Source organism: Flavisphingopyxis soli (assembly GCF_007995095.1).
In the GTDB taxonomy this organism is placed as follows: Bacteria; Pseudomonadota; Alphaproteobacteria; order Sphingomonadales; family Sphingomonadaceae; genus Flavisphingopyxis; species Flavisphingopyxis soli.
Genome location: NZ_VOPY01000001.1, coordinates 584248 through 638899, shown reverse-complemented (window position 1 = coordinate 638899; position 54652 = coordinate 584248). Strand labels below are relative to the sequence as shown.

At 64.8% G+C, this 54652-nt stretch carries 56 protein-coding genes, 1 tRNA gene and 2 pseudogenes (2 of these 59 running past the window's edge); 25 read left to right on the top strand and 34 right to left on the bottom strand.

All coding sequences use genetic code 11. The features are described 5' to 3' along the window. Positions 1–252 carry the 5' portion of a BolA family protein gene (locus tag FSZ31_RS03130; RefSeq protein WP_147121574.1) on the bottom strand. It extends 39 nt beyond the left edge of the window, so only the first 252 of its 291 coding nucleotides appear in the window; it begins with the start codon at positions 250–252; its stop codon lies beyond the left edge, outside the window. Between the two features lie 51 nt (positions 253–303). On the opposite strand from FSZ31_RS03130, the gene FSZ31_RS03125 reads away from it, so the two are divergent. Genes FSZ31_RS03125 through FSZ31_RS03110 form a run of 4 tightly spaced genes read left to right on the top strand, consistent with a single transcriptional unit; the run spans position 304 to position 5212 of the window. Continuing rightward, the gene (locus tag FSZ31_RS03125; protein WP_147122524.1) at positions 304–921 is read left to right on the top strand and encodes a J domain-containing protein; all 618 of its coding nucleotides are present in this window, start codon (positions 304–306) and stop codon (positions 919–921) included. A 42-nt stretch (positions 922–963) separates the two neighbouring features. Beyond that, positions 964–1971, top strand: coding sequence for a cobaltochelatase subunit CobS (gene cobS / locus FSZ31_RS03120; RefSeq protein WP_147121573.1), 1008 nt, complete (start codon positions 964–966; stop codon positions 1969–1971). Between the two features lie 13 nt (positions 1972–1984). Then, a complete protein-coding gene (gene cobT / locus FSZ31_RS03115) occupies positions 1985–3799 on the top strand; it encodes a cobaltochelatase subunit CobT (RefSeq protein WP_147121572.1) in 1815 nt (604 codons plus the stop codon). A 39-nt stretch (positions 3800–3838) separates the two neighbouring features. Next, the gene (locus FSZ31_RS03110; protein ID WP_147121571.1) at positions 3839–5212 is read left to right on the top strand and encodes a class II 3-deoxy-7-phosphoheptulonate synthase; all 1374 of its coding nucleotides are present in this window, start codon (positions 3839–3841) and stop codon (positions 5210–5212) included. Positions 5213–5222: 10 nt separating this feature from the next. Here the strand turns inward: FSZ31_RS03110 and FSZ31_RS03105 are convergent, their stop codons facing one another. Then, complete coding sequence (locus tag FSZ31_RS03105) at positions 5223–5975, bottom strand: DUF1013 domain-containing protein (RefSeq protein WP_147122523.1); 753 nt, start codon at positions 5973–5975, stop codon at positions 5223–5225. Between the two features lie 153 nt (positions 5976–6128). Beyond that, on the bottom strand, positions 6129–7127 hold the full coding sequence (locus tag FSZ31_RS03100) for an NAD(P)H-quinone oxidoreductase (RefSeq protein ID WP_147121570.1): 999 nt from the start codon (positions 7125–7127) through the stop codon (positions 6129–6131). Positions 7128–7196: 69 nt separating this feature from the next. On the opposite strand from FSZ31_RS03100, the gene FSZ31_RS03095 reads away from it, so the two are divergent. Next, positions 7197–7397 carry a DUF1192 domain-containing protein gene (locus FSZ31_RS03095; RefSeq protein WP_147121569.1) on the top strand — a complete coding sequence of 67 codons (201 nt, stop codon included), beginning with the start codon at positions 7197–7199 and terminating at the stop codon, positions 7395–7397. Positions 7398–7519: 122 nt separating this feature from the next. Further along, complete coding sequence (gene clpA, locus FSZ31_RS03090) at positions 7520–9853, top strand: ATP-dependent Clp protease ATP-binding subunit ClpA (protein WP_147121568.1); 2334 nt, start codon at positions 7520–7522, stop codon at positions 9851–9853. A 32-nt stretch (positions 9854–9885) separates the two neighbouring features. Here the strand turns inward: clpA and FSZ31_RS03085 are convergent, their stop codons facing one another. Next, positions 9886–11250, bottom strand: a complete 1365-nt coding sequence (locus FSZ31_RS03085; RefSeq protein ID WP_147122522.1) for an NAD-dependent succinate-semialdehyde dehydrogenase — start codon at positions 11248–11250, stop codon at positions 9886–9888. Positions 11251–11376: 126 nt separating this feature from the next. Between FSZ31_RS03085 and FSZ31_RS03080 the strand changes: the two genes are divergently transcribed. Beyond that, positions 11377–13497, top strand: coding sequence for a transglycosylase domain-containing protein (locus tag FSZ31_RS03080; protein WP_147121567.1), 2121 nt, complete (start codon positions 11377–11379; stop codon positions 13495–13497). 154 nt (positions 13498–13651) lie between these two features. On the opposite strand, the gene FSZ31_RS03075 is transcribed toward FSZ31_RS03080, so the two are convergent. After that, complete coding sequence (locus FSZ31_RS03075; protein ID WP_147121566.1) at positions 13652–14572, bottom strand: M14 family metallopeptidase; 921 nt, start codon at positions 14570–14572, stop codon at positions 13652–13654. Positions 14573–15304: 732 nt separating this feature from the next. Here FSZ31_RS03075 and FSZ31_RS03070 point away from each other — a divergent pair. Beyond that, complete coding sequence (locus FSZ31_RS03070) at positions 15305–15685, top strand: hypothetical protein (RefSeq protein ID WP_147121565.1); 381 nt, start codon at positions 15305–15307, stop codon at positions 15683–15685. A gap of 121 nt (positions 15686–15806) precedes the next feature. Beyond that, on the top strand, positions 15807–16433 hold the full coding sequence (locus FSZ31_RS03065) for a glutathione S-transferase family protein (RefSeq protein WP_147121564.1): 627 nt from the start codon (positions 15807–15809) through the stop codon (positions 16431–16433). 59 nt (positions 16434–16492) lie between these two features. Here FSZ31_RS03065 and FSZ31_RS03060 read toward each other — a convergent pair whose 3' ends face one another. After that, the gene (locus FSZ31_RS03060) at positions 16493–17236 is read right to left on the bottom strand and encodes a Bax inhibitor-1/YccA family protein (protein WP_147121563.1); all 744 of its coding nucleotides are present in this window, start codon (positions 17234–17236) and stop codon (positions 16493–16495) included. 147 nt (positions 17237–17383) lie between these two features. On the opposite strand from FSZ31_RS03060, the gene thpR reads away from it, so the two are divergent. From thpR to FSZ31_RS13020, 4 genes are all read left to right on the top strand, one after another. After that, entirely contained in the window at positions 17384–17926 is a 543-nt protein-coding gene (gene thpR / locus FSZ31_RS03055; RefSeq protein ID WP_147121562.1) for an RNA 2',3'-cyclic phosphodiesterase, read from the top strand. 47 nt (positions 17927–17973) lie between these two features. Further along, the gene (locus FSZ31_RS03050; protein ID WP_147121561.1) at positions 17974–18786 is read left to right on the top strand and encodes a S1/P1 nuclease; all 813 of its coding nucleotides are present in this window, start codon (positions 17974–17976) and stop codon (positions 18784–18786) included. Further along, positions 18783–19088, top strand: coding sequence for an alkylphosphonate utilization protein (locus tag FSZ31_RS03045; RefSeq protein ID WP_147121560.1), 306 nt, complete (start codon positions 18783–18785; stop codon positions 19086–19088). Before FSZ31_RS03050 ends, FSZ31_RS03045 begins: the two co-directional genes overlap by 4 nt. Before the next feature lie 86 nt (positions 19089–19174). Next, positions 19175–19306, top strand: a complete 132-nt coding sequence (locus FSZ31_RS13020; RefSeq protein ID WP_268934248.1) for a hypothetical protein — start codon at positions 19175–19177, stop codon at positions 19304–19306. Positions 19307–19406: 100 nt separating this feature from the next. Here the strand turns inward: FSZ31_RS13020 and FSZ31_RS03040 are convergent, their stop codons facing one another. Beyond that, the gene (locus FSZ31_RS03040; protein ID WP_147121559.1) at positions 19407–19859 is read right to left on the bottom strand and encodes a PRC-barrel domain-containing protein; all 453 of its coding nucleotides are present in this window, start codon (positions 19857–19859) and stop codon (positions 19407–19409) included. Positions 19860–20075: 216 nt separating this feature from the next. Here FSZ31_RS03040 and FSZ31_RS03035 point away from each other — a divergent pair, with 216 nt between their 5' ends. After that, positions 20076–20768 (top strand): type 1 glutamine amidotransferase domain-containing protein, encoded by a 693-nt coding sequence (locus FSZ31_RS03035; RefSeq protein ID WP_147121558.1) that lies wholly within the window; start codon positions 20076–20078, stop codon positions 20766–20768. 30 nt (positions 20769–20798) lie between these two features. Here FSZ31_RS03035 and FSZ31_RS03030 read toward each other — a convergent pair whose 3' ends face one another. From FSZ31_RS03030 to thiC, 10 genes and pseudogenes are all read right to left on the bottom strand, one after another. Further along, a complete protein-coding gene (locus FSZ31_RS03030; protein WP_147121557.1) occupies positions 20799–21191 on the bottom strand; it encodes a DUF6632 domain-containing protein in 393 nt (130 codons plus the stop codon). 67 nt (positions 21192–21258) lie between these two features. After that, positions 21259–21783, bottom strand: a complete 525-nt coding sequence (locus tag FSZ31_RS03025) for a COG3650 family protein (RefSeq protein WP_201739110.1) — start codon at positions 21781–21783, stop codon at positions 21259–21261. A gap of 64 nt (positions 21784–21847) precedes the next feature. Further along, positions 21848–22444, bottom strand: a complete 597-nt coding sequence (locus tag FSZ31_RS03020; protein WP_147121556.1) for a hypothetical protein — start codon at positions 22442–22444, stop codon at positions 21848–21850. Between the two features lie 70 nt (positions 22445–22514). Further along, a complete protein-coding gene (locus tag FSZ31_RS03015; protein ID WP_147121555.1) occupies positions 22515–22904 on the bottom strand; it encodes a type II toxin-antitoxin system death-on-curing family toxin in 390 nt (129 codons plus the stop codon). 9 nt (positions 22905–22913) lie between these two features. Next, positions 22914–23123, bottom strand: a complete 210-nt coding sequence (locus FSZ31_RS12965) for an AbrB/MazE/SpoVT family DNA-binding domain-containing protein (protein WP_236643700.1) — start codon at positions 23121–23123, stop codon at positions 22914–22916. A gap of 21 nt (positions 23124–23144) precedes the next feature. After that, positions 23145–23402, bottom strand: a pseudogene (locus FSZ31_RS12960) (HU family DNA-binding protein); the annotation flags it as partial. Positions 23403–23561: 159 nt separating this feature from the next. Beyond that, positions 23562–23795: a hypothetical protein gene (locus tag FSZ31_RS03005; RefSeq protein ID WP_147121553.1), complete on the bottom strand. Its 234-nt coding sequence runs from the start codon at positions 23793–23795 to the stop codon at positions 23562–23564. Between the two features lie 31 nt (positions 23796–23826). Continuing rightward, positions 23827–24978, bottom strand: a complete 1152-nt coding sequence (locus FSZ31_RS03000; protein WP_147121552.1) for an aspartyl/asparaginyl beta-hydroxylase domain-containing protein — start codon at positions 24976–24978, stop codon at positions 23827–23829. A gap of 137 nt (positions 24979–25115) precedes the next feature. Further along, positions 25116–25931 (bottom strand): formate/nitrite transporter family protein, encoded by an 816-nt coding sequence (locus tag FSZ31_RS02995; RefSeq protein ID WP_147121551.1) that lies wholly within the window; start codon positions 25929–25931, stop codon positions 25116–25118. 81 nt (positions 25932–26012) lie between these two features. Beyond that, the gene (thiC, locus tag FSZ31_RS02990) at positions 26013–27911 is read right to left on the bottom strand and encodes a phosphomethylpyrimidine synthase ThiC (protein ID WP_147121550.1); all 1899 of its coding nucleotides are present in this window, start codon (positions 27909–27911) and stop codon (positions 26013–26015) included. A 186-nt stretch (positions 27912–28097) separates the two neighbouring features. Between thiC and FSZ31_RS02985 the strand changes: the two genes are divergently transcribed. Continuing rightward, positions 28098–28376 (top strand): hypothetical protein, encoded by a 279-nt coding sequence (locus FSZ31_RS02985; protein ID WP_147121549.1) that lies wholly within the window; start codon positions 28098–28100, stop codon positions 28374–28376. A 9-nt stretch (positions 28377–28385) separates the two neighbouring features. On the opposite strand, the gene FSZ31_RS02980 is transcribed toward FSZ31_RS02985, so the two are convergent. The 3 genes from FSZ31_RS02980 to FSZ31_RS02970 all read right to left on the bottom strand — a co-directional run bounded on the left by FSZ31_RS02980 (position 28386) and on the right by FSZ31_RS02970 (position 30475). After that, entirely contained in the window at positions 28386–29237 is an 852-nt protein-coding gene (locus tag FSZ31_RS02980; RefSeq protein ID WP_147121548.1) for a MipA/OmpV family protein, read from the bottom strand. 69 nt (positions 29238–29306) lie between these two features. After that, on the bottom strand, positions 29307–29744 hold the full coding sequence (locus FSZ31_RS02975; RefSeq protein ID WP_147121547.1) for a DUF2141 domain-containing protein: 438 nt from the start codon (positions 29742–29744) through the stop codon (positions 29307–29309). Further along, the gene (locus FSZ31_RS02970; RefSeq protein WP_147121546.1) at positions 29741–30475 is read right to left on the bottom strand and encodes a sterol desaturase family protein; all 735 of its coding nucleotides are present in this window, start codon (positions 30473–30475) and stop codon (positions 29741–29743) included. The genes FSZ31_RS02975 and FSZ31_RS02970 overlap by 4 nt, the downstream gene beginning before the upstream one ends. A 66-nt stretch (positions 30476–30541) precedes the next feature. Between FSZ31_RS02970 and crtY the strand changes: the two genes are divergently transcribed. From crtY to lepA, 5 genes are all read left to right on the top strand, one after another. Then, positions 30542–31708 carry a lycopene beta-cyclase CrtY gene (crtY, locus tag FSZ31_RS02965; RefSeq protein WP_147121545.1) on the top strand — a complete coding sequence of 389 codons (1167 nt, stop codon included), beginning with the start codon at positions 30542–30544 and terminating at the stop codon, positions 31706–31708. Then, a complete protein-coding gene (locus FSZ31_RS02960) occupies positions 31705–33195 on the top strand; it encodes a phytoene desaturase (protein ID WP_201739109.1) in 1491 nt (496 codons plus the stop codon). The genes crtY and FSZ31_RS02960 overlap by 4 nt, the downstream gene beginning before the upstream one ends. Before the next feature lie 5 nt (positions 33196–33200). Then, positions 33201–33782: an LOG family protein gene (locus FSZ31_RS02955; protein ID WP_147122520.1), complete on the top strand. Its 582-nt coding sequence runs from the start codon at positions 33201–33203 to the stop codon at positions 33780–33782. Positions 33783–33939: 157 nt separating this feature from the next. After that, positions 33940–34887 carry a phytoene/squalene synthase family protein gene (locus FSZ31_RS02950; protein WP_147121544.1) on the top strand — a complete coding sequence of 316 codons (948 nt, stop codon included), beginning with the start codon at positions 33940–33942 and terminating at the stop codon, positions 34885–34887. A gap of 131 nt (positions 34888–35018) precedes the next feature. After that, complete coding sequence (gene lepA, locus FSZ31_RS02945) at positions 35019–36836, top strand: translation elongation factor 4 (RefSeq protein WP_147121543.1); 1818 nt, start codon at positions 35019–35021, stop codon at positions 36834–36836. Between the two features lie 3 nt (positions 36837–36839). On the opposite strand, the gene FSZ31_RS02940 is transcribed toward lepA, so the two are convergent. From FSZ31_RS02940 to FSZ31_RS02930, 3 genes are read right to left on the bottom strand one after another with little or no spacing between them, the layout of a single operon-like run. After that, positions 36840–37595 carry a hypothetical protein gene (locus FSZ31_RS02940; protein ID WP_147121542.1) on the bottom strand — a complete coding sequence of 252 codons (756 nt, stop codon included), beginning with the start codon at positions 37593–37595 and terminating at the stop codon, positions 36840–36842. Then, positions 37588–38283, bottom strand: coding sequence for a hypothetical protein (locus FSZ31_RS02935; RefSeq protein ID WP_147121541.1), 696 nt, complete (start codon positions 38281–38283; stop codon positions 37588–37590). Before FSZ31_RS02935 ends, FSZ31_RS02940 begins: the two co-directional genes overlap by 8 nt. A gap of 23 nt (positions 38284–38306) precedes the next feature. Next, a complete protein-coding gene (locus FSZ31_RS02930; protein ID WP_147121540.1) occupies positions 38307–38765 on the bottom strand; it encodes a hypothetical protein in 459 nt (152 codons plus the stop codon). 274 nt (positions 38766–39039) lie between these two features. Between FSZ31_RS02930 and FSZ31_RS13085 the strand changes: the two are divergent. Continuing rightward, a pseudogene (locus FSZ31_RS13085) lies at positions 39040–39168 on the top strand (HNH endonuclease); the annotation flags it as partial. A 30-nt stretch (positions 39169–39198) separates the two neighbouring features. Then, positions 39199–39342, top strand: a complete 144-nt coding sequence (locus tag FSZ31_RS12950; RefSeq protein WP_236643635.1) for a hypothetical protein — start codon at positions 39199–39201, stop codon at positions 39340–39342. 138 nt (positions 39343–39480) lie between these two features. On the opposite strand, the gene FSZ31_RS02920 is transcribed toward FSZ31_RS12950, so the two are convergent. From FSZ31_RS02920 to FSZ31_RS02910, 3 genes are all read right to left on the bottom strand, one after another. After that, positions 39481–39699, bottom strand: coding sequence for a hypothetical protein (locus FSZ31_RS02920; protein WP_147121538.1), 219 nt, complete (start codon positions 39697–39699; stop codon positions 39481–39483). Positions 39700–39770: 71 nt separating this feature from the next. Beyond that, complete coding sequence (locus tag FSZ31_RS02915; protein WP_147121537.1) at positions 39771–41114, bottom strand: spinster family MFS transporter; 1344 nt, start codon at positions 41112–41114, stop codon at positions 39771–39773. 58 nt (positions 41115–41172) lie between these two features. Further along, positions 41173–43431: a TonB-dependent receptor gene (locus tag FSZ31_RS02910; RefSeq protein ID WP_147121536.1), complete on the bottom strand. Its 2259-nt coding sequence runs from the start codon at positions 43429–43431 to the stop codon at positions 41173–41175. Positions 43432–43583: 152 nt separating this feature from the next. Here FSZ31_RS02910 and FSZ31_RS02905 point away from each other — a divergent pair, with 152 nt between their 5' ends. Then, positions 43584–44285, top strand: a complete 702-nt coding sequence (locus tag FSZ31_RS02905) for a TetR/AcrR family transcriptional regulator (RefSeq protein ID WP_147121535.1) — start codon at positions 43584–43586, stop codon at positions 44283–44285. Here the strand turns inward: FSZ31_RS02905 and FSZ31_RS02900 are convergent. From FSZ31_RS02900 to purS, 4 genes are all read right to left on the bottom strand, one after another. After that, the gene (locus FSZ31_RS02900) at positions 44282–46375 is read right to left on the bottom strand and encodes a malate synthase G (protein ID WP_236643634.1); all 2094 of its coding nucleotides are present in this window, start codon (positions 46373–46375) and stop codon (positions 44282–44284) included. The two genes, FSZ31_RS02905 and FSZ31_RS02900, sit on opposite strands and share 4 nt — an antisense overlap. 1261 nt (positions 46376–47636) lie before the next feature. Further along, positions 47637–47713: transfer RNA gene (locus FSZ31_RS02895), tRNA-Arg, on the bottom strand. Positions 47714–47798: 85 nt separating this feature from the next. Next, positions 47799–48488 carry a phosphoribosylformylglycinamidine synthase subunit PurQ gene (gene purQ, locus FSZ31_RS02890; protein WP_147121534.1) on the bottom strand — a complete coding sequence of 230 codons (690 nt, stop codon included), beginning with the start codon at positions 48486–48488 and terminating at the stop codon, positions 47799–47801. A 16-nt stretch (positions 48489–48504) separates the two neighbouring features. Next, positions 48505–48735, bottom strand: coding sequence for a phosphoribosylformylglycinamidine synthase subunit PurS (purS, locus tag FSZ31_RS02885; RefSeq protein WP_147121533.1), 231 nt, complete (start codon positions 48733–48735; stop codon positions 48505–48507). A 180-nt stretch (positions 48736–48915) separates the two neighbouring features. On the opposite strand from purS, the gene FSZ31_RS12880 reads away from it, so the two are divergent. Then, positions 48916–49065, top strand: coding sequence for a hypothetical protein (locus tag FSZ31_RS12880; RefSeq protein ID WP_201739108.1), 150 nt, complete (start codon positions 48916–48918; stop codon positions 49063–49065). 30 nt (positions 49066–49095) lie between these two features. Here the strand turns inward: FSZ31_RS12880 and FSZ31_RS02880 are convergent, their stop codons facing one another. From FSZ31_RS02880 to FSZ31_RS02870, 3 genes are all read right to left on the bottom strand, one after another. Continuing rightward, the gene (locus FSZ31_RS02880) at positions 49096–52011 is read right to left on the bottom strand and encodes a M16 family metallopeptidase (RefSeq protein ID WP_236643633.1); all 2916 of its coding nucleotides are present in this window, start codon (positions 52009–52011) and stop codon (positions 49096–49098) included. 3 nt (positions 52012–52014) lie between these two features. Continuing rightward, on the bottom strand, positions 52015–52794 hold the full coding sequence (gene purC / locus FSZ31_RS02875) for a phosphoribosylaminoimidazolesuccinocarboxamide synthase (RefSeq protein ID WP_147121532.1): 780 nt from the start codon (positions 52792–52794) through the stop codon (positions 52015–52017). A gap of 132 nt (positions 52795–52926) precedes the next feature. Then, complete coding sequence (locus FSZ31_RS02870; RefSeq protein ID WP_147121531.1) at positions 52927–53145, bottom strand: hypothetical protein; 219 nt, start codon at positions 53143–53145, stop codon at positions 52927–52929. A 113-nt stretch (positions 53146–53258) separates the two neighbouring features. On the opposite strand from FSZ31_RS02870, the gene FSZ31_RS02865 reads away from it, so the two are divergent. After that, a complete protein-coding gene (locus tag FSZ31_RS02865) occupies positions 53259–54239 on the top strand; it encodes a LysR substrate-binding domain-containing protein (protein WP_328592386.1) in 981 nt (326 codons plus the stop codon). On the opposite strand, the gene FSZ31_RS02860 is transcribed toward FSZ31_RS02865, so the two are convergent. Continuing rightward, on the bottom strand, positions 54167–54652 hold the 3' portion of the coding sequence (locus tag FSZ31_RS02860) for a class I SAM-dependent methyltransferase (protein WP_147121529.1). The gene runs 246 nt beyond the window's last position; 486 of the gene's 732 nt are visible here — the last part of the coding sequence; its start codon lies beyond the right edge, outside the window — the gene reads right to left on this strand; the stop codon is at positions 54167–54169. The two genes, FSZ31_RS02865 and FSZ31_RS02860, sit on opposite strands and share 73 nt — an antisense overlap.

Here is a 54652-nt window from a genome sequence, read left to right as displayed (position 1 = left end):
GACGCGCTGTCCGGGCAGGTCGCCGAGTGCGGCATTGACCATCCGCTGCCGATCGAGCCGCGATGTGTTCACGAACGCGTCGCTGACGATTTCAATCGAGAAATGCGATTCGCCCGATCCGTCGTCGCCGCTATGGCCGTGGTGCCTGGCGCTGTCGTTGGTGACGACGAGGGTTTGGGGGGCGAAGGCGTCGGCCAGCAACGCCTCGATCTCTGCGGCGATCGAGCCGCGGGTGGTTTCGCTATCGGTCATAGCGCCTATATAGGATCGCCTACCCCGATAACGCCAGCGCCGAGCCTTACCCTGTCCCGTTCTTCCTCTTCCGATTCCGCCAGCCGCCGCCCCAATCGCTTCCATGGACGCGTCGGCGACGGGACGCGACCGTGCCAGGTCCCGGGCTGCGACGAGCCCGGCGAGTTCCGCGCGCCGGGCCGCGTCGGCGGCGGCAGCGAGAGCGGCGCCGATCGCTGGCGCTGGCTGTGCCTCGACCATGTTCGCGCGTTCAATGCGGGTTTCAACTATTTCGCGGGCATGACGATTGAAGAGATTTCGGCCGCGCAAACCCCTTATGGCGGCTGGGAGCGCGAGACGCATGCCTTTGCCGGCAAGGGCGCCGATCCCGTCCCGCGCTGGGCCAATTTTGCCGACCCGCTCGACGCCATAGGCGCGGGCATTCGCGGCGGGGTCAAGGACCGCGCGAGCGTTTACGACCGCGCCCGGCGCAGCGCCGTCGAAACGCCGCGCGACCGCGCGCTGAAGACGCTCGACCTTCCCGCCGATGCCGACCGTCCGACGATCCGCCGCCGCTATGCCGCGTTGCTGCGCAAGTTCCATCCCGACCAGAATGGCGGCGATCGCCGCCACGAAAAGGCTTTGCAGGCGGTCGTCGCCGCCTATACCGAGCTCAAGACCGCGCGTTGAGACGCAACGCACCCCTCGCACCCGCTTTCGAAAGACGCTGCCATGACCGACCTGCCCAACGTCCAGCCCGACAGCCGCGAAGGCACGGTGATGGATGCGCCCGACAAGATGGTGAAGGTCCGCGACCTGTTCGGCATCGACAGCGACATGGAAGTGCCCGCGTTCAGCGAGGCCGACGAGCGCGTCCCCGATTTCGACCCCGCCTATGTCTTCGACCCCGACACCACGCTCGCGATCGCGGCGGGCTTTGCCTATAATCGCCGCGTCATGGTCTCGGGCTATCACGGCACCGGCAAGTCGACGCACATCGAACAGGTCGCCGCGCGCCTCAACTGGCCGTGCATCCGCATCAACCTCGATTCGCACATCAGCCGCATCGACCTGGTCGGCCGCGATGCGATCGTCGTGCGCGATGGCCAGCAGATCACCGAGTTCCGCGAAGGCCTGCTCCCCTGGGCGCTGCAGCATCCCACCGCCTTGGTGTTCGACGAATATGACGCGGGTCGCCCCGACGTGATGTTCGTCATCCAGCGCGTGCTCGAAGTCGAGGGCAAGCTGACGCTGCTCGACCAGAACCGCGTGATCCGCCCCAACCCCTATTTCCGCCTGTTCGCCACCGCCAATACCGTCGGCCTCGGTGACACCAGCGGGCTGTATCACGGCACGCAGCAGATCAACCAGGGCCAGATGGACCGCTGGAACATCGTCGTGACGCTCAATTACCTGCCCGCCGAGACCGAGGCGAAGATCGTCCTCGCCAAGTCGGGCCAGTATGATTCCGAGGACGGGCGCAAGACCGTCGAGGACATGATCAAGGTCGCCGAGCTGACCCGCGCCGGTTTCATGGCGGGCGACATCTCGACCGTGATGAGCCCGCGCACGGTGATGAGCTGGGCGCAGAACGCGACGATCTTCGGCAGCGTCGGCTTCGCTTTCCGGTTGAGCTTCCTCAACAAGTGCGACGAGGCCGAACGCATGCTCGTCGCCGAATATTACCAGCGCGTGTTCGGCGAGGACCTGCCCGAAAGCGTCGTTGGCCGCACGAAGTGACCGCGCTCACGCCGTGACCGAACGCACGCCTCTCGACGATCTCAAATCTGCGCTGACCGGCGCCGCGCGCGCGATCGCCCATCAAGGCGAGATCGATCTGGCCTATAGTTCCGATGCGCCGTCGCAATCGGGGCTGCACCTCAAGGTGCCGATGCCCGCGCGCGACCTGCCCGCCGACCAGGTCGCCGAGGCGCGCGGCCAGGTCGATGCGATGGCGCTGCGCCTGCGTCACCACGATGCCGCCGTCCACAGCGCCCACCGCCCCACCGACCCCGTTTCGGCGGCGTGTTTCGACGCGATGGAACGCGCGCGGGTCGAGGCGCTCGGTGCACGTCGCTATACCGGGATGCGCGGCAACCTGGCCAGGGCGCTCGACGCGCGCATCCGCACCGATCCGATCGCCCGCGCCACGAGCCGAGAAAATGTCCCGTTGTCGACCGCGCTCGAGCTGATGCTGCGCACCCGGCTGACCGGCGAACCGATCCCGCCCGCCGCGCTCGAGGGCGTGCTGATGGTCGCCGACCGGATCGAAAAGGGCGCCGGTCCCGCGCTCGACACGCTCGGCCTCGCGCTCGACGATCAGGCGCATTTCGCCGAATTCGCCCGCGCCGCGCTGCGCCAGCTCGACCTGACGCTCGGCGACGAGGACGCCGACGAGGCGGGCGACGAGGACAATGACGATACCGACGACGAACAGCCCGACGCCGGCGACGAAGACGCCAGCGAGGACGAAGGCCAGGGCGCGTCCGAGCAGCGCCCCGAAATGGACGGCGACCAGTCCGACGAAGGCGAGGACCAGTCGAGCCAGGAGCTTGGCGACGACGATGACGGCGATATCGGCGAATCGGGCGACGATGCGATGCTGCCCGTGCGCCCCAACCGCCCGACCGGCGACGTGCCCGATTTCGACTATCGCATCTGGACCGACGCCTATGACGAGGTCGTCGAGGCGCGCGACCTGTGCGACGCCGACGAGCTCGAACGGCTGCGCACCTATCTCGACCAGCAGCTGACCAACCTGTCGGGCGCGGTAACGCGGCTCGCCAACCGGCTCCAGCGCCGCCTGATGGCGCAGCAATCGCGCGCCTGGGATTTCGACCAGGAGGAAGGCCTGCTCGACGCCGCGCGCCTTGCCCGCGTTATCGTGTCGCCCGGCCAGTCGCTCAGCTACAAGATCGAGCGCGACACCGAGTTTCGCGATACCGTCGTGACGCTGCTGATCGACAATTCGGGCTCGATGCGCGGGCGCCCCATAGCGATTGCCGCGATCAGCGCCGACATCATGGCGCGCACGCTCGAACGCTGCGGCGTCAAGACCGAGATATTGGGCTTCACGACGCGCACCTGGAAGGGCGGGCAGAGCCGCGAAAGCTGGCTCGCTGCCGATCGCCCGCCACATCCCGGCCGCCTCAACGACCTGCGCCATATCATCTACAAGCGCGCCGACGAGCCGTGGCGCCGCGCCAAGACCTCGCTCGGCCTGATGATGCGCGAAGGCCTGCTCAAGGAAAACATCGACGGCGAGGCGCTCGCCTGGGCGCACGACCGGTTGATCCACCGGCCCGAGGATCGCCGCATATTGATGGTCATTTCAGACGGCGCGCCGGTCGACGATTCGACGCTCAGCGTCAACAACGGCGCCTATCTCGACCAGCATTTGCGCAACGTCATCGAGTGGATCGAAAAGAAGTCGCCGGTCGAGCTGATCGCGATCGGCATCGGCCACGACGTCACGCGCTATTACCGCCGCGCGGTCACGATCATGGATGCCGAACAGCTCGGCGGCGCGATGGTCGAACAGCTCGCCGGGCTGTTCGAAACCGAGTGAGGCTGGCGCTAGCGCGCGCCCGTCCCTATTATCAGGCGCATGACCCGACGATGGACCCCCGATAGCTGGCAGGCATGCGAAGCGCGGCAATTGCCCGATTACGACGACAAGGCGGCGCTTGCCGCGGTCACGCAACAGCTGTCGACGCAGCCACCGCTCGTCTTCGCCGGCGAGGCGCGCGAGCTCAAACGCTCGCTCGGCGAGGCGGGCGCGGGCCGTGCCTTCCTGCTCCAGGCGGGCGATTGCGCCGAAACCTTCGTCAATTTCCACCCCGATGCGATCCGCGACACCTTTCGCGTCATCCTCCAGATGGCGGCAGTGCTGACCTATGCGTCGAAGCTGCCGATCGTGAAGATGGGGCGAATGGCGGGACAGTTCGCCAAGCCGCGGTCCGCCCCCAGCGAAACGCACGGCGACGTGACGCTTCCCGCCTGGCGCGGCGACAGCATCAATGACATCGCCTTTACCGCGGAGGCCCGGCACGCCGATCCGGCGCGGATGCTGCGCGCGCATTCGCAATCGGCCGCGACGCTCAACCATCTGCGCGCGATGAGCTCGGGCGGCTACGCCAATCTGCGCGAAGTGCAGAGCTGGACGCACGCCTTCATGAACCAGAGCCCGTGGGCCGACCGCTATCGCGCGCTCGCCGACCGGATCGGCGACGCGCTCGATTTCATGGAAGCGTGCGGCATCGATCCGCGGACCCAGCCGAGCTTGCAAACCGTGCGGTTCTTCACCGGCCACGAAGCCCTGCTGTTGCCCTATGAGCAGGCGATGGCGCGCGCTGATCCGGCGACGGGCGAATATTTCGGCACATCGGCGCACTTTCTCTGGGTCGGCGACCGGACGCGCTTCGAAGGCTCGGCGCATATCGAGTTCCTGCGCGGCATCGCCAATCCGATCGGGATCAAATGCGGTCCGTCGCTCGCTCCCGATACGCTTGTCGCGCTGCTCGACACGCTCAATCCGAAGCGCGAGGCGGGCCGGATCACGCTGATCACGCGGATGGGCAGCGACCTGATCGGCCGTCACCTGCCGCCGCTGATCGCCGCGGTCGCGCGCGAGGGGCATGAAGTCACCTGGTGCAGCGATCCGATGCACGCCAATGTCGTGCGCACCGCGAGCGGATTGAAGACGCGCCCGTTCGACCGCATCCTGACCGAAGTGAAGGACTATTTCGCGATTCACCGCGCAGAGGGCAGCTTCCCCGGCGGGGTCCATGTCGAAATGACCGGGCTCGACGTGACCGAATGCACCGGTGGCGCGGTAGCGATCACTGCCGACGGTCTATCCGACCGCTATCACACGCATTGCGATCCGCGACTCAACGCGGCGCAGAGCCTCGAGCTCGCCTTTCTCGTCGGCGAGATGCTCGGACAGGACATGCGCAGCCGGGCGAGCGAAGCCGCCTAGGCCGTCACGCTCAGTCCTTCTTGAACGGATCCTCGACGCCGACGGGAAGTGAAGGCGCACGGCGCGCCTCTTCCTCGTTCTGCTTGCGCAGCGCGTCCTGGAGAACGTCGAGCTCGGCCGGGACTTCGCCGTTGGCAGCGGCCTCTTCGGCAGCCAGCGCCCGTTCGGCGGCCAGCTTGTTGGCGGTGCGCTCGGCGCGCAACTCATCAAGCAAGGCAGCCTTGTCGCCGTCGAAACGCGTATCCGACTGGTTCTCGATGCCCGCCTTCTTCGCCGCCTTGGCGACGATCGCGTCGAGCTCGCGCTGCGTGCACAGGCCGAGCGTGACGGGGTCCTTGGGGACGATGTTGGCGATGTTCCAATGTTCGCGATCGCGGATCGCGTTGATCGTGTTGCGCGTCGTGCCGATCAGCTTGCCGATCGCGCCGTCCGAAATCTCGGGATGGTTCTTGATCAGCCAGGCAATGCCGTCGGGCTTGTCCTGGCGCTTCGACACCGGCGTATAGCGCGGACCCTTGGTCCGGCGGACCTGATCGGGACCCTTCGACATGACGAGGCTGTACTCGGGATCGGCCTGACCCTTTTCGATTTCCTCGTTGGTCAGCTCGTGCGCGTGAACCGGATCGCGTCCGGTATATTTGGTGCCGGCGGTCTCGTCGGCGATCGCCTGGACTTCGAGGATGTGGATGCCGCAGAATTCGGCGACCTGTTCGAAGGTCAGCGAAGTGTGGTCGACCAGCCAGCTGGCGGTCGCGTGCGGCATCAACGGGGTGGGTTTATCCTGTGCCATGACGGCATCTCCATAAATAAAGGGCCGCCCCAGACGGAGCGGCCGTAAACATGGCGCTCCTTTAGCCCGAGCCGCGCATTTCGGCAAGGGGTACGCATGCGACCGCAGCGACCGAACGGGGCGCGTCTAGATCACCAGAACGATCTTGCCGACATGGTCGCCCGCCTCCATCCGGCTGTGCGCCGCGTTCGCTTTGGAAAGCGGGAAGCTGCGATCGATCACCGGGCGCACCTTGCCCGCCGCGACGAGCGGCCAGACATGCTCACGGATGTCGCTCGCCAGCGCCGCCTTGAAGTCCGCACCGCGCGGGCGCAGCGTCGATCCGGTCAGCGTCAGGCGGCGGCGCATGATGTCGACGATGCCGATCTCGGCGGTCATCCCGCGCTGGAATGCGATCGACACATGCCGTCCGTCCTCGGCAAGACAGGCAAGGTTGCGTGGCACATAATCGCCGCCGATCATGTCGAGCACGACGGCAACACCCTGCCCCTCGGTCGCCTCGGTCACCGCCTCGACAAAATCCTCGGTCTTGTAGTTGATCGCGTGATCGGCCCCCGCCTCAAGCGCCGCCGCGCATTTTTCCGCGCTGCCGCACGTCACGATGATCGCGATGTCCATCGCGTTACACAGGGCGATTGCCATCGTGCCGATGCCACTGGTGCCGCCGTGGACAAGGACGGTGTCGCCCGCCTTGGCCCCGCCGCGCTGGAACAGGTTCGACCAGACGGTGAACAACGTTTCGGGCAGCGCCGCGGCCTCGATCATCGACAGGCCGTCGGGAACCACCAGGCACTGCGCCGCCGGGACGAGGCAATATTCGGCATAGCCGCCGCCCGCGACAAGGCCGCAGACGCGCGCACCCGCCATCGACGCATCGACCCCTTCGCCGAGCGCGACGACCTCTCCGGCGATTTCGAGCCCCGGGATCGGCGACGCTCCGGCTGGCGGCGGATACATGCCGCGGCGTTGCAGCACATCAGGGCGATTGACCCCCGAAGCGGCGACGCGAACCAGCACCTCGCCCGCGCCCGGCGTTGGCACCGGCAGCGTTTCGGGCACCAGGACATCGGGATCACCTGCCTCGCGGATCGCGATAACGGTCATCGTTTCGGCTGTGCTGGTCATGGCGATACCTCTTGGCGGGATGGGCGGCGATATTGACAGCAAGCCGCACGCGGTCAACACTCCCCAACGATGAATATCGACGAAGACCTGCCGCGCCGCCGCGCCGACGCCCTCGACGCGCTGCTCCGCGAGGATCTCGACCTGCTCTCGGTGGCCGAACTCGACGCGCGCATCGCCGCGCTCAAACAGGAAATCGTCAGGGCCGAAGCCAAGCTGTCGTTCGCGCGCGATCACATGGCAAGCGCCGACGCGCTGTTCCGAAAGTCCTGAGCGATGGACCGAGCGCCCTTGCATGTTTCGCGGCGCTTCCCCAAATTGTTAACAGCGGGCGGGACATGCCGTTGCACATCCCGAGCAGCGTTTGCGATCCCATCGCCCGACCGGAGTGATTGATGGCCATTTTCGCCGAAAGCCTTGAAAAAACCCTGCATCAGGCGCTGAAAAACGCGTCCGATCGCCATCACGAATATGCCACGCTCGAGCATCTGCTGCTCGCGCTGACCGGCGACGAGCATGCTTCCGAAGTGATGCGCGCGTGCGGCGTCGCGCTCGGCGAGCTCAAGGACACGGTCGAACATTATCTCGATACCGAGCTTGAATCGCTCAAGATCGAAGGCGAACCCGATCCCTCGCCGACGACGGGATTCCAGCGCGTCATCCAGCGCGCGATCCTCCACGTTCAGTCATCGGGCAAGGACGAAGTGACCGGCGGCAACGTCCTCGTCGCGCTGTTTTCCGAACGCGAGAGCTATGCCGTCTATTTCCTCCAGCAGCAGGACATGAGCCGGCTCGACGCGGTCAGTTTCATCAGCCACGGCGTCGGCAAGGGCGGATCGCCCTCGGCAGCCGAGACGAGCGAGAGCGACGAGGGCAAGGAAAGCAAAAGCGAAACCAAGTCGAAGAAGGAATCGGCGCTCGACCAGTTCACCGTCAACCTCAACGAAAAGGCCAAGGAGGGCCGCGTCGATCCGCTGATCGGGCGCTCGGCCGAGGTCGATCGAACGATCCAGATCCTCTGCCGCCGTTCGAAGAACAACCCGCTCTATGTCGGCGATCCCGGTGTCGGCAAGACCGCGATCGCGGAAGGCCTGGCACGCAAGATCATCGAGGGCGCAGTTCCCGAAGTCCTCACCGAAGCGGTGATCTATTCGCTCGACATGGGTGCGCTGCTGGCGGGCACGCGCTATCGCGGCGATTTCGAGGAGCGTCTCAAGGCGGTCGTGACCGAGCTTGAAAAAATGCCGCACGCGATCCTGTTCATCGATGAGATCCACACCGTGATCGGCGCAGGCGCGACCTCGGGCGGCGCGATGGATGCTTCGAACCTGCTCAAGCCCGCGCTTTCGGGTGGCGTCATCCGCTGCATCGGTTCGACCACCTACAAGGAATTCCGCAACCATTTCGAAAAGGACCGCGCGCTGCTGCGCCGCTTCCAGAAGATCGACATCAACGAACCGACGATCGACGACACGATCAAGATTCTGACCGGTCTGCGCAGCGCATTCGAGGGCCATCATTCGGTCAAGTACACGCCCGACGCGATCAAGGCGGCGGTCGAGCTTAGCGCACGCTACATCAACGACCGCAAATTGCCCGACAAGGCGATCGACGTGATCGACGAGGTCGGCGCGATGCAGATGCTCGTCGCCCCGTCGAAGCGGCGCAAGACGATCACGCCGAAGGAAATCGAGATGGTCATCTCGACGATGGCGCGCATCCCGCCCAAGACGGTGTCGTCCGACGACAAGTCGGTGCTCCAGCATCTCGAGACCGACTTGAAGCGCGTCGTATTCGGCCAGGATGCGGCGATCGACCGGCTTGCCTCGGCGATCAAGCTCAGCCGTGCAGGCCTGCGTGATCCCGACAAGCCGATCGGCAACTATCTGTTCACCGGCCCGACCGGCGTCGGCAAGACCGAGGTCGCACGCCAGCTGTCGGCGGTGCTCGGCATCCCGCTGCAGCGCTTCGACATGTCCGAATATATGGAACGCCATTCGGTCAGCCGGCTGATTGGCGCGCCTCCGGGCTATGTCGGTTACGATCAGGGCGGCCTGCTGACCGACGCGGTCGACCAGCAGCCACATTCGGTCCTGCTGCTCGACGAGATCGAAAAGGCGCATCCCGACCTGTTCAACATTCTGTTGCAGGTGATGGACAACGGCAAGCTGACCGATCACCACGGCAAGACCGTCGATTTCCGCAATGTCATCCTGATCATGACGACCAATGCCGGCGCCAGCGACATGGCGCGCGAAAGCATCGGTTTCGGCGACATGTCGCGCGACGACGTCCAGGAAGAGGCGGTGAAGAAGATGTTCACCCCCGAATTCCGCAACCGGCTCGATGCGATCGTACCGTTCGGCTATCTGCCGCCCGAAGTCGTCGCCCGCGTGGTCGACAAGTTCATCCTCCAGCTCGAGCTCCAGCTCGCCGATCGCGATGTCCACATCAAGCTCGACGACGATGCCCGCGAATGGCTGACCGCCAAGGGCTATGACAAGCTCTACGGCGCGCGCCCGATGGGCCGGCTGATCCAAGAAAAGATCAAGCAGCCGCTCGCCGAGGAATTGTTGTTCGGCAAGCTGGTCAATGGCGGCGAGGTCCATGTTCGCATGAAGGACGGCCAGCCGACCTTCGAAATCTCGCCCGCACCGCCCAAGCGCAAGAAGGCTGCGGCAAAAAAGCCCAAAAAGCCTTCGGCAAAACAGACCAGCACGACCGAATAGGCGCCACCTCCGCCTGGCCGTACCCTGAACGGCTAGGCGGAGCGCATAATCGTCTTCAAATTCATGAATTCGTGCAGGCCCCACGGGCCGAGCTCACGACCATGACCCGATCGCTTGATCCCGCCGAACGGGGCTTCGGGCGCCGAGGCGAGCATCTGATTAATCGCGACCATCCCCGCCTCGATCCGGTCGGCAAACAGCGCCTGCTCGTCGGCGTCGTTGGTGAACACTGCCGAGCCGAGCCCGAACGGCACGCTGTTGGCGATCCGCAGCGCGTCTTCGGCGTCGCTCGCTTCGAACAGCATGGCGACCGGGCCGAACAGCTCTTCGTGCGCGATGGGATCGTCGACCGGCACATCGACGAGCACGCCTGCATTCATGAACGCGCCACGCTCGCCGACCGCTTCGCCGCCGAACAATAATTTCGCCCCCTTGGCCTTGAGCTTCGCGAGCTGGTCGAGCACGGTATCGCGTTGCTCGACGCTCGACAGCGGGCCCATGTCGGTTTTCTCGTCAAACGGATCGCCCCATGTCACCGCCTTCATCGCGTCGCAGAAGCGCTCGCGGAAATCAGCGTAGATATCGCGGTGAACGATCATCCGCTTGCCGCAGATACAGCTTTGCCCGGTGTTCTGGATGCGCGCCTTGACTGCCATCTCGACCGCGACGTCGAGATCGGCCGACGGCATGACGATGAACGGGTCCGACCCGCCGAGTTCGAGCACGACCTTCTTGAGCGCCTTGCCCGCCGCCTGTGCGACCGCTTGCCCTGCGCCCTCGCTCCCGGTCAGCGTCACCGCGACGACGCGATCGTCGGCGATGATCGCCTCGACTGGCTTCGATCCGATCATCAGCGCCTGGAACAGCCCTTCAGGCGCGCCCGCCTCGCGGACGGCCTCTTCCATCAGTCGCGCGGTTCCCATGCTGATGCTGGCATGTTTGAGCAAGGCGACATTGCCCGCCATGATCGTCGGCGCGAGGAAGCGCACGACCTGCCATAGCGGGAAATTCCACGGCATCACCGCAAGCACCGGTCCATGCGGCATCCAGCGCGCGGTCGCCGACTTGCCGCCGCCGAGGTCGATCCTGGTATCGCCCAGGAATTCCGCCCCGCGCGTCGCGTAATAACGAAACGCGGCGACGCACTTATCGGCTTCGGCCAGCGCACTCGCATAGGTCTTGCCCATTTCGAGCGAAGTCTGCCGCGCGAGCTTCTCGCGGTTGCTCGCAAATGCATCGGCGATCTTGCCGAGCAGCGTCATGCGCGTCGCATATGAGGTCGATCGCCAGTCGCGATACGCTGCTGCGGCGTGGTCGAGCGCGCGGTCGATCCCCGCCTCATCGAGCGTCTCATAAGTTTCGAGCGTCTCTCCGGTGGCAGGGTTGCGCGTGGTGATGGTCACGGGAATTTCCTTCGTCGTCGCAAGGGATCAGGGCGTCACATCCTCAACGGCGCACGCCGTCACCCGTTCCACCGACAATTGAGGCTCGCACTTTGTGTCATGCCCCGCTAATACAGCCCGATGGCCGACGAAGACCCATTTGCGCTGCCCGACGGCTATGGCGGCACCCGCCCACCCGAGCCCGATACGCCTTATGCCATCGCTGCCGCCGGCGCAGGCGACGGCACGTTCGCGCCATGGCTCGACCCTGCCGATATCCCCGGCCCCGATACGCCGACCAAACCCACGACACCATGGTGGCGCCGCCCGCTCTGGCTCAAGCGCGCCGCGCTCGCGATCCTCGCCGCGTTGCTCGTGCTGCTGGCATGGCTGGCGATCTTCGCGCCGGTGTCGCGCACCGCACAGCCGATCGTCCCGCCGCAACTGACGCTCGCCAGCGCGGACGGCACGCCGTTCGTCCGCGCCGGCGCGATCACCGACCGCGCGGTCAGGATCGCCGACTTGCCGCCGCACGTCGCGCACGCGTTCCTCGCCATCGAGGATCGCCGCTTCTACGATCATTGGGGCATCGACCCGCTCGGCATCGGGCGCGCGCTGTGGAGCAACATCCGGGGCGATGCCGGGCTCCAAGGCGGCAGCACGATCACCCAGCAGCTCGCCAAGATCACCTATCTCGAAAACCAGCGGACGATCGGGCGCAAGCTTCAGGAACTGCCGATCGCTTTGTGGCTCGAGGCATGGCTGACCAAGGACCAGATCCTCGAACGCTATCTCTCGAACGCCTATTTCGGCGACAACACCTACGGCCTGCGCGCCGCCTCGATGCACTATTTCTATCGCCAGCCCGAGCGCCTCACGCTGACCCAGGCGGCGATGCTCGCGGGGCTGATGAAGGCGCCGTCGCGCTATGCGCCGACCAACAACATCGAGGGTGCTCAGGCCCGCGAGCGCGTCGTTCTCGCAGCGATGGTCGACGCCGGTTACCTGACGCCGGCGGCGGCCAAGGCGGTCCCGCTGGCGAGCGTCGATCATCGCCCGCCGCCCAGCCTCGCGCGTGGCAGCTATTTCGCCGACTGGGCGATGACCGAGGCGCGTACCGAGCGCGGCAGCGGCTATGCCGGCGAAAAGGTCGTCACGACGCTCGACCGGAAGCTCCAGCGGCTTGCCGAGCAGGTCGCGCGCAGCGGTGCCCCGCGCGGCGCCCAGGTCGCGCTGGTGGCGATGCGCAAGAACGGAGAGGTGGTCGCCATGGTCGGCGGGCGCGATTACGATGCCTCGCCGTTCAATCGCGCAACGCAGGCCGAACGCCAGCCGGGTTCGACCTTCAAGCTGGTCGTCTATCTCGCTGCCCTGCGCTCGGGCCTGACCCCCGACACGCTGGTCAGCGACACCCCGATCGACAGCGGCAGCTATCGACCGAGCAATGCGGGCGGGCGCTATCGCGGCGAGATCACGCTGCGCCAGGCGTTCGCGCATTCGAGCAACGTCGTCGCGGTGCGCCTCTACAATCGCCTCGGCCACGAAGCGATCCAGCGCGCCGCCGACGAGCTCGGTATCACGCACAAGCTACCAACCAACGCGAGCGTCGCACTGGGCAGCGCCGACCTGACGCTGATCGAACTGACCGCCGCCTATGCCGCGGTCGCGGCGGGCGAAGCCCCGGTCGAACCGCACGCACTCAAGCGCTCCGAGAAGGGCTTTCTCGGATCGCTGTTCGACGGCCGCACCGCACTCGGCAGCCGCACCGTCGAACAATTGCGCGACCTGCTGCGCGCGGCGGTCAACACCGGCACCGGCAGCGCCGCGCGCCTGTCGGTCCCTGCCTATGGCAAGACCGGCACCAGCCAGGACAGCCGCGACGCATTGTTCGTGGGTTATGCCGGCGATCTCGTCGTCGGCGTGTGGATCGGCCATGACGACAATCGCCCGCTCGGCAGCGCCAGCGGCGGCGGCGCACCCGCACGGATCTGGCGCAATTTCATGGCCGGCGCGCTGCCCGGCGCTGCGCCGCGGCCCAAGCCGAAGCCCGAACCTATGCCAACTCCCGACATCACGCTGCCCGAGGGGATACTCCCCCCCGAGATCACGATCGATCCCGACCAGGGCATCGGCGTCGAAGGCGATATCGGCGGCGTGGGCGTCCGCATCGATCGCAACGGCCTGCGCGTCCGCCCCGCTCCCGACGCCCGCCCGCCGGCTGCGTCGCCGCCGCCGGTCCCCGCTCCTGCTGATGGCAATTGAAAGAGACGGATTGGGCCGTCCGATCGTGGATAGTCGGCTCATGCCCCGAGCGGCAATCGAGTGGGATCGACCACCTGACTGGCATTGATTGAAGTTGGCTATCGGCCCGCAACAGGCTGAGCGACTCTGCTGAAGAATGATCGGCGGCCTTGCCTCACCTATGCGCGATCGCGAAATCCAGGGCTGCGTACACGGCGGCCACTTGGGCATGGTTGCATATCGCCGACGTGGCGCGCGGGCTGTCGGGATAGACTTCGGTGGTCGTTGTGAACCGCGCGCCGGTCACAGAGGCGCACATGGCATATCTGGCCTGGGGATATTCGATCACTCCGTGCGCCACGACGGGCGAGCCGATGATCATTCCGGCATCGTCCGGCGGTGCGATGTGCGTAACCTGTTCAACCGCTGAAATGATGGCCTGCTGGAAGGCAGGTTGCCGATTTTCACTATCGTCGACGAGATAGAAGCCATCGGGGATCGCGCCCGGGACAAAATCTTCGCCGTCACGCGCGGCCAGAGCGGGGCGAAACTCGCTTTCATCGCTGTCGGTCGTTTCGTGCAGATCGATATGCAGCAGGAACGATCCGCCTTGCGCGGCCACCAATTCGATCAATGCAGTGCACTCGCGTGCCTTGCTATCCGGGGTAAAGTTGCGGTTGGGATCGATGGCATCACGGTTCCAGCGGTTGATCCGCTCATATGCCCATGGGCTGACGCAGGGGGCGACCAGCAGGTTGACCTTGCCGACATAGTCGTCGGCGCGGGTCTCGAGGAACTGCAGCGCCCCCATCACGCCGCTCGTTTCGTATCCATGGACGCCGCCCGTCACCAGAGCCGTCGGCAGGCTCGGATCGGGTGCGCCATTGCGCAGGGCAAAGAGGCTGTAAGCCTCGCCAGCATAGTCGATTTGACCGTAAGAGAGGATTTCGAAACGGTCCGCCAGGGCCATGATGCGGGGCACCACATCGTCCTTGTAACGGCGCTGCCGGGACTGGCTTGCCTGCCATTGGCCAAGCTCGGCCTCGCCCCAGGCTTTGCCGGGCGTGCCGATCGGATAGAACGGTGAATTGGTCATTTCGATCTCGCTTCCAGGGATAATGCATGGTTCAGTTGCCGCGACGCCGGCTTCGGACGGCACGCGTAGTGCTGACAGAACCGAACAAACGCCAGTGGCCCATTGAAAGCAAGTCATGCCGTTGGGCGAATAGCTCCGGCGGGTAAAGCATAGCAGCTCCCCAGGTCGATTTCGGCCAGTCTGATAGGGCAGGCGAGCAAAGGAAGGCGGCCGTCAGCAAACGAGCCAATTGCGGCCGGTGGCTCGGGGAGACGAGAGCGCTAAGACCAGTCGGTCGGCTAACGACCCAATTGCGGACATTCGGTTTTTGGAGCACAATCACCCGCATGACCCTGATTGACCATAGGCGCTCGTTCGAACGGGTATCAACTTTGCCTGTTTGATGCTTGGTGTAGCTGTTGTCGCCCAACCTATCTTTCACGCGGATTTCGATGGCCTGCCGTTTCTAGCGTTCGGCGTCATTGTCGGCGTGCTCGGAGCAAGCTTGATTGTCAGGAAGCTCTGCGAGCGGGTCGAAGTTCATCGGGATTGATTGTCAGTTTTCCACCCAATACCAGACATTGTGGTTTGGTCACCGTCGCGAAAAGCTGACGATCCGCTTTCGGGGATTTGGAACAGCCTCTGTGATGACCGGGTTTGGGCACAAAGCAGACTTAAGATCGAATGCTCTTGGGCTTCCGTATCTGACCGATCGCCCTTTCCTACATGTTCTTTTTATGTTCCTGTGTGGACATGACCCAGCCAACACCCGATTCGCGTCGCCGCCGTCCCCGCCGCAACGGTTGGACGAATGAGCGGCGCAAGGTCTTCCTCAACGTGCTGCGCGCCTGGGGCAATGTCGCCCACGCGGCGCATGTCGCGGGGATGAGCCGGGAGGGCGCCTATCGCCTGCGCCGCCGCTGTCCTCAATTTGCCCGCGCGTGGGATGCCGCGATGGCGCACGATGCGCCCCCGTTGCCCGTGACGCGACGACCCGTGACGACGATCGAGAAAGCTTTGGTCGGCGACCCCGAGGAAGTGCGCTATCATGGCAAGCGAGTCGGCTATCGTTATCGTCCCGACGGCATGGTGGGGCTGGCGCTGCTGCGCCGGCTCGATCGCTTGCTCGATTAAGGTCACGCTTTCGCCGCAGCGGCGTGAAGCTCGCGGCTACGGTCACGCTTTTTTTGTCACCGCGTGAAAGTCACGCGCAAGGTCACGCCCCGCATCACAGCTCCCCGAAAGGAACGCCCCGATGTCCAATATCACTTTCTACACCAATCCGATGTCGCGCGGGCAGATCGCGCGCTGGGCGCTGCACGAGGCGGGGGCCGAATATTCGGCGATCATCCTCGATTACGGCTCGACGATGAAGGGCGCCGATTATCTCGCGATCAACCCGATGGGAAAGGTGCCCGCGATCGTCCATCAAGGTCGCACGGTGACCGAATGCGCCGCGATCTGCGCCTATCTCGCCGAGGCATTCCCCGATGCCGGGCTGGCGCCGAAGCCCGACGAGCGCGCCGATTATTATCGCTGGCTGTTCTTCACCGCCGGCCCGCTCGAACAGGCGATTACCGACAAGAATCTCGGCATCATCCCGACCGCCGATCAGGAGCGGATGGCGGGCTATGGCAATCTCGACCGCGTCATCGACACGCTCGAGGCACATCTGGCCGATCGCGACTACGTTTGCGGCGACCGTTTCACGATGGCCGACGTCTATGTCGGCAGCCAGGTCGACTGGGGGCTGCAGTTCGGCACGCTGCCCGAACGCGACGCCTTCACCGCCTATGCCGGACGGATGCGCGCGCGCGACGCCTATCGCGCGGCCAAGGCGATCGACACCGCCGAGATCGAGGAAATGCAGCGCAAGGGCTAAGAAAAAGGCCCGGCAGATCGCTCCGCCGGGCCGATGTTCGGTTCATTATGTTCGTTCGCTTAGCTGCGGTTGCCCATGAAGCGCAGCAGGAACATGAACATGTTGACGAAGTCGAGATAGAGGTTGAGCGCCCCCATGATGACCGTCTTGCCCATCATGTCGGTGCCCGCGACATAGGCGTACATGCTCTTGATCTTCTGCGTGTCGTAGGCGGTGAGGCCGGCGAAGATCAGCACACCGATCGCCGAGATAGCAAGCTCCATCGCGCCCGATTTGAACACGAATGCGTTGAGCAGCATCGCGACGATCAGGCCGACGACGCCCATGATCAGGAAGGTGCCCCAGCCCGACAGGTCCTTCTTGGTCGTATAGCCGAACAGGCTGAGACCGGCGAAGGCGGCAGCGGTGGCGAAGAACGTCTGGGCGATCGAAGCGCCGGTATAGACGAGGAAGATCGACGCCATCGACAGGCCCATGACCGTCGCGAAGCCCCAGAACAGCGCCTGTGCGGCACCGGTCGAAAGCTTGTTGATGCCAAAGCTCAGCACCAGGACGAACGCCAGCGGCGCCAGCATGATGACCCAGCGCAGCGCGCCGCCGTTGACCAGTATGTCGATGCCGACCTGCGAATTGGCGAACAGCATCGCGACGATGCCGGTCAGCAGCACGCCCGAAGCCATGTAGTTGTAGACCGACAGCATGTACGAACGCAGCCCGGCGTCGAACGCCACATCGCGGCGTCCTGCTTCGAGCCCACCCGCATAGCCGAAGCCGGTCGTGCGTGGATCGGTACGGTTGTCCATGATGAAATATTCTCCTTTGCGGCGGATCGATCCGCCAGTGTCTGTAATATCGGGATAAGACGCCGCGATTTCAAGCAAAACCGGAACACCAATCCGTCGCGCTTTTGCGCTGTTGCTGCATCGTAGCATGCCTATAGTGAGACTGCCATGCACCGCCTGTTCGTCGCCATCCGGCCCCCCGCCCCCGTTCGCCGCTTCCTGCTTGGCATCATGGAAGGCGTTTCGGGTGCCCGCTGGCAGGACGACGAGCAATTGCACTGCACGATGAAGTTCATCGGCGAGGTCGACCGCCATTGCGCCGAAGACGTTGCCGCCGCGCTCGGCCAGATCCACTTCGCGGCGTTCGAAGCGAGGATCAGCGGCACGGGCAGCTTCGACCGGAAAGGCATGGTCCATACGCTGTGGGCCGGACTCGAACCCGCGATGCAGTTGACGCAACTCCATCACAAGGTCGAACAGGCCTGCCAGCGGGTCGGCATCGCTCCCGAGCATCGTTCCTTCGTACCCCACATCACGCTGGCCCGGCTCAACCGCTCGTCGGGTCCGGTCGATCATTTCCGCGAGCACCATGGCGGCCTGTCGGGTCCCGCATTTACCGTCGATTCGCTGGTGCTGTACGAAAGCCGGATGGGCCACGGCGGATCACGCTACGACGCTATCGCCCGCTATCTGCTCGAATCGACGCGTTGATGTCGGTTCAATTCGACTTTGCGCTTTCCGCCCAGTAGGTCGGCTCGATGACCACCCAGCCCCTCCGCCGCGCACTGCGCGCCGCCGTCGCCGCGCTCGCTGCCGCCGCGCTCATCTTGCCGCAAACCGCCTCTGCCTGGGGCCTGACCGGTCACCGCGTGGTCGGTGAAATTGCGCAATCCCTGTTAACCACCGAGGCGCGCGCTGGCGTCGCCGGCATTCTTGAGAACGAGGATCTCGCCGAGGCGGCGAACTGGCCCGATTTCATGAAGGCCAGCCCCGAAAAGTTCTGGAAGGAAGAGGCCAGCGCGCTGCACTACGTCACCGTTCCCGAGGGCAAGACCTATGCCGAGGTCGGTCCTCCGCCGGAGGGCGATGCGGTCACTGCGCTCGCCCGCTTCCGCGCACAGGTTCTCGACACCCGATTGCCCAAGGCCCAGCGCGCGCTGGCGCTGCGCTTCATCATCCATGTCGTCGGCGATCTCCACCAGCCGATGCATGTCGGCGACGGCACCGATCGCGGCGGCAACGACGTCAAGCTCGACTTCTTCGGCCAGCCGAGCAATCTCCACAGCATCTGGGATTCGGGGCTGATCGACCGGCAACAGCTGAGCTATACTGAGATGGCGCGCTGGCTGATGCGCAGCACCGACATCAAGCAGGCCAAGGCCTGGATGGACCCCAACCCGCTGACCTGGGTCGCCGAAAGCGCGGCCATCCGCCTGACACTTTATCCCGACGGCACGAAGGTCAGCTACGATTACGCTTTCGCCCATGACGCCATCCTCAAGCAACGCCTGATCCAGGGCGGCGTGCGGTTGGCGACCTATCTCAACGCAATGTTCGGAGACGCACGATGAGCGACGAAGACTATGTCTATGACGAGACTTCGGGAGAATGGCTGCCGGCATCCGAGGCAGCGCAATTGACCGAGGCCGAAAACAATACGGTCGAAGTGCGCGACGCGGTTGGCAACGTGCTGACCGACGGTGATGCGGTAACGCTGATCAAGGACCTGACGGTCAAGGGCGCGGGGCAGACGCTCAAGCGCGGCACGCTGATCAAGTCGATCCGGCTGACCGGCGATGCGCAGGAAATCGATTGTCGTTACGAAGGGATCAAGGGGCTCGTGCTGCGCGCCGAATTCGTCAAGAAACGATAACAACACCCCAGACGATTCCATAGGGCTGGGCTCGTCGAGCGCGTGTAGGATGTTGGCGGGGCATGCCGCCCCGATGGGAACGAGCCATGGCCAAAAGCCAGAAGAAGTCGAGCAAGGAAATCCGCAAGCCGAAGGCGGAGAAGAAAAAGACCAACGCGTCGCAGCCGTCTTTGAAGGGCGGCGTGGTCAAGGGCCTCGACAATATGAAGAACGGCTGAGACAGCACCAGCGCCTCCCACGACCGCAACAAAAAGGGTGGCGCGAGGCCACCCTTGATTGCCGGTCTCCAACGCTGGGAGCCGCGTCGTCAATCATCGGTTACGCGGTGCGGACATAGAATGTCCGGATGCGCGTATCGAAATCGTCGTTCCACTCGGGCTCGCTGTTGCGGGCATAGGACGGTTGTTTGTCCCTATCGAGCATGTCCTTGGTGATGCCGACGACATAGCCATTACGGTCGGTATCGTAGGTCAGCGAATCCCACGGTAGCGGATAGTAATCTTCGCCCATGCCGAACAGGCCGCCGAAGCTCATCACCGCGTAGCTGACGCGTCCGCTGCGCTTGCCGACCATGAAGTGGTGGATCGACCCCAGCTTTTCGCCGTCGCGGCTGTAGACCGCGGTGCCATCGACCTTTTCCGAGGAAATGAGTTCGCGAGTTTCGTCGCGCTCAATCAGATCATTTTCCGGGTCGCTGGCGAATTTCGTGTCGCTGGCGGTGCCAGCCGTCGTGTTGCGTTCGAGAGTGTTGGTGTCATTATCAAATGCCATGGAGGCGTTTCTCCTTTCGAGAAAGTTCGTCTTGTTCCCCTGCCAGATTAACGGGCGAAGACAGGGTTTTGTTCCGGAAATGCGCCGGTTTCACAAGTTCGTGGCTTCACCGGCAAGGAACTTCGCGGCGGTCTGCGCGCTTGGTTGGACAGAGGCGTGGTAGCGTTCACCGCCGCCTTGCCAGACCTTCCAACCCTCAGACCAAGGACACCGCCCATGAACATCCTGATGATCCTCACCTCGCACGACCAGCTGGGCGACACCGGCAAGAAGACGGGCTTCTGGCTCGAGGAATTCGCCGCACCCTATTACGTGTTCAAGGACGCCGGCGCGACGATCACGCTGGCCAGCCCCAAGGGCGGACAGCCGCCGATCGACCCAACGAGCGACGAGGCCGACGCGCAGACCGAAGCGACCAAGCGGTTCAAGGCCGATGCCGAGAGCCAGAAGGCGCTGGCGAACACGCACAAGCTGAGCGAGATCGACGCGGCCGATTACGACGCGGTGTTCTATCCCGGCGGGCACGGACCGCTGTGGGACCTGGCCGAAGACAAGACCTCGATCGCGCTGATCGAGACGACGCTGGCGGCGGACAAGCCGCTCGCGGCGGTGTGCCACGCCCCGGCGATATTCCGCCACACCAAGGCGGCGAACGGCGAAGCGCTGGTCAAGGGCCGCACGGTGACGGGCTTTACCAACGGCGAGGAAGACGCGGCCGGGCTGACCGACGTTGTCCCGTTCCTGGTCGAGGACATGCTCAAGCAGCATGGCAGCGACTATCAGAAGGGCGCCGACTGGAGCGAGTTCGTCGTCGAGGACGGCAACCTGATCACCGGCCAGAACCCCGCCAGCTCGGAGAAGGCGGCGAAGCAGCTGATGGCCAAGATCAAGGCCACCGCCGACGCCTAATGCGACACGAGCAGCGCGGTCCGCGCGGCGTCAGAGGGATGCCGTGCGGGCCTGCGCGCGGCGCAGCAGCAAACCGAGCATGACCGCGACGAACAGCAATGCGGGCACGTCGCCGATCAGGTGACCGCTGTGCGCCGGGTTGGCGAGCGCCTGCGCGGCCATGATGACGGCGTGGACGACGCTCGACCAGACGGTGAACCAGATCAGCGAGGCGTTGCCGAGCGGATCCTTGGCGGCCATCACGAGGAACACGCCGAGCGTCGCGTAAACGCCGACGATCATCATGAAATATTGCGAGGCGGCGGGCGCGCCGTCGTGCCACGCCCAGCCCGACGGCCAGATGATCGCGAGCGGATAGACGAGGCAGAAGATTACCCCGAAAACGACAAGTGCGGCTTGCAGATAGCTGTGACGACCGATCATGATTGTGCTCCCCCGAAAGATTGGAAGCGAGACGTTACGCCTTTGTAACGAAATCTCCTAATCGCGGTCACGGCGCGTTGGGGTCGACAGCGTTGGGGGCGGCGGCGTTGGATCCGGTCACGGCGGCCTCGGCGGCGTTGGGATCGGTGACGGGATGTGCGTCGCCCCAGCCGCAGCCTCTGCGGACGTCTTCGGCGAGCTTGAGCGTGACGGTGAAGGGGTAGGTCCGGTCGGACATGCCGTCGCTGCAGGTGCCCGGGGTGACCATCAGCGCGAAATCGGCGCCGTTGTAGAGGCCCGTGAACGAGACGCCGCCGCGGCCGGCGAAGCGGTGGACGGGAATCGCCTCTCCCGCCTGGTTTTCGGGAGTTGTGTAGGTGACGGTGTCGCCGGTGACGGTGCCGCCCCAGAACGGCTCGGTACCGGTGACGTGGAGTGTCTCGGTCGATGCGATGCCGTTGAAGGGTTGCTTGTCATCGGCGCCCTGCACCTGGGTGACGTCGCCGCTGGCGCCTTCGTTGCCAGACGGCTGGCAGGCGGACAGCGCGATGAGCGCGGCGAGCGGGAGGGCGAAGCGGAGGGGGCTGGTCATGCGCGTCATTGTGCCGCCGATCGCGGCTGCCAGCAAGCGGGGTGTGTGCCGGAAGATCACAGGTTCACGTTCGCGGCGGTTTCCGTTCGCCGTGACCTTTGGCGTGCGGATAGGGTCGGCGGGTGCCGGGGCGAACATCGGGGCGCGCATCGGAGCGCGCCAGCGCGGCGCCGCCGACGCGGCGGCCGCGCATCGCGCGATCGTAGAGGCTGAGCAGCGCGGCGTTGTCGGGCGAATGCATCACCGCGACCTCTACCCCGTTGCGGGTGATCGGCGTGTAGCGACCGTGGAGCGCGGAGAGCCACAGCGTATCGAAGCTGCGGTCGGAGCGGTAGTTGCGGCGGCGCGCCTCTGCCATGATCGCGTCCCACGCGGCGACGAACGATTGCACGCCGCGGCGCCGGCGCAGGCGATAGGCGGTTTCGCGCGCCATGCCGACATGCCGCGCGGCGGCATCGACGCAGCCGCAGCGCGCCAGGGCAGCGATGAAGCCGCGCTGGCGGGCGGGCGTCCAGCCGTCGGCGCGGGCGCGCAGCGGCACGGGGGTGAAATCGGGAACGACGATCGCCGGAATGAAACGCGCGGCGGTTGCGTCGGACGCGGCGGACGAGGCGTCGCTGGCGCGGCTGCGGGCGGCCGGATCGAGGCGCTGGTGCTTCATCGGACAGGATAATGCATATCGGGTAAATTGTAGGAAAGGGTTTTCTGGCGGCGCTGCCCTGACCGCCCGATCAGTCGGCCGCGATGTGTGTCCGCAGCCAGTGCGCGAGCTCGTCTTCGGTCAGTTCTCCCGCGGCGAGGGCGACGAACGTCACAACGAGTTCGGCATCGCTCGCCTTCAGCCGGTGGCCATTGAGCGCGAGGAAGGTTTCGGCGACGACCGCCGCGGTCCGCTTGTTGCCGTCGACGAAGGGATGGTTGCGCGCGATGCCGAAGGCATAAGCCGCGGCGAGCGCGGCGGCATCGGGATCGCCATAGCCGGCAAGGTTGCGCGGGCGCGCCATCGCGCTGGCCAGGCCGTCTTCGTCCCTGACCCCGTCGGCCCCGCCATGTTCGGTCAGCTGTTCGGCATGCGCGGCGAGCGCGACGGCATCGAGCACCCAGGTCCAGCGATGCGCCATCGCCGACGCCTACTTCGCCAATTCCCTAAGCGCGCGATTGCGCCGGGTCATGACCGTGCGGGCGGCCTTCATCTGCTCTTCGAAATCGGGATCGCTCGACGACAGCTCGATCCCGCGCGGCGTGACGACGAGCGACAGCTCCTGCCCCGCCGAAGCGCCGAGATGCGCGAGCACCTCCTTGGGCAGGATGACCCCGGCGGAATTGCCGATTTTCGTGATTTTGAGCGAAGTGTTGGTTGCCTTAAGTTGCTTCCCTGCCTTGACGGAGGGGCTGACTGACGCTTGAAAGGAAACGATTTCGCCAGTTCGGGGATCTCGCGAATGCCGGGCTTTACGTGAAGACGTTGTGAAGGTGCCGAAACCAACCAACCGCACATTGCCGCCCCGTCCTAGCTCCGCAGAAATCGATCCCATCACTGCATCGACTGCATGGGATGCATCGGACTTAGACAGTCCTGCCGCCTCAGCGACCCTTTCGATCAACTCAGATTTGTTCATTTCATCCCCAGACGACCCCGACCCTCAGGTCGGTCGAATATCGATGGAATATAGTTCCTATATTCTACGATAAAGAAAAACCTAGTTCTTTGTTTAAGATGGTTATAACTTAATAAAAGTAGTCGGGCAATCCCAGCCACTCCCGCTATAACTCCGCCTTCACCTGCGCGTGGTTGAGCATCGAGACGAGCACGACGCCGCCGACGATATTCCCCGCCAGCACGGGCAGCAGGTATCCCGCGAGGTAATCGACGCGATGACGGCGTATATGACCTCTACCGATCCGGCGATGACGTGGGCGAAGGCGGCGGAGCCGCCGATGCCGACGATCCAGGCGAGCGTGACGATCACCAGGAAGCGTGCCGAGCCCGCGGCGGGGAGGAGCCAGACCATCAGCGCAATCAGCCAGCCGGCAAAGATCGCGCTAATCGAGCAGTGCCGCCTCGAACAGTGCGCCGACTTCGCGCCGTTCCCGGTCGGACAGATCGGGGCGCCAGATGTCGAAGATCAACACCACCCGGTCGCGGTCGCTGTCGTTCCATGCCTCGTGCTCGATCGAATCGTCGAACACCAGGAGCTCTCCCTCTCGCCATTCGCGCTGTTCGCTGCCGACGCGGAAGCCACAGCCGGGCGGGACGACGATCGGCAGGTGGCAGATCAGGCGCGCATTGTGGGTGCCGGTATGCGGCGCGATCCGCGCGCCGGGACGCAACAGCGAGAACATGACGGTGGGCGACTGCGCGATCCACGGCAGTGGGGCGGCCTGCAGCGCGGCCCAGGTGAGCGGTGCGCGGGCGACCGCTTCGTCGAACACGCGCCCGTTCTCGCACAGGAACAGCGCGCTCCAGTCGGCGCTATCGAGCAGCGAACTGTCGTCGACGCGCGGCCGGTTGGGATCGCCGTGGAGATACGGGCGAAAGTCGCCGCCGCCATCGGCGACGATTGCCGCGAGCTCTTCGCGGATCGCCCCGGTGGCCGCTTCGACGGCGGGTGCCCAGGCGAAATCCTGCCGATCAAAGAAGGGAATCGCGGGCAGATCGGGGAAGTAGTAACTGGTCGGATCCTGGACGAAGATCTGCTTGCGTCCGGCGAGCAGGTCGAGCGAGCGCTGGAAGCGTTCGCTGCGGTCGCCGGGGGGCAGCCCCTGAGCGATGAGCGAGCCCTCTCGCCGCGTCTCGCGCTGTGCCTTGAGGTGAGCAACGGCAGCCTCCACGCGGGCGAGTTCCCTTGCCAGGTCATCGGGCACCTGATGCCCCGAGGCGAGGGCCAGCGCGCTGGTATAGAGGCCGAGCGCGGTGCCTTCATCGCCCGCATGCACGCGGCAATCGGCCTTCATGATGCGCGCGCGGACGACCTTTGCATCGAGCGCGAGGACCGCGTCGAGCGCGGCCTCCTCCGCTGCACGATCGTCAAGCGCGCGGCACGCGGTGGCGAGGAGCAGCCAGACCTGGACATTGCCGCGGCCCGTCTGGGTCACCGCCTCCAGCGCGCGGCGCGCATCGGCCGGGCGGTTGCCGCGCAGCGCGTCGGCACCCTGCGTCACCAGCCGGACAAGGTCGGTTTCAGCAGGGGGCATATAACGCCCCTGCCGCGCCCGATCCGCCAGCCGACAGGATAGCCACCTGCAAAATCACCATGCTGCAGAGTTTCATCGGGGACATGATGCGGATGTGCGCGGCGGAAACATTTTTGGCAAGGGTTAGCCCCTGCCCCCTATAGTTCCGCCTTAACCTGCGCATGGTTGAGCATCGAGACGAGCACGACGCCGCCGACGATATTCCCCGCCAGCACGGGCAGCAGATAGCCCGCGAGGTAATCGACCCAGCTTAGCGGCCCGGCGATGACGGCGTAGATGACCTCTACCGATCCGGCGATGACGTGGGCGAAGCCGGCGATGCCGACGATCCAGGCGAGCGTGACGATGACGAGGAATCTCGCCGAACCCGCGGCGGGGAGCAGCCAGACCATCAGCGCGATCAGCCAGCCGGCAAAGATCGCGCGGGCGAACAGGACGAGGAAGCCGCCCTGCGCCGCCTCCAGCCCCAGCGCGAGGAACGACGCGCGGACTTCGGGCACGAACACCGCGCTCGAGGCGGCAACGGCGAAGATCAACGTGCCGACGAGGTTGGCGGCGAGGACGATCGCCCAGAAACGCGCAACGTCGCGCAGGCGGCAGGCGCTGTGGAGCAACGGCAGGATGACGTTGAGCGTCGTTTCGGTGAACAGTTGCTGCCGCCCGAGGACGACGATGAGGAAGCCCAGGGTGTAGCCGAAGCTGGAGACGAGCGGGCGCCACGGCGCATCGGGCAGGAAGGTGTGGAGGACGCCCTCTGCGACCATCGAGAAACCCATCGACAGGCCGGCGGCGAGGCCCGACCAGGCGATCGACGACGAGGGGCGGTTGAGCTCCTTCTCGCCCTCTATCCGGATCGCCTCGTGAACGATCAGCGCGCTGGGGTTCTCTCGGCTCTCGGCCTCGCGTTCCTGTTTCGGATCGAGCTTCTCGTTGACCTTTTCGGATCCGGTCACGCGGGGGCCTCCTCGATCGTGTGCGGGACATGAGCGGACGGGGGCGACAGGGGGGGATGTATCCCCCGCCCGCTCACCCCCTTAATCGTCGGCGGGCAGGTAAAGTTCCCGCCCCTTCTCCTCATACAGCGCGGCCATCTCTGCCATGCCCTTGAGCGCGGCGGCCTTGCTGGCGGCGGCGGTCTCTGCGCCGGTCGGGCCGGTGGCGATGAAGCCTTCGACGCCCTGGTTCTGTTTCGACGCGAAATCACGCACTTCCTGCGAAATCGCCATGCTGCAGAACTTGGGGCCGCACATCGAGCAGAAGTGCGCGGTCTTGGCGCCTTCGGCGGGCAGCGTCTGGTCGTGATACTGTTCCGCCGTGTCGGGATCGAGCGACAGGTTGAACTGGTCGCGCCAGCGGAAATCGAAGCGGGCGCGGGAGAGGGCGTCGTCGCGCAGCTGTGCGGCGGGGTGACCCTTGGCGAGATCGGCGGCGTGGGCGGCGAGCTTGTAGGTGACCACGCCGACCTTGACGTCGTCGCGGTCGGGCAGGCCGAGATGCTCCTTGGGCGTGACGTAGCAAAGCATCGCGGTGCCGTACCAGCCGATCTGGGCAGCGCCGATGCCGCTGGTGATGTGGTCATAGCCGGGCGCGATGTCGGTGGTGAGCGGTCCCAAGGTATAGAAGGGCGCTTCGCCGCAGACCTCGAGCTGCTTTTCCATGTTCTCCTTGATCTTGTGCATCGGCACATGGCCGGGGCCTTCGATCATCACCTGGACGTCTTCCTTCCACGCGCGGTGGGTGAGTTCGCCCAGCGTGTAGAGCTCGGCAAACTGCGCCTCGTCATTGGCATCGGCGATGCTGCCGGGGCGTAAACCATCACCAAGGCTATAGGCGATGTCGTACGCCTTCATGATCTCGGTAATCTCGTCGAAGCGCTCGTAGAGGAAGCTCTCCTTGTGGTGGGCGAGGCACCATTTGGCCATGATCGAGCCGCCGCGCGAGACGATGCCGGTGACGCGGTTGGCCGCCATCGGGACGTAGCCGAGGCGAACGCCGGCGTGGATGGTGAAATAGTCGACGCCCTGTTCGGCCTGCTCGATCAGCGTGTCGGCGAAAATCTCCCACGTCAGGTCTTCGGCGACGCCGCCGACCTTTTCGAGCGCCTGGTAGATCGGGACGGTGCCGATCGGCACGGGCGAATTGCGGATGATCCATTCGCGCGTGTCGTGGATGTTGCGCCCGGTCGAGAGGTCCATGACGGTGTCGGCGCCCCAGCGCGTCGACCAGACCATCTTGTCGACTTCGCTAGCGACGTCGGAGGCGACCGCGCTGTTGCCGATATTGGCGTTGATCTTGACGAGGAAGTTGCGGCCGATCGCCATCGGTTCGGATTCGGGGTGGTTGATGTTGTTGGGGATGATCGCGCGGCCGCGCGCGACCTCGGAGCGGACGAATTCGGGGGTGACGTGGTCGGGGATGCTCGCGCCGAAGCTCTCACCGTCGCGGACGAGGTTTTCGCGGGCAAACTCGCGGCCGATATTCTCACGCAGCGCGACATATTCCATCTCGGGCGTGATGATACCGCGGCGGGCATAGTGCATCTGGCTGACGTTCTGGCCGGGACGCGCGCGCAGGACGCGCCTGGCGACATTGGGGAACGGGGCGACGCCGCCGCTACGATCGGGACCGAGCTGTCCGTTGTCCTCGGGGCGGGTGGCGCGCGGGGCGACCTCCTCGACATCGCCGCGGGCCATGATCCAGTCGCGGCGCAATTGCGGCAGGCCGCGCTCGATATCGATGCGGACGGCAGGGTCGGTGTAGGGGCCGCTGGTGTCGTACACGCGCAGCGGCGGTTCGCCCGAGCTGGGCTCGAGATCGATCTCGCGCATCGCGACGCGATTGGGACCGACATGGACCTTGCGGCTGCCGCGGATCGGGCCGGTGGTGACGCCGATCGGGGCGTCCTTTTCAATGCGGGAATCGATGTCGGCCATGTGCGCGCTCCATTAGGTTACGGAGCGGGAACGGTCTGCCGGCGGGCAACGCGTCCACTTCCTCCGCCGGGATTAACCGGATCAGGTTCGACGGGTCGCGGGCTATTCCGCTCTCAACCGGCGTTTGCGCGCGCGGCTCCCCGGGGATGCGTGGACAATAGGAGCGCAGGGCCGCATAGTCCAGCGATGGACACGCTAGAATTTCCGGGCGACGACGACGAGCGCGCCGCGATGCGCGCGCGATTGCGGGCCGCCCCCTCGCCCGCCAAGCGCGGCGGGATGGCGCTGACGCTGCTCGCGCTGATGCTGTTCGCATCGCCGCAACTGACCGGACGCAGCGAGATTGGCGGACTGGACACCGCAACGCTCGGCTGGATCGCGCTCGCCGCCGGCTGGGTCCTGCTGATCGCCGGAATCATCATCCGCGCAAGGCGCTTTCGCGCGCTGGCGGGACCGAAGACCTAGCAGCGACGATCAGAAGGTATAGGCAAGGCCGGCGCCGACGATCCACTGGTCGGGCGACCCCGCGATGCTCGTGACCGGGCTGCGGCGGGCGTCGCCGGCGAGGCGCGAATAGCCTGCGAGCGCAAAGGCGCTGAGCCCGCCGTTGAGCAGGTTGCCGTCGAAGTCATAGGCACCGAGCAGCGTCGGGCCGTAGCTCTTGAGCCCGCCCTTGGCCTGAAACGCGGGCAGGCCGCTGGCGAGCGCGCCGGTCGGCGACACCGAGAAATTATAGTCGGCATATTTGTCATCGACGAATTCGCCCGAGACCGACAGGACGACCGCCGCGGCGCGGCTGAGCGGGGTGAAATAGCTGATCCCCGGCGCGATCACGCGGCCCTTGTGCGCGCCCGCGATATCGTAACGCAGGTCGCTCGAGACGGTCAGCGCGTCATAGTCGCTGAGCAGCTTGTAAAAGGTGACGCCGGCATTGGCGCCGACCTCGACCGCGGCGTCGAGCTTGCCGAGCGCGCGCACCTGTGGATCCTTGATCTTGCCGGTGCGGTTGGCGCGATAGCGGATCACCGGACCGAGCGAAAAGCCGACCTTGGCGTCCCTGGCATCGGGAATGAAGTCGAGCGCGAGGCCGCCGGGACGCGGCGAGATCGCGACGCCGCCCAGATTGCCCTGGATCAGCGGCGCGGGGAAAATCTCGTATTCGTCGCCGCCTTCATATTGCGCGCCGTAGCCGAGCCCCACGCCGAGCGTGAGATAGTCGCCGTCGAAGACGCTGGCTTCGGGCGCGACGTCCGACTGGGCGAAGGCAGGCGTGGCGGCGGCGAACGCGATACACGCGGCCGCAAGGCGAAATGTGGACTTTGGCATGAAAGGCTTCCCGATTGTTACGCGACCATAACGCTCGCCAAGCCAAGCGGTTGCAGCGGCGAGGCCGGTTCAGAAGATATATTTCATGTGGATCGTCTGGCGCGCCGGGCCGCCGGCAAGGTCGAAACTGGCGGCGGAGAAGGCCGGCGGGCCGAAACCGATCGGCGGATTGCGCGAAAAGCCGAAGCCTTCGCGCGGCACGATCAGCCGCTTGTCGAGCTTGCCATTGCGGTTTTCGTCATGGATCGCCGCGACCGCATAATCGCCCGGAGCGAGGCCGACGACGGGAATCGAACCCGCATTCGCCGCGTCGACAATGAGGCGGCGCGCCTTGGTGTCGCCGGTGCAATCAGGAAAGGCGCTCGCCTGGGACGTGACGCAGATCATCACCGTGCCGCGATCCGAGCGAAGATTGTCGATCGACAGAGTGAGATCGGCGGTCGGCATCGCCCCGCCCGCCACGAGCGCGATGGCGAGCGCCGCGGCGCCCTTTGTCAGGTGATTCATCGGTTGTTCCCCGTGAAGCCGCCAATGCCCCCGTCGGTGCCGCACAGGCGATCCCAGACGCGAAAATAGAGGCCGTAATTGCAAGCGTAGCGATCATGATGCCGCTGGTGATGGCTCGCGGTTATCAGCCATCGTCCTAACCGCCCATGAACCAGACCGCGCGGAAACATCTCCCAGCCCATGTGATTGGTCACGCCCATCACCGTCATGATCGTCAGGACGACGAACAATGCGCCGACATGGATCGGCACGATAAAGACCAGGGCCGGAATGACGAGCGCGCCGGTCAGCGCTTCGAGCGGGTGGAAGCTCATCGCCGCCCAGGCGGTCGGCGGGCGGCTGGCGTGGTGGACCGCGTGCATCGCGCGAAACCAGCGCGGGCGGTGCATCAGCCGGTGCGTCCAGTAGAACCACGTGTCGTGCGCGAACAGATAGGCGAGCACCGAGGCCGGCAGCCACCAGATCGGATAGGCGCCGACGTCGCTATAGACGCGCGTCCAGCCGTGCTCCGCCCAGCCCCAGGCAACGATCCCGGCGGGGATGCCGTAGATCGCCGCGCTGGCGAGGCTCCAGCCGATTTCGCGCGCGATCTGGCGATCGAGCCCGCGATACAGGCCGCGCGACCTCAGCCGCGTGGCGAGCGCAAAGCCGCCACTGACCGCGAGATAGCGCAGCCCGACAATGGCCGACATCGCGAGCGCGGAGAGCAGGATGGCAAGGCTGGTCGACATCGCGGTGGCCTACGCCATTCGCAACGGCGATTGAAGCGGCAAGTCGCGCCCGCTAGGTCAGCACGCATGACGAGCGAGGACAGTTACGACATCATCATTGTCGGCGGGGGGCTGGCGGGGGGGCTGGCGGCGCTGGCGCTCAAACGCGCGCGCCCCGATATCCGCCTGCTGCTGGTCGAAGCGAGCGGCACGCTGGGCGGCAACCATATCTGGTCTTTCTTCGCCAGCGACCTCGATGCTGCGGGACACAATCTCGTCGCGCCGCTGATCGCGCATCGCTGGGCGGGCAACGAGGTCGTCTTTCCCGCCTATCAGCGGCGGCTCGAAGGCCCCTATGCATCGATCCCGAGCTGGCATTTCGAGCGCGTCCTGCGCGCCCGGCTGGGCGACGACGCGATATTGATGCACACACCGGTGGGCACGATCACGCCGGGATCGGTCAGGCTGGCCGATGACACGCGCGTGTACGGGCCGGTGCTCGATTGCCGCGGCGCGGGCAACCTCGTCCATCTCGACCTGGGCTGGCAGAAATTCGTCGGGCGCGTCCTGAGCCTCGAGCACAAGCACGGCGTCGAACGACCGACGATCATGGATGCCAGCGTCGCGCAGATCGACGGCTATCGTTTCGTCTATGTCCTGCCGCTCGATTCCCGCGAGATTTTCGTCGAGGACACCTATTACAGCGACACGCCCGCGCTCGACAGCGACGCGCTGGGCACACGGATCGCCGCCTATGCCGAAAGCCGCGGCTGGCAGGGGGCGAGCGTCACGCACGAGGAAAGCGGCGTGCTGCCGGTGGTGATGTCGGGCGATTTCGCCGCCTATTGGCAAAGCGGCGGGACCGACATCGCCAAGGGCGGCGTGCGCGCCGGGCTGTTCCACCCGATGACGAGCTATTCGCTGCCCGAGGCGGCGCGCTTTGCCCTCGCGCTGGGCGAGGCGTGGGCGCCAAACGGAGGCATTCCCGACCTGCACCGCTGGACGCGCGACTATGCCAAGGCACGCTGGCGCGCCAACAGTTTTTACCGCCTGCTCGCGCGAATGCTGTTCCGCGCCGCCGAACCGGACGAACGCTATCGCCTGCTCGAGCGCTTCTACCGCCTGCCCGAAGCGCTGATCGGCCGCTTCTATGCCGGCCAGTCGACTCTTTTCGACAAGCTGCGCATCTTGTCGGGCAAGCCGCCCGTAGCCATAGGTAAGGCTCTCCAGGCAATGATCGGAAAACGTGCGTGAGCAAAACAGGCAAGACCGTGGCGGTCATCGGCGCGGGTTTCGGCGGGCTGGCGCTCGCGATCCGGCTGCAGGCGGCGGGGCACGATGTCACCGTGATCGAAGCGCGCGACCGGCCGGGCGGGCGCGCCTATTTCTGGGAACGTGACGGTTTCGTGTTCGATGCCGGACCGACGGTCATCACCGACCCGCCGTGCCTGGCCGAACTGTGGGCGCTGAGCGGGCACGACATCGCCGACGATATCGAGCTGATGCCGGTCATGCCGTTCTATCGGCTCAACTGGCCCGACGGGACCAACTTCGATTATTCGAACGACGAGCCGCAGCTGCTGGCCGAGATCGCCAAGCTCAACCCCGACGATGTCGCGGGATACGAGAAATTCCTGACCTATTCGGCCGGGGTCTATGAAGAGGGCTATGAGAAGCTCGGTCACGTCGCCTTTCTCGATTTCAAGTCGATGATTGCCGCTGCGCCCAAGTTGATGAAATACCAGGCGTGGCGATCGGTCTATTCGATCGTGTCGAGCTATGTGACCGACGAGCGATTGCGCCAGGCGCTGAGCTTTCACACGCTGCTCGTCGGCGGCAACCCGATGACGACGAGCGCGATCTATGCACTGATCCACAAGCTCGAAAAGGACGGCGGCGTGTGGTTTGCGCGCGGCGGGACCAACCGGCTGATCGCCGCAATGGTGACGCAGTTCGAGCGGATCGGCGGCCGCATGCGGGTCGGCGATCCGGTCTGGGAAATCGAGACCGACGGCGCGCGAGCAACCGGGGTATTGTGCAAGAGCCGCTGGCGGATCGACGTCGATGCGGTCGTGTCGAACGGCGATATCGTTCACAGCTATCGTGACCTGCTGGGCAAGTCGGCGCGCGGCAAGAAGGCGGCCAAGGCCTTGATGCGCAAATCCTATTCGCCGTCGCTGTTCGTCGTCCATTTCGGCGTGAAGGGGGAATTTCCCGAGATCCCGCACCACATGATCCTGTTCGGGCCGCGCTACGAAGGCCTGCTCAACGACATCTATCGCAAGGGCATATTGCCCGACGACTTCTCGCTCTACCTCCACCATCCGACGGTGACCGACCCGAGCATGGCGCCGCCGGGACATTCGACATTTTACGCGCTCGCGCCGGTCGCGCATCTCGGCCAGCTCGATATCGACTGGGAGGTCGAAGGACCGAAACTCGAGAAACGCATCCTCGACGAGATCGCGGCGCGGCTGATCCCCGACCTGCACGATCGGATCGTCACCAAGTTCAGCTACAGCCCGAAGGATTTCTCGGTCGATCTCAATGCACATCTCGGCAGCGCGTTCAGCCTCGAGCCGACGCTGACGCAGAGCGCCTATTTCCGGGTCCACAATCGCGACGATGTGCTTCGCAACCTTTACTTCGTCGGCGCGGGCACGCATCCGGGCGCCGGCATTCCCGGCGTCGTCGGCAGCGCCAAGGCAACCGCGCGATTGATGCTGGAGGATTTGAAGTGACGACGATGAAACGCCTCGCGGTCTATTGCGGGTCGGCCTCGCCCGAGGACACCGCCTATATCGAAAACGCGCGCGCGGTCGGGCGGGTGCTGGCCGAGCGTGGCATCGGCGTCGTCTATGGCGGCGGGCGGCTCGGCCTGATGGGTGCGGTCGCCGATGCGGCATTGGAAGCCGGCGGCGAGGTGATCGGCGTGATCCCCGAGGCTTTGGTCCATGCCGAGGTCGCGCATTGCGGTTGCACCGAGCTCCACACCGTCAAGGACATGCACGAGCGCAAGCGCATGTTCACCGATCTTTCCGACGGCTTCGTCACCCTGCCCGGCGGCGTCGGGACGATGGACGAACTGTGGGAGGCGATCAGCTGGGCGCAGCTGGGCTATCACGAAAAGCCCGTCGGCCTGCTCAACGTCGCAGGCTTCTACGACGGACTCGTCGCGTTTCGCGATACGATGATATCAACGGGCTTCATCCGGCCGCAGCACGCCGAGATCATGGTCGTCGCCGACGAGATCGACGCGCTGCTGGCGAAGATGGGCGACTATACGCCGCACCAGACGATCTTCCGGATGACGGCCGACCAGTTGTGAGCGCGACCTTTGCATTGAGCCGGGCTTGGCAAAGCCAAGCCCTATGCGCGGCACCAGCCCGCTCCCCCTCCCGGCCACCCATAGCGTACAATTCCGTTGGGTGGCCGGGAGGGGGAGCGGGCCGGTGCCGCCTCCGCCGTAAGGCGGAGAAGGACTCATGAGTCCCGACACCGACCCCGTATTGTTTTCCGAAGTGCGCGAGGTCATCGCCAAGGGGTCGAAATCGTTCGCGCTGGCGAGCCAGCTGTTCTCCGACCCGATGCGCAGCCACGCGCATTTGCTCTATGCCTGGGCGCGGGCGTGCGACGACCTGGTCGACGGGCAGGACATGGGCGGCGCGATGAGCCACGTGCCCGACCCCAAGGACCGCGTCGCCGAGATCCGCGGGCAGACGCACCGCGCCTTTGCCGGGCAGCGCGTCGATGCGCTGCCGTTCCGCGCGATCGCCGCGGTCGCCGCCAACTGCCGCATCCCGCGCGCCTATGCCGACGACGTCATCGAAGGGTTTGCACTCGATGCGCAGGACTGGCGCCCGCGCAGCGAGGCCGATTTGCTCAAATACTGCTACCACGTCGCCGGCGCGATCGGCTGCATGATGGCGATCATCATGGGCGTGCGCCCCGACGATACCGACACGCTCGACCGGGCGAGCGACCTCGGCATCGCCTTCCAGCTCGCCAACATCGCGCGCGATATCGAGGAAGATGCCGCCGCCGACCGCTGCTATCTGCCGCTCGAATGGCTCGTCGAAATGGACATTCCGCCGGGCGAGCACATGAAACCGCAATATCGCGACCGCCTGTCGGTGATGGCCGGGTGGCTCGCCGAATATGCCGAGGAGTACGCCGCCAGCGCGCGCATCGGCGCGGCACGCCTGCCCTTTCGGGCGCGCTGGGCGGTGCTCGCGGCGACGGGGATTTACGGCGACATCGCGCGTGCGGTGCGCAAGCGCGGCGACCATGCCTGGGACCATCGCGTGACGACGAGCAAGCTCGCCAAGATCGGCTGGGTCGCGCGCGCGGGGTACGAGGCGGCGACGCCGCGCGCGCTCGCCCGCGACGGGATGCGCGACCGATCGAAGCTGTGGACGCGGCCTAGGCACTAGTGCGTCCCCGCCACCCCTGCTAAGCGCGCACTGACCTCAACCCGCTCAGGCTGAGCCTGTCGAAGCCCAGGCGCGCGCCGCCCCTTCGACAGGCTCAGGGTGAGCGGCCAGAAAAGTACCCAGATCGTCCAATGACCGACCTTAGCCACATCCGCAATTTTTCCATCATCGCGCATATCGACCATGGGAAGAGCACGCTCGCAGACCGGCTGATCCAGCAGACCGGCGGGCTGACCGAGCGCGAGATGACGAGCCAGGTGCTCGACAACATGGAGATCGAGCAGGAGCGCGGGATCACGATCAAGGCGCAGACGGTGCGCCTCAATTATGTCGCGAACAACGGCGAGACGTACGAGCTCAACCTGATGGACACGCCGGGCCATGTCGATTTCGCCTATGAGGTCAGCCGCAGCCTGGCCGCGTGCGAGGGCGCGCTGCTGGTCGTCGACGCGGCGCAGGGGGTCGAGGCGCAGACGCTCGCCAATGTCTACCAGTCGATCGAGCACGACCACGAGATCGTCCCGGTGATCAACAAGATCGACCTGCCCGCCGCCGACCCCGAGCGCGTGCGGACCGAGATCGAGGACATCATCGGCATCGATGCGTCCGAGGCGGTGCTGACCAGCGCCAAGTCGGGAATCGGCATCGCCGAAACGCTGGAAGCGATCGTCGCCAAGATCCCGCCGCCCAAGGGCGACCGCGACGCGCCGCTGAAGGCGATGCTGGTCGACAGCTGGTACGACCCGTATCTCGGCGTCGTGATCCTCGTCCGCGTGATCGACGGGGTCCTGAAAAAAGGCCTGCGCGTCAAATTCATGCAGGCGGGGACCGAGCATTTGATCGACCGCGTCGGCTGCTTCCGGCCCAAGATCGAGCAGCTGCCCGAGCTCGGCCCCGGCGAGATCGGTTTCATCACCGCACAGATCAAGGAGGTCGCGCAGACCGCGGTCGGCGACACGATCACCACCGTCGTTCGCCCCGCCGCCAAGGCGCTGCCGGGCTTCAAGCAGGTCCAGCCGGTCGTGTTCTGCGGCATGTTCCCGGTCGATGCGGCGGACTTTGAAAAACTGCGCGAGAGCATTTCGCGGCTGCGGCTCAATGATGCGAGCTTCAGTTTCGAGATGGAGACGAGCGCGGCGCTGGGCTTCGGCTTTCGCTGCGGGTTCCTGGGCCTGCTCCACCTCGAGATCATCCAGGAGCGGCTGACGCGCGAATATGATCTCGACCTGATCACGACCGCGCCGTCGGTCGTCTATCGCATCCAGCTCAACAAATCGCGCACCGACGACGCGCGCGAGATCATGCTGCACAACCCCGCCGACTATCCCGACCCGAGCCGCATCGCGAGCATCGAGGAGCCGTGGATCAAGGCGGTGATCTATACCCCCGACGAATATCTCGGCAGTATCCTGAAGCTGTGCCAGGACCGGCGCGGGGTGCAGAAGGACCTGACCTATGTCGGCGGGCGCGCGCAGGTGACGTACGAGTTACCGCTCAACGAGGTGGTGTTCGATTTCTACGACCGGTTGAAGAGCATCAGCCGCGGCTATGCCAGCTTCGATTACGAGCAGATCGGGCTGCGCGAGGGCGACCTCGTCAAGATGAACATCCTGGTCAATGCAGAGCCGGTCGACGCGCTGAGCATGATCGTCCACCGCGGCGTCGCCGAGGCGCGCGGGCGGCACATGTGCGAGCGGCTGAAGGACCTCATCCCGCGCCACCTGTTCAAGGTCCCGATCCAGGCCGCGATCGGCGGCAAGGTGATCGCGCGCGAAACGATCGCCGCGATGCGCAAGGACGTCACCGCGAAATGCTATGGCGGCGATATCTCGCGCAAGAAGAAGCTGCTCGACAAGCAGAAAAAGGGGAAGGCGCGGATGCGCGAGTATGGGAGCGTGAGCATCCCGCAGGAGGCGTTTATCGCTGCGTTGCGGATGGGGGAGGAGTAGAGATTAAACGATGAGAATCTTTGACAAGTGTGATTCGCCTTCTGACGTAATGTGATACCGCGCATCTATGGACTGATGCACAAAACGCTCGCCCATCAATGCTTGGAGAGAGGTTGTAACAGAACTTGGACTGCACTTAGCAGCAACACCCAGTTCACGACGAGAAAGTCCGGCTGTAACGTTATGAGCGAGCAAAAGTAGGATTTCGGTTTTTGGCTTGACCTTACGGGACACGAAAACCTCTCCATTGATCGACTCAATAAGTGGAATTTTCGTTCTGCTGAGCGCAGCCATCCGACTCTCTACATCGCGCGCATCACTGATATGAAATTCACGGATTAGTTCCGCGACAGTCCAGCTTGCTGCAGCAACACACATGGCCAGATCGATTGGCCGAGCATCAATTTCTTTTACATGTACAGCATCTCGTTTGCTGCGAATGTTATACGCCATCCCGTAGAGAGCTTTCGGAATAAGAAGACGTAGGCTTTCCGGTAGAGCTGTTGCATTTTCGACTTCGCGTATTTTTGCTGCAACCGATTTTATCTCTTTGGGCAAATTTCCGGTTATCTTAAAGTCGATAGCTCGCAAAAGATGCTCAACGAATCTGCCCGCCTGCATCAACCCGTCATCCAGTTTTCCTTGTCGGAACTTTTGAAGAAGGTTTATATAGGTCTGAAGAATATCGTCGACAACATTCTCGGGAAAATGAGCAATCAAATCTGATCGGGTTTCGGCAATAATTGTTGCGTCATTCATGATCTGAATAAGCCCAGACTTTGCGTCCGTCTGATTCAATTTTTTCTCGCTTGAGCACGTTCTGTCTCACAGCTTTCAGTACGAGTCCAGATAGAGCACTTTGAGGGAAGATAAGCCCACGGTCTTCCAGCTTATTTTTTAGATTCGCAAGTGTCCTAGGGCTTTTGAAGAAACCATGACCAACGAGGTCCTCAAATGCATCGGACGCTGAACCCCCGCCTCTTTGCTTTTTCGATCTTACCTTAGTTTTATCTGAATTCGCATTCGAACGCGAAGTGTGCTTGGCGGGAGGTCTACGTTTAGATGGCTTTGACTCACCTTTCACATAAGCTTCAATATGTGTCAGATTCGCCGACTGAATTGAATAATGACCTGCATCGTTTGCTAGTAGATGCAAATCTTTCAATTTCTTGAGAACTGGCCGAAGTGAGCCACCGGGGATACCTAGGGCCGACCCAAGGTCAGCAGGTTTGGTTGGGTGTTCGGGAGGTGTATCGCTTACGAAAGGCCAGCCTGCGACTGCCGTAAGATAAACCAGAACCTTATTCTCATGAGACAAAGCGACGCCGCTGGGAGTGAATATAATTCGCTCTGCACTAGGATCGTATTTGACAAATGGAGCAATCACACTTTCAATAGCGCCTTCATCCAGTTTCGATGCGTCAGCTATGAGATCCTTCAGCGACATTATTTTTCTCCAAATTTTCCAAACTAACTTTTAAAGTTGGTCTCTACCGCCGTTGCGCCGCTGTTCGTTACATGAAACTTACTTTTTTCGCCGGCATCATCAAGCCAGCCTGCAGCCACAGCCTTGCTAATATCTCGGCTAAGATTTCCAGGCATTTGCTCTCGGGCACTTCGGTATCCTTCCTCAATGTCTGATTTGGTGAAGGCAGACACCCCTTTGTAATCATGCAAATAAGTACCAATCGTGGCTATTCTTTCGACATGAGTAGAAGGGCCTATCCCCGACATAAACTCTCGCAACGAAATAGGCCTGCGTGATTGTTGTTCGACTGATGTTTGGGGGTCTTGCCCGGCTGCGATCGATCCAGCTTGCTTCCCCATTATCGCGGCAAGCACCCGAAACGCGTCTTCTTCACTCAGGCTGCGCTCTACGCTGATGCCTGGGCCGCTTAAACTAACTTCAAATTCGCGGTCTTCTGACATGGTGAACTCCATTATGATTCGTCTTAAGTAGTTTAGGTACGCGAAATGTCAAGCGACTCTTCAAAACTAATGTGTCTTATATTATATGAACCCACGTAAAGGCGTAATTTAGTTGATATTTGATATCGAAAATAACCCACGCGGATCAGATGGTACAGACTTGATGGAAGCGGTAGAATGACGGGAGCCGAATTTGCTTGTTAGTTCAGTAAGTTAAGTGATCTGAGTATTTATGGGGTAGCCTGCGTTGTAGCCGGGCCGCGTTTTCCCATTCATATTAGCTGCGTGGGGGCAGCTTGCAGCGCAGGCAGCGCATGTCAGGCTGGTCGAGCATGGCGGGCCCGACAGTATCCGCGACGGGCTAGCGCTGTCAGGCACCGCGCACTGGATGTTCGATCGCGGGTTGATTGGGCTGTCGGATAATCTCGACATCATGATCTCGCGGCAGGTCAATGATCGGCCCAGCGTCGAAGCGATCAGCAATCGCACCGGCAAGGCGATGGCGCCCGCGCGCGAAGCTGAGCGGCCGCACCCGGCGTTTCTTGCGTGGCATCGCGAGAATTGTTTCAAGCGCTAGGGAGTCTTTTGTTTTGGCCTCAAGCGCCGGGCGGCGGGCATCCGCCCGCCTTAGCTGCCTCGCATAAGCTCGGGCGGCCGTTCGGCCTTGCGGTCGGCTAGTCGCCGACCGGACTTGCGTGCCAACGCTCGTGTTCCATCATTCCTCCCCCTCCCCCTGCACCCACGCGGCCCAGCTGTCCTCGGTTCCGGCGGCTTCCCACAGGCGCTGGTCGCGGGCCATGCGGGCTTCGGCCTCTGCGCGGGCGCGGTGGCGGTCCTGGACGTTGGGGCCGCCCCAGACCGCCGCGTGCGGCGCGACGCGGCGGCTGTGGTCGATCGGCGGGCGCGGCGGATCGGCGAGCTCTCTCCAGATCACGCGGCGCATATTGTCGAGATGCTCGCTGAGCGGGCTGATCCACGGCTCGACAGGGGGTTTGCCCCCCTCGCCTAGCCCTCGACCCAGTCCTTGCGCAGGGCTGTGGCGCCTAGCGCCATGAGGAGCGCGGCGATGAGGTAGAAGCCCAGCGCGGCGAGCATGGCGTAGCGGAGCGCCTCTGCGCCGTAGCTTGCGGTCATTGCGTCGCTCAACGCGCCGAGGACGAGCGTGCCGAGGCCGAGGCCGATCGCGTTGTTGATGAACAGGAAGCTCGCCGAGGCGGTCGCGCGCTGTTCCGCGGGGACGAGGTGCTGGATCGCGGTGATGACGGGGGCGAGCCAGATATAGGCGAGCGCCTGTGGCACGACGGCGAAGGCGAAGGCGGTGGCGGGGCTGCTCGACAGGAAGGCGGCGGCGAACAGCGGTACCGCGATAACAAAGGCGATCGCGGGGACGCGCGCGTACATCGCGCGGTCGCCGCCGCCGAGCCTGTCACCGAGCCAGCCGCCGGCCAGCACGCCCGCGACGCCGCCGATGAGCAGGATGCCGCCGATGAACTGTCCGGTCGCGACGAGATCGAGCCCGAAGCTGCGCTGCATCAGGCTGGGCAGCCAGAAGGCGAGGCCATAGCCGCACAGCGAGCTCGACCCCGCGCCGAGGCTGAGCAGCCAGAAGCTCTTCTTGCGCGCGAGGGTGGCGAATACCGAGATGATGTCCCCCTCCCGCCTGCGGGAGGGGTTAGGGGTGGGCTGACTAGGCGCTGCTTCCAGCTTCTGCCCACCCCCGGCCCCTCCCGCAAGCGGGAGGGGGGACTGGCGCGCGCGGTCCTTGACGAGGAACTTGAACGGGATCGCGACGATCAGGCCGGCGAGGCCGAGGCCGATGAACGCGGTGCGCCAGTCGAACGCGGCGGCGATGCGCGCGCCGAACAGGACGCCCGCAGCCGATCCCAGCGGAATGCCGAGCGAATAGACCGCGAGCGCGCGGGCGCGGCTCTGCGGCGGGAAATAGTCGGCGATCAGGGCATAGCTGGGGGCGACGCCGCCCGCTTCGCCGACGCCGACGCCGACGCGCGCGAGGAACATCTGCCAGAATCCGGTGACGAAGCCGCACAGGGCGGTAAAGCCGCTCCACACGCCGAGGCTGATGGCGATCGTCCAGCTGCGGCTGGTGCGGTCGGCGACGAGTGCGAAGGGTATTCCCAATATCGCGTAGAGCAAGGCGAAGGCCGAGCCGCCAAGCAAGCCCATCTGCGTATCGCTAAAGCCGAGATCGGCCTGGATCGGGCCGGCAAGGATCGAGAGGATCTGCCGGTCGAGGAAGTTGAAGGTGTAGACGACGAGCAGCATCGCCAGGACGAGGCGGCGGCCGTGTACGGCGGAGCCGATCGGCGAGCTGGATGCGGGAGTGGTCATGCGGTGCGCGCTAGCGCGGCGCCAGGCGCCGCGCTAGCCACGATCCGACGCGCTGGCGTCAGTAGCGCACTTCGACCGTTGCCGTGACGGTGCGCGGCGGGCCGTAATAGCCGATGATCGAGTTGCCGTAGAGCGCGCCGGGGAAGTTGTAGCCGCCGACACGATAGCGTTCGTCGGTCAGGTTGCGCCCGGTGACGCCGAGACGGTAGCGACCGTCGCCCGAGGTCCAGTTGAGCGATGCCTGGACGAGGTAATAGCCGTCCTGGTCAAGCGCCGGGGTCGGGATTTCGAACAGGTTGTAATCGCTGCGCAACGAGACCGCGGGGGTGAACGAAAGCGTGCCGCCAGCGACATCCTCCGACCAGGTCGCCGAAATGTTGCCGGTGAACTTGGGCGTGTTCTGGAAGACGCGCGCGTTCGAAACGTCGACCGGGGTCGTGCCGCCGCCGACATAGGTGAAGAACTCCTTGTAGTCGGCATGCGTGTAGCCGAGCACGAGGCTGGCCTGGAAATGGCGCGAAGGCACCATCCGCGTTTCGAGCTCGAAGCCGTAGATGTCGGCCTTGCCGGCATTGTCGACGAAGCTGGCAATGCCGCCGCCCTGCGCGGGCGACTGGATCGTCACCTGCTGATCCTTGTACTTCGAAAAGAAGCCGGCGGTGTTGATGAACAGCGTGCGATCGAGGAACGCACCCTTCATGCCGAGCTCCCACGAATCGATCGTTTCGGGCTCATAACCGTTGACCGTGGTCGGGGTCAGGATGGCATCGCCGCGCATGTCGAAGCCACCCGATTTGAAGCCCTGGCCATAGCTGGCGTAGAAATTGAGATCGGTGCGTGGCTCGTAGCTGAGGCTGACGCGCGGGGTCAGCTTATCGAAGCTGCGGCTGTTGGTGTAATCGGTCCGCAGCAGTCCGGGAACCGCAGTGGCGTTGCCGAAATACGGGCTGCGCAGGCCGGTGAAGTTCTGCCGATAGACGGTGCCTGTCTTGTCATCCTTGGTATAGCGCAGGCCGGCCGACAGCTTGAGCTGATCGGTGACGTCGAAGCTGAAATCGCCAAACGCGGCGTAGCTCTTGGTCTTGACCGTGCCCGACGTCAGGATCGTCAGGTTGAGCAGGCCGACGACGGTATCGAACGCACCGCTGGCGCGGGCATCGAGATAATAGAGGCCGAACACGCCCTGCATCCGGTCGCCCTGATAGAGCAGCTGGATTTCCTGGGTGAACTGACGGTCGTCATATTCGGCCGGAATATCGAGCGTCGGCGCCGGCGTGTTGTCGAAATCGATCAGCGTGTCGGTGTGGCCGTCGCGATAGGCGGTGATCGTCTTGAGCGTCAGCGGGCCGCCGAGATCGAACTCGCCGGTGCCCGAAATGCCCTGGGCAAGGACGCGGTTGGTGTCGCCGATGCCGGCGCGCGTGTCATAGACGCTGGCGGTCGGTTCGTAGGATGGGAGGCCACCGTTGCCCGCGAGGCGCGTGCCGTGACGCGGGTTCGACTTGTCGAGCGTGCGGTCGGCAGCGATGCGGACGAAGACCGCGTCCGACGGAGTGAATTCGGCCGAGACGCGCGCAGCGAGCACGTCCTTGTCATACTGTTCGGCACCGGTGTTGAGGTTCTTGCCGTAACCGTCGCGCTTGTAGCGCGCGACCGCGGCGCCGATCGACAGCGAGTCGCCGACCGGCACCGTCACCTGGCCGATCAGGTCGAGCTGGTTGTACGAACCGTAGGATACGCGCGCACTGGCGTGATAGTCCGAGCCGAGCCGACGCGTGACGTACTTGACCGCGCCGCCGATCGTGTTGCGGCCATAGAGCGTGCCCTGCGGGCCGCGCAGCACTTCGATCCGGTCGACGTCGAAAATGTCGAGCACGGCGCCCTGCGGACGCGCGACGTAAACGTCGTCGAGATAGAGTGCGACGCCCGGTTCGAAGCCCCACAGCGGATCCTGCTGGCCGACGCCGCGGCTGAAGCCGATCAGCGTCGAGTTCGACCCGCGCGCGATCTGCAGCGTCAGGTTCGGGGTCTTGTCCTGCAATGCGGTAATATCGACCGCGCCGGTGCGGATCAGGCTGTCGCCGGTGACGACCGACATCGAGATCGGCACGTCGATCAGGCTTTCCTCGCGACGGCGCGCGGTAACGACGATTTCGTCACCTTCGGCTGCGACCTGGTCGGCGATCGGCGCGTCGGCATCGGCGGTCGCGACCGCGTCGTCGGACATGTCCTGTGCCATGGCGGGGCTGGCGGCGAGCGCGGCAAAGGCGGTCGAGCCGATTAGGGCAGCGAAAAACTGTGTACGAAAGCGGGTCATGCGGATCCTCCCTGGAATGATTCGGCGAGTCTGACACTCGCTCTTGATCGACCGCATACTGAAAGTTGAACCAGCTTTCAACTTGTTCTATTGCGTTTGCAATTACACCGTGGCCATAGAGCAACACGGGGGTTGGCAAGGGGACGCTGAACATGGGCACCGATCGCAGCAATCCCGCGCAAAAGGGGAAGGCCGCCGCGCCGGCGAAGCGGCGCGCGACGCCTCCCGAATCGGGTCGCGCAACCGCTGCGGGTGCACCGTCCGACAAGGCGCCGCGGACCGAACGCGGGCGCAAGACGCTGCGCAAATTGCTCGATGCCGCAGCGATCGAATTCGGGACGCGCGGGTTCTACGAGAGCTCGATCGCCGAGATTACGCGGCGCGCCGGGACCGCGCTCGGCAGTTTCTATACCTATTTCGATTCGAAGGACGCGATCTTCCGCGCGCTGGTCCAGGACATGAGCGGCCAGGTCGGGCGCCATGCCGGTGCGGCATTGAAGGATGTCACCGGGGCGCTGGCGCGCGAAGAGGCGGCGCTCGCGTCGTTCCTCGACTTCGCGCGGATCCACAAGGAAGTCTATCGCATCGTCGACGAGTCCGAGTTCGTCGATCCCGAAAGCTATCGTGCGCATTACGAGAATACCGCGACACGCATCCTCGCGCGGCTGAAGGAAGGCGCCGAGGCGGGCGAGCTGCGCGACGATGTCGACGAGCTGCACGCCTGGGCGCTGATGGGGATGAACGTCTTCCTGGGTCTGCGCTACGCGGTCTGGACCGACGAGGCCGACCCCGGCGACATCGCGGCACGCGCCAACGACATGATCGCGCGCGGGCTCATCAAACCGAAAGGCTAATCCTGCGCCTTCGCCTTTAGCCGGTAGGCGTGGAGGAGCGGTTCGGTATAGCCATTGGGTTGCGCGGCGCCGTCGAAGATCAGCGCGCGTGCGGCGGCAAAAGCGGTACTGCCCATGCCGCGTCCGGCCATCGGGCGATACTTATCATCCCCCGCATTCTGCGCATCGACGCGCGCCGCCATGCGCAACATCGCGCCGTCGACATCGTCGGGGGTGATGATCCCGTGGTGCAGCCAGTTGGCGATGTGCTGCGACGAGATACGCAGCGTCGCGCGGTCCTCCATCAGCCCGACATCGGCGATGTCGGGGACGGTCGAACAGCCGATCCCCTGCTGGATCCAGCGCACGACATAGCCGAGCAGGCTTTGCGTGTTGTTGTTGAGCTCGGCGCGGATCTCGTCATCGGACCAGTTGACCCCGCGCGCGACGGGGATGGTGAGCAGGTCGTCGAGCGAGGCGACCGGCTCGGCGGCGCGCTCCGCCTGTCGCGCGAAGACGTCGAGCCGGTGGTAATGCGTCGCATGGAGCGTAGCGGCGGTCGGGCTCGGCACCCAGGCAGTATTGGCCCCGGCTTGCGGGTGGCCGATCTTGGTGGCGAGCATTTCGGCCATGCGATCGGGCGCCGCCCACATCCCCTTGCCGATCTGCGCGCGCCCCGAAAAGCCCGCCGCGAGTGCGATCTGGACGTTGCGATCCTCATAGGCCGAGATCCACGGCGCGAGCTTCATGTCGCCCTTGCGCAGCATCGGACCGGCTTCCATCGACGTATGGATCTCGTCGCCGGTGCGGTCGAGAAAACCCGTGTTGACGAAGAAGATGCGGTGGCGAACCGCGGCGATGCACGCGGCAAGGTTGGCCGAGGTGCGGCGCTCCTCATCCATAACGCCGATCTTGATGCTGTGCCGCGCGAGGCCAAGCAGGTCCTCGACCGCGTTGAACAGGTCGTTGCTGAAGGCGCACTCGTCGGGCCCGTGCATCTTCGGCTTGACGATGTAGATCGAGCCGGCGCGGCTGTTGGTAAACCGGCCGAGCCCATTGAGGTCGCGCAGGCCAATGAGGCCGGTGACGATCGCATCGAGAATACCCTCGGGCGCTTCGCCGCCATCGGCGAGGCGGACCGCAGGCGTCGTCATCAGATGGCCGACATTGCGCACGAGCAGCAGCGCGCGGCCGGGCAGCGAAAAGGCGTTGCCCGACGCGTCGACATAATCGCGGTCGGGTGCAAGGCGACGATCGACCGTCCTGCCGTTCTTGGCGAAGCTGGCGGTGAGGTCGCCATCGATCAGGCCGAGCCAGTTGGCATAGCCCGCGACCTTGTCTTCGGCATCGACCGCGGCGACCGAATCCTCGAGATCACAGATCGTCGTCAGCGCGGCTTCGAGGACGATGTCGGCGACGCCCGCGGCATCGGTCGCGCCGATCGGGTGATCGCGGTCGATGACGATCTCGATATGCAGGCCGTTGTGGCGCAACAGCAGGCTGTCGCCGCGCCGCCCGACGCGTTGCGCAGGATCGGCGAGCGCGGGCGTGCTGCCGTCCCAATCGGTCCATGATCCCCTGGCCAGCGGCACGGCTTCATCAAGAAAGGCGCGGCCCCAGGCGACGACCTGCGCCCCGCGCGCGGCGTCAAAGCCGGGCCCTTCGGCGGCGCCGGGAATCGCGTCGCTGCCGTAGAGCGCGTCGTAGAGGCTGCCCCAGCGCGCGTTGGCGGCGTTGAGCAGGAAGCGCGCGTTGAGCATCGGGACGACGAGCTGCGGCCCGGCGATGGTCGCGATTTCCGCATCGATATTCTCGGGGTCGATCGCGACGTCGGCGGGTTCGGCGACGAGATAGCCGATCTCACGCAGCAAGCCCTGATACTCGGCCTGGTCGATCGCCTGCCCGGCATGGTCGCGGTGCCAGGCATCGAGCTGGGCCTGCAACCGGTCGCGCGTCGCGAGCAGCGCGCGGTTGCGCGGCGCGAACGCATCGAAAATCGCGCCGACGCCGCGCCAGAAGGCCTCTGCGTCGATCCCGGTGCCGGGCAAGGCGCGGGTTTCGATGAAGTCGGCGAGCAGGGGCGCGACCTGCAGGTTGGCGCGTTGCAGCAAGGGCAATACCTTTCGCGGGGAGACGGGCGTGGCCGGATGGTCGGTCGGATTGTGCGGACTGCATCCAGCCCCGTCAACCGGGGGCATTGCGATCGGCATTGCGCCTTCGCCCGGCGATGTGCGCAATCAGGTCGATCTTGCGATCAAACGCCCGTCCCCCGCAGACCGCCGCACTTTTTTTCACGGCAAGCTATCGGGCCAACAGATCGCGCGCGCGTGTCCGCGATGACTGCGCGCGACGGGATGAGGCCGATGTCATCATGTTTCGAGAGCTATTAGCGAGGCAATTGAAAGCGTTAGCGACCCGGAATTCTCGTGGTCATTTGTGCTTGTGCGGAAAACCTCTTGCTATACCGTGCCGATTACTGTCGATGAGGATATGGTCGTAACGTCGTCCCGTTGGAAAGAACAAGAAAACCATGACAAAACATCTGTCAGCCAAATCCGCAAAAACCGGGACGAACAATCGCAAGGCCTGGTCTGCGCCGCAGCTCCGCTCGGTCCTTCCGGTTAGCCGTACGCGAGGCGGCTTTGCTAGCCGAGCTGAAAACGGTCCCTTCTACTCGGTTTCCTGATCAGCACGTCATCCGGACTCTAAGCGCCGACACGCCCTGAGCCCATCCGCCCGGACAGGATGGCTGGGCAAGCCCGTTATCAGTCATATCGTGGCAGAGCGAGCGCGCAGGAGCGCGCGTGCGGTAAATCGCCTTTCCAACCTGCAAGGCATTGCGCCCAGTAGATCGGGTCCGCTCACACGCGATTTGATGAAGGAATGTGACGGGTCCGACAGCGTCGAGAGGCACGGAAACCTCACGATCTTTGGGCTTGTATGGAATCCCGCTTGCCCTCCCGTGCCGCTTTCAGTCGAAGCGGCTCAAGTCGTAACGACGAACCGTCGAAGAGGACGAGAAAAACAATGACAAAAAAACTGTCAGCCATATCCACCAAAAACGGAACGAGCAATCGCAAGGCCTGGTCCGCGCCGCGGGTCCGCTCGACGATCCCGGTCCACCGCACGCGCGGGGGCGGCGGTACAGGTCCTGAATCACCTTTTTACGCGGCATCCTGACCAAGCACACAAGCATATCCGGATGTTGAGTGCATGCGCAGAATCGCGCATGCGCTCAACATTCGCTCGACCAGTAATCGGCCGCTTGCGCTAGCTGCTCGCCCGCGTTGCTATTCGCGCCGCTTCGTGTCGAGATGGCGGCGAGGCCAGTCCTGCAAGCCGAGCCTGCATCATCGCACTTCAATGGCAGGTTGGTGCGCCCGGCTGGATTCGAACCAGCGGCCTCAAGATTAGAAGTCTCGTGCTCTATCCAGCTGAGCTACGGGCGCGCACCGGGGGTCCGGCGGTCGGCGTTCTAGCGCGCGAAGCGCGTGATGCCTAGCGATGCAAGAATGCGGGGCGGGCGCACCCGCGTCAGGCCGCGACCGACAGGCCGGCGAAGACGCCTTCGAACAGGCGGCGGCCATCGCTGCCGCCGTGCGCTGCCTCGATCGCGCGTTCGGGATGCGGCATCAGGCCGAGGACGTTGCCGGCGTCGTTGAGCAGCCCGGCGATATCGCGCGCCGAGCCGTTGACGCGGCCGTTCGCGTCGCCACCGGCATAGCGCAAGGCAACGCGGCCCTCGCCCTCGAGCCGGTCGAGCGTTGCATCGTCGGCGAAATAATTGCCGTCGTGATGCGCGACGGGAAGAACGATCTGTTCGCCCGCGCGGTAATTTGACGTGAAGACCGACTGCGTATTCTCGACGCTCAGCGCGACGTCGCGGCAGACGAAGTTGAGCCCGGCATTGCGCATCAGCGCGCCGGGCAGCAGACCTGTCTCGGTCAGCACCTGGAAGCCGTTGCACACGCCGAGCACGGCGACGCCGCGCGCGGCGGCATCGACCACGGCACGCATCACCGGCGAGCGGGCCGCCATCGCACCCGAGCGGAGGTAATCGCCGTAGGAAAATCCGCCGGGGATCGCGATGAAATCGAGCCCGTCGGGCAATGCGCTCTCACCGTGCCAGACCATCGCCGGCGCGCTGCCCGAGATATCGCGGATGGCGACGGCCATGTCGCGGTCGCAGTTCGATCCGGGGAAGACGATGACGGCGGATTTCATGACAGCGTGTCCCGGTTCAGCCGCGTTCGATGCGGTAGTTTTCGATGACGGTGTTGGCGAGCAGCTTGCGGCACATCGCGTCGAGATCGTCGTCCGACGTGTCGTTGGCGACCTCGAGTTCGATGAAGCGCCCGGCGCGGACATCGTCGATGCCGGCAAAGCCGAGGCTGGCCAGCGCATGGTGGATCGCCTTGCCCTGCGGGTCGAGAACGCCCGGTTTGAGCGTAACATAGACGTTGATCTTCATCGCGCACCCTGCCCTTCGTGGCTGGCTTGGAAAACGCCGCCGCTATGCCGTGTGCGTCGCAGGGCCGCAAGACCCAAGTCGGGCGCAACGCGGCTAAGCAGTTATTTACCTTATTCGGCTAGTCCCGTGACGCTCTAAAGGACCGCCGGTCTTCGGTCGGCCTGCGAGAGGGGACGTACGATGGGAATGCTGGCGCTCGCGATGTTCATCGCCCTGTTCGGCTGGGGCCACCAGCTGTTCATGTGGTCCGACCCCGATGGCCAGATCCAGCTCGCGCTGTTCGCTGCCTTCCTGTTCGGCATCATCTGCGGCTATCGCGTCAACGCCTGACGGCCACCGCCGCCGCCACCAGCCCTTCGATTACTTCGCCGCCGCTGGCGCCTTGGCCTCCGGCACGATGCGGATCTTGAGCTCCTTGCCCGGCACCAGATATTTGCGCGCCGCCGCCTGCAGGTCGGCGGGCGTGATTGCCTTCACCCGCGCTTCGAGCGTGCGGTAGCGGTCGAGCCGCGCCGCCTCGCTCTGCGCGCGTGCCGTCACGCCAAGCCACCAGCCGTTTTCACGCCGGTTCTTGACGATCCGTTCGAGCAGCGGCGTGCGGGCGCGGGCGAGCATGTCGGCGCTGACCGGCGCATCGCGCAATTCCCCGGCGATCGTGTCGATCGCGGCAAACACCTCGTCGGTCTGCGACGGAGCGACGACGACCGAGGTGCCGAAGGTGCCGTAATCCTTGTAGATCCGCGACATGTCCGACGACGCATTGGGCGAATAGGTCGCGCCGAGCTTTTCGCGGACTTCGTCGATCAGCAATATCCCCATCACTTCGGCGAGCATGTCGACCCGGGCCGTTTCGACCGCGTCGCTGTCGTCGTCGGTCGGCCAGTAGGCGAGCGCCAGCCCCTGGTCGGGCGTGCCGCCGTGGGTCAGCGTGACCGGCGTCGTGCCGGCCGGGAAGCGAACGGTGCGCGCCGCGTCATAGGCGCCGAAATCGGCGTCGCGTGTCGGCAGCGCGCCGAAGCTCGACGCGACCGCGGCGATCACCGCCGCCCCGTCGATATCGCCGACGATGCCGATCTCGATCGGCGCGCTGGCCAGGATCGGTGTCAGCGCCGCCTTGAGTTCGCCGAGGTTGCGCGACAGCAGCGTCGCCTCGTCGGGAATGCCGAAGCGCTGATCGCCGCTCGCGAGGATGCGGCCGACGTCGCGCGCCGCGACCGATTGCGGCGTCGCGTCGAGCTGTGCCTCGTAGGTCGGGACGAGACTGGCCCAGCGCGACTGCGCCTCGGCGCGATAGCCGGGATCGGTCAGATAGGCGGCGGTCACCTTGAGCTGGAGCGGCAGGTCGGCCATCGTCGTCGTGCCGCTCGAGCCGAAGCTGTCATCGCCCGCGACGAGGCCCGGCGAAACGTCATGTCCGGCGAGGACCTGCTGAAGATCATCGAAGCTGTGCTGGCCGAGGCCGGCATTGGCGAACATCGAGCTCATCAGCAGCGCGAGGCCCGGCTGGTCGGCGGGCAGCTGCAACTCGCCCGAGCCGATGCGGATCGAATAGCGCAGCTTGCCCTGCTCGAAATCGGTCTTCTTGAGGTTGAGCCGGACGTTGTTGGCGAATGTTATCGTACGAACGCCAAGATCGGCAATCACCGTATCGGCGACGACGGCGCCTGGCGTGCCGAAATCGTCATAGGCAAAGGCGGTTTCGACCGCCGCGGCGGGCGCCTCGACCTTGATCGCCTTGGCCGCGTCAAACGCGGCTAGCACGCCCGCATCGCCGCCCGCGATCGGCGCCTTGGCCGAGACGTGGACGAGCGGGGGCGATCCCGCCCAGCGCGCGCGAAACGCGGCGTTGACCGCATCGACGCTGAACGTCGGCTTGAGCGTGTTGAACAGTTCGCGGTTGGCGGCGGGGGTGGTGAACAGCGACTGGTCGTCGACCGTCCCGACGATGCCGTTGGCGAGCGAGGCCGAACGGCGCGTATCGGCCTGGTTGGCGGCGGTGTCGAAGGCGAGCTGGAAATTGGCCAGCTGCTCGGCGAGTTCGGCCTGGGTAAAACCGTATTGCAGAGCGCGGTTGAGCTCGGTCTGGCCGACCGTCAGCCCCTGTTTCCATGCGCCTTCCCTGGCGGTCACCGAGATCGACGTGTCGCGTGCCGCCTTGAACAGGTCGCCGGTCGAGGCCGAGGCGCCGAGGATCGGGCTATCGGGCGCGTTGGCGATCTTTTCGAAGCGCCGGTTGACGATCGCGTTGCCGAGCTGTTCGAGCAGCGAGCGGCGGTTCTGCGCAATCGTTTCGGCGGGCGCGACATAGGGCTGAAAGCTGTCGATGCTGACGATATAGGGAACGTCGGGATCGACGAAGGTGTCGGCGGCGGCGGGGCGCGTGACATCGATGCGGCCCTCGTCGAGGTCGGCGCCGGCCGGACCGACCCCGCGCCAGTCGGCAAAGCGCGCCTGGATCTTCGCCTCGATCGCGGCGGGGTCGAAATCGCCGACGAGGACGAGCGTCGTCTTTTCGGGGCGATAATAGCGTTCGTAGAGCGAGCGGATGTCGGCCGCGCTGGCGTTTTCGAGGACCTGCTGCGTGCCGATCGGCAGGCGCGTCGCGAACGGTGCCTGTGGCGCGACAAAGCCGAGATAGTCCTTGATCCGGCGCAGCTGGAAGCTGTCGCGGGTGCGCATTTCGGACAGGATCACGCCGCGTTCGCGTCCCACTGCATCGGGCGCGATGGCGAGATTGCCCGCGGTTTCGCGCATCAGCATCAGCGCGGTGTCGATCATGTCGTCGTCGGTCTTGGGCAGATCGAGCTGATAGACCGTGGCATCGAAGCCGGTCGAGGCGTTGGTGTCGGCGCCGAACGCCAGTCCCTTGCGCTCGAGGATCTTGACCATGTCGCCTTCGGGGACGTTCTTCGACCCGTTGAACGCCATATGCTCGATGAAATGGGCGAGCCCCTGTTCGTCATCGCTTTCGGCGATCGAACCGAAATCGACGCGCATCCGCACCGACGCCGAATCCTTCGGCGTCGCGTTGCGCAGGATCGCGTATTTCATGCCGTTGGGCAGCGTGCCGTAGCGCACCGCGGGATCGGGCGCGATATCGTAGACGGGATATCCCCAGCCGGTCTGCCCGGTGACGGCGGCGACGGGCGGCGCGGTCTGGTCGACTGTTGCCGGCGCGACCGAGGTCGCTGGCATCGTCGCGCAGGCCGAGAGCGCCAGGCCCAATGACATCAACGAGGTCGTCAGGAGGGCCCGGGTCAGTCGGCTATGCAGCATCGATTATTTTCCTCGCTTTTTGCGGTGAGTCTCGAGATCGAGGACTTCGTTGTCGGCGCCTTCGGGCAGCAGGCCCAGTCGGCGAGCGACTTCCTGATAGGCCTCGGCTTCGCCGCCTAGATCCCGACGGAAGCGATCCTTGTCAAGTTTCTCGTTTGTTTTCATATCCCAAAGCCGGCAGCTGTCGGGGCTGATCTCATCGGCGAGAATGATCCGCGAGAAGTCGTTGTCCCAGATCCGCCCGAATTCGAGCTTGAAGTCGACCAGGCGGATGCCGATGCCGGCGAACAGGCCGCACATGAAGTCGTTCACGCGGATCGCCATGTCGGCGATGTCGTGCATCTCTTCCTGGCTCGCCCAGTTGAAGCACGCGATATGCTCTTCGGCGATCAGCGGGTCGCCGAGCGCGTCGTCCTTGTAGCAATATTCGATCAGTGTCCGGGGCAGCTGCGTGCCTTCCTCGATGCCGAGGCGTTTCGACAGCGTGCCCGCGGCGACGTTGCGCACGACGACCTCGATCGGGACGATCTCGACCTGGCGAATCAGCTGCTCGCGCATGTTGAGCCGGCGGATGAAGTGCGTCGGCACTCCGATCTGCCCGAGCAGCGTGAAGACGTGTTCGGAGATGCGGTTGTTGAGCACGCCCTTGCCCGAGATCGTCCCGCGTTTTTGCGCGTTGAACGCAGTCGCGTCGTCCTTGAAATACTGGATCAGCGTGCCCGGCTCGGGGCCTTCATAGAGAATCTTGGCCTTGCCTTCGTAAATCTGGCGGCGACGGGGCATGGGCGGAGACCTTTTTACCGATAAAAGACGAGGCCCCGGACAAGGTCCGCGAACTCGGTCGCGGCGTGTCCGGGGCGTGCCCCGCCTTAGCCGATGGTACCGCGCCACGCAATCGTGGCGCCACGCGCGCGATCAGCCGAACGGCCCGCGCTCGCAAAGCCCGATGACGAGGAGGACAAGCGGCACCGAGACGAGCGCCGCGCCGACCGCGGCGGTCGCGCTGGCGGCGCGACGCAGGCGCCGAGCGACCATGGCGAACGACCTGCCTACCGAGGTGAACAGGGGATCGAGACCGGCGGCAAAATCCTGCTGCCGATCGACCAACAGGCGACTGATGAATTCGTCTTGCATCACAAACCTCCTTATCACCGGACCTGATCGCCCGATGACCCGAATATGCCCATAACCAGCCGCCAGGCCCAATTTGAAACTCGACATCATATATAAGTGTGGCTTATGTGGACATGATGTCATCGCTCCCCTCGCTCGCCGCCATCCGCGTCTTCGAAGCCGCCGCACGGCTGGAGAATTTCTCGCGCGCAGCCGAAGAGCTGGGGATGAGCCAGGCGGCGGTCAGCTATCAGATCCGCACGCTCGAACAGGCGCTGGGCGTATCGCTGTTCCGGCGCGAAAAGGGCCGCGTCATGCTCAGCGCGGAAGCGGCCGACCTGTCGGTCCAGACCAGCGCCGCCTTTGCCACGCTGCGCGATGCGTTCGACCGGCTGCGCGACGAGGATGCCAGCCAGCTGACGGTCAACAGCTTTTCCAGTTTCGCCAATCTGTGGCTCGGTGGGCGGATCGGCGGGTTCCAGCTTTCGCATCCCGACCTCGCGGTGCGCCTGACGGTCGAGGACCGGATCAACGATTTCGCCCGCGACGATATCGACGTCGCGGTGCGCGGCGGGCTGGGCGACTGGCCCGGCCTGCACGCGCAGTTGCTGATGCGCAGCCTGTTCGCGCCGATGGCGAGCCCCGCCTATGTCGCCGACCATGGCCCGTTCGACACGCCCGAACAGATCGCCGCGGGACGCCTGCTCAGCCCTCAGGATCGCTGGTGGGCGACCTGGTTCGCGGCGGTCGGCCTGACCGCGCTGCCGCCACCCGCGCCGGGCATCCGGTTCGATTCGCAGAGCGTCGAGGGGAGCGCTGCGCTGGCCGGGCAAGGCATTGCGCTGCTCAACCCGGTCTACTGGGACGAAGCCGTGCGTGAAGGTCGGCTGGTCCAGCTATTCCCCGCGACCTATTCCGGCTCGAGCCTGTGGGTCGTCTGTCGCGAGCACCAGCGCAACCAGGCCAAGATCAAGGCATTTCGCGACTGGGCGGTCGCCGAGGCGGAGCGGGGTCCGTGGGGCGAGGCAGTGCGCGCGGCGCCTCAGCTTGACGATTTGCACGCCTCGATCTTGCCCGGATCGGGACGGTCGCCGCTGGCCTCGAAGCTGGCGTAATAGCTGCCGAGGCCAGGCTGTTCGGTGAATTCGGCGAGCTTGTAGCCGACCGCCTCGAATTCACAGAACAGCAGCTTGGGCGGCGTGCCGTGCTGCGTCGTCGGGCGATCGGCGTCGATCACGATGACCTGGCCGCCGGCGCGCAAAGCGGGCCGCAGCCGCCAGAGAAAGGCATAGGGTTCGGCGATCTCGTGATACATGTGGACCATGAAGATGCGATCGAAGCTGGCTGCAGGCAGCTTGGGATCGTCGGGCGCGCCCAGCTTGATCGAGACATTGTCGAGCCGTTCGCGCGCGACGCGGTCGGCAAGTCGGCGGATCGCGCCGCGGTCGATATCCTGCGCAAGGACGCGGCCCTTGCTGCCGACGCGCTGACCCAGGCGAACGGTGTAATAGCCCTCGCCCGCGCCGAT

What these genes read in the sequence shown, in the direction of transcription:
- cobS (WP_147121573.1), top strand. Translation starts at nt 964, where the DNA reads ATGACCGACCTGCCCAACGTCCAGCCCGACAGCCGCGAAGGCACGGTG.
- FSZ31_RS03110 (WP_147121571.1), top strand. Translation starts at nt 3,839, where the DNA reads ATGACCCGACGATGGACCCCCGATAGCTGGCAGGCATGCGAAGCGCGG.
- FSZ31_RS03105 (WP_147122523.1), bottom strand. Translation starts at nt 5,975, where the DNA reads ATGCCGCACGCGACCGCCAGCTGGCTGGTCGACCACACTTCGCTGACC.
- FSZ31_RS03100 (WP_147121570.1), bottom strand. Translation starts at nt 7,127, where the DNA reads ATGACCAGCACAGCCGAAACGATGACCGTTATCGCGATCCGCGAGGCA.
- FSZ31_RS03095 (WP_147121569.1), top strand. Translation starts at nt 7,197, where the DNA reads ATGAATATCGACGAAGACCTGCCGCGCCGCCGCGCCGACGCCCTCGAC.
- clpA (WP_147121568.1), top strand. Translation starts at nt 7,520, where the DNA reads ATGGCCATTTTCGCCGAAAGCCTTGAAAAAACCCTGCATCAGGCGCTG.
- FSZ31_RS03080 (WP_147121567.1), top strand. Translation starts at nt 11,377, where the DNA reads ATGGCCGACGAAGACCCATTTGCGCTGCCCGACGGCTATGGCGGCACC.
- FSZ31_RS03075 (WP_147121566.1), bottom strand. Translation starts at nt 14,572, where the DNA reads ATGACCAATTCACCGTTCTATCCGATCGGCACGCCCGGCAAAGCCTGG.
- FSZ31_RS03070 (WP_147121565.1), top strand. Translation starts at nt 15,305, where the DNA reads ATGACCCAGCCAACACCCGATTCGCGTCGCCGCCGTCCCCGCCGCAAC.
- FSZ31_RS03065 (WP_147121564.1), top strand. Translation starts at nt 15,807, where the DNA reads ATGTCCAATATCACTTTCTACACCAATCCGATGTCGCGCGGGCAGATC.
- FSZ31_RS03060 (WP_147121563.1), bottom strand. Translation starts at nt 17,236, where the DNA reads ATGGACAACCGTACCGATCCACGCACGACCGGCTTCGGCTATGCGGGT.
- thpR (WP_147121562.1), top strand. Translation starts at nt 17,384, where the DNA reads ATGCACCGCCTGTTCGTCGCCATCCGGCCCCCCGCCCCCGTTCGCCGC.
- FSZ31_RS03050 (WP_147121561.1), top strand. Translation starts at nt 17,974, where the DNA reads ATGACCACCCAGCCCCTCCGCCGCGCACTGCGCGCCGCCGTCGCCGCG.
- FSZ31_RS03045 (WP_147121560.1), top strand. Translation starts at nt 18,783, where the DNA reads ATGAGCGACGAAGACTATGTCTATGACGAGACTTCGGGAGAATGGCTG.
- FSZ31_RS13020 (WP_268934248.1), top strand. Translation starts at nt 19,175, where the DNA reads ATGGCCAAAAGCCAGAAGAAGTCGAGCAAGGAAATCCGCAAGCCGAAG.
- FSZ31_RS03040 (WP_147121559.1), bottom strand. Translation starts at nt 19,859, where the DNA reads ATGGCATTTGATAATGACACCAACACTCTCGAACGCAACACGACGGCT.
- FSZ31_RS03035 (WP_147121558.1), top strand. Translation starts at nt 20,076, where the DNA reads ATGAACATCCTGATGATCCTCACCTCGCACGACCAGCTGGGCGACACC.
- FSZ31_RS03030 (WP_147121557.1), bottom strand. Translation starts at nt 21,191, where the DNA reads ATGATCGGTCGTCACAGCTATCTGCAAGCCGCACTTGTCGTTTTCGGG.
- FSZ31_RS03025 (WP_201739110.1), bottom strand. Translation starts at nt 21,783, where the DNA reads ATGACCAGCCCCCTCCGCTTCGCCCTCCCGCTCGCCGCGCTCATCGCG.
- FSZ31_RS03020 (WP_147121556.1), bottom strand. Translation starts at nt 22,444, where the DNA reads ATGAAGCACCAGCGCCTCGATCCGGCCGCCCGCAGCCGCGCCAGCGAC.
- FSZ31_RS03015 (WP_147121555.1), bottom strand. Translation starts at nt 22,904, where the DNA reads ATGGCGCATCGCTGGACCTGGGTGCTCGATGCCGTCGCGCTCGCCGCG.
- FSZ31_RS03005 (WP_147121553.1), bottom strand. Translation starts at nt 23,795, where the DNA reads ATGGTCTGGCTCCTCCCCGCCGCGGGCTCGGCACGCTTCCTGGTGATC.
- FSZ31_RS03000 (WP_147121552.1), bottom strand. Translation starts at nt 24,978, where the DNA reads ATGCCCCCTGCTGAAACCGACCTTGTCCGGCTGGTGACGCAGGGTGCC.
- thiC (WP_147121550.1), bottom strand. Translation starts at nt 27,911, where the DNA reads ATGGCCGACATCGATTCCCGCATTGAAAAGGACGCCCCGATCGGCGTC.
- FSZ31_RS02985 (WP_147121549.1), top strand. Translation starts at nt 28,098, where the DNA reads ATGGACACGCTAGAATTTCCGGGCGACGACGACGAGCGCGCCGCGATG.
- FSZ31_RS02980 (WP_147121548.1), bottom strand. Translation starts at nt 29,237, where the DNA reads ATGCCAAAGTCCACATTTCGCCTTGCGGCCGCGTGTATCGCGTTCGCC.
- FSZ31_RS02975 (WP_147121547.1), bottom strand. Translation starts at nt 29,744, where the DNA reads ATGAATCACCTGACAAAGGGCGCCGCGGCGCTCGCCATCGCGCTCGTG.
- FSZ31_RS02970 (WP_147121546.1), bottom strand. Translation starts at nt 30,475, where the DNA reads ATGTCGACCAGCCTTGCCATCCTGCTCTCCGCGCTCGCGATGTCGGCC.
- crtY (WP_147121545.1), top strand. Translation starts at nt 30,542, where the DNA reads ATGACGAGCGAGGACAGTTACGACATCATCATTGTCGGCGGGGGGCTG.
- FSZ31_RS02955 (WP_147122520.1), top strand. Translation starts at nt 33,201, where the DNA reads ATGAAACGCCTCGCGGTCTATTGCGGGTCGGCCTCGCCCGAGGACACC.
- FSZ31_RS02950 (WP_147121544.1), top strand. Translation starts at nt 33,940, where the DNA reads ATGAGTCCCGACACCGACCCCGTATTGTTTTCCGAAGTGCGCGAGGTC.
- lepA (WP_147121543.1), top strand. Translation starts at nt 35,019, where the DNA reads ATGACCGACCTTAGCCACATCCGCAATTTTTCCATCATCGCGCATATC.
- FSZ31_RS02940 (WP_147121542.1), bottom strand. Translation starts at nt 37,595, where the DNA reads ATGAATGACGCAACAATTATTGCCGAAACCCGATCAGATTTGATTGCT.
- FSZ31_RS02935 (WP_147121541.1), bottom strand. Translation starts at nt 38,283, where the DNA reads ATGTCGCTGAAGGATCTCATAGCTGACGCATCGAAACTGGATGAAGGC.
- FSZ31_RS02930 (WP_147121540.1), bottom strand. Translation starts at nt 38,765, where the DNA reads ATGTCAGAAGACCGCGAATTTGAAGTTAGTTTAAGCGGCCCAGGCATC.
- FSZ31_RS12950 (WP_236643635.1), top strand. Translation starts at nt 39,199, where the DNA reads ATGATCTCGCGGCAGGTCAATGATCGGCCCAGCGTCGAAGCGATCAGC.
- FSZ31_RS02915 (WP_147121537.1), bottom strand. Translation starts at nt 41,114, where the DNA reads ATGACCACTCCCGCATCCAGCTCGCCGATCGGCTCCGCCGTACACGGC.
- FSZ31_RS02910 (WP_147121536.1), bottom strand. Translation starts at nt 43,431, where the DNA reads ATGACCCGCTTTCGTACACAGTTTTTCGCTGCCCTAATCGGCTCGACC.
- FSZ31_RS02905 (WP_147121535.1), top strand. Translation starts at nt 43,584, where the DNA reads ATGGGCACCGATCGCAGCAATCCCGCGCAAAAGGGGAAGGCCGCCGCG.
- purQ (WP_147121534.1), bottom strand. Translation starts at nt 48,488, where the DNA reads ATGAAATCCGCCGTCATCGTCTTCCCCGGATCGAACTGCGACCGCGAC.
- purS (WP_147121533.1), bottom strand. Translation starts at nt 48,735, where the DNA reads ATGAAGATCAACGTCTATGTTACGCTCAAACCGGGCGTTCTCGACCCG.
- FSZ31_RS12880 (WP_201739108.1), top strand. Translation starts at nt 48,916, where the DNA reads ATGGGAATGCTGGCGCTCGCGATGTTCATCGCCCTGTTCGGCTGGGGC.
- FSZ31_RS02880 (WP_236643633.1), bottom strand. Translation starts at nt 52,011, where the DNA reads ATGCTGCATAGCCGACTGACCCGGGCCCTCCTGACGACCTCGTTGATG.
- purC (WP_147121532.1), bottom strand. Translation starts at nt 52,794, where the DNA reads ATGCCCCGTCGCCGCCAGATTTACGAAGGCAAGGCCAAGATTCTCTAT.
- FSZ31_RS02870 (WP_147121531.1), bottom strand. Translation starts at nt 53,145, where the DNA reads ATGCAAGACGAATTCATCAGTCGCCTGTTGGTCGATCGGCAGCAGGAT.
- FSZ31_RS02865 (WP_328592386.1), top strand. Translation starts at nt 53,259, where the DNA reads ATGATGTCATCGCTCCCCTCGCTCGCCGCCATCCGCGTCTTCGAAGCC.